25 protein-coding genes and 1 pseudogene are annotated in these 48465 nt (G+C 69.2%); 17 read left to right on the top strand and 9 right to left on the bottom strand.

What is annotated here, in order from left to right; all coding sequences use genetic code 11:
* Positions 1 to 146: pseudogene (locus tag ACFY8W_RS37380) on the bottom strand (LLM class flavin-dependent oxidoreductase); the annotation flags it as partial.
* A 399-nt stretch (positions 147 to 545) separates the two neighbouring features.
* On the opposite strand from ACFY8W_RS37380, the gene ACFY8W_RS37375 reads away from it, so the two are divergent.
* Positions 546 to 2573, top strand: a complete 2028-nt coding sequence (locus ACFY8W_RS37375; protein ID WP_391115609.1) for an N-6 DNA methylase — start codon at positions 546 to 548, stop codon at positions 2571 to 2573.
* 4 nt (positions 2574 to 2577) lie between these two features.
* Here the strand turns inward: ACFY8W_RS37375 and ACFY8W_RS37370 are convergent, their stop codons facing one another.
* Positions 2578 to 4059 (bottom strand): protein kinase, encoded by a 1482-nt coding sequence (locus ACFY8W_RS37370; RefSeq protein ID WP_391115606.1) that lies wholly within the window; start codon positions 4057 to 4059, stop codon positions 2578 to 2580.
* Between the two features lie 144 nt (positions 4060 to 4203).
* Here ACFY8W_RS37370 and ACFY8W_RS37365 point away from each other — a divergent pair, with 144 nt between their 5' ends.
* Genes ACFY8W_RS37365 through ACFY8W_RS37350 form a run of 4 tightly spaced genes read left to right on the top strand, consistent with a single transcriptional unit; the run spans position 4204 to position 13620 of the window.
* Positions 4204 to 5829, top strand: a complete 1626-nt coding sequence (locus tag ACFY8W_RS37365) for a PD-(D/E)XK nuclease family protein (protein ID WP_391115603.1) — start codon at positions 4204 to 4206, stop codon at positions 5827 to 5829.
* Entirely contained in the window at positions 5826 to 7004 is a 1179-nt protein-coding gene (locus tag ACFY8W_RS37360; RefSeq protein ID WP_391115601.1) for a hypothetical protein, read from the top strand. Before ACFY8W_RS37365 ends, ACFY8W_RS37360 begins: the two co-directional genes overlap by 4 nt.
* The gene (locus ACFY8W_RS37355; RefSeq protein ID WP_391115599.1) at positions 6997 to 10605 is read left to right on the top strand and encodes a hypothetical protein; all 3609 of its coding nucleotides are present in this window, start codon (positions 6997 to 6999) and stop codon (positions 10603 to 10605) included. The genes ACFY8W_RS37360 and ACFY8W_RS37355 overlap by 8 nt, the downstream gene beginning before the upstream one ends.
* A gap of 42 nt (positions 10606 to 10647) precedes the next feature.
* Complete coding sequence (locus tag ACFY8W_RS37350; protein ID WP_391115596.1) at positions 10648 to 13620, top strand: pPIWI_RE module domain-containing protein; 2973 nt, start codon at positions 10648 to 10650, stop codon at positions 13618 to 13620.
* 8 nt (positions 13621 to 13628) lie between these two features.
* Here ACFY8W_RS37350 and ACFY8W_RS37345 read toward each other — a convergent pair whose 3' ends face one another.
* Positions 13629 to 14594 carry a serine/threonine-protein kinase gene (locus ACFY8W_RS37345; protein ID WP_384883436.1) on the bottom strand — a complete coding sequence of 322 codons (966 nt, stop codon included), beginning with the start codon at positions 14592 to 14594 and terminating at the stop codon, positions 13629 to 13631.
* 195 nt (positions 14595 to 14789) lie between these two features.
* On the opposite strand from ACFY8W_RS37345, the gene ACFY8W_RS37340 reads away from it, so the two are divergent.
* From ACFY8W_RS37340 to ACFY8W_RS37325, 4 genes are all read left to right on the top strand, one after another.
* Positions 14790 to 20012 carry a DEAD/DEAH box helicase gene (locus ACFY8W_RS37340; RefSeq protein WP_391115593.1) on the top strand — a complete coding sequence of 1741 codons (5223 nt, stop codon included), beginning with the start codon at positions 14790 to 14792 and terminating at the stop codon, positions 20010 to 20012.
* Positions 20013 to 20063: 51 nt separating this feature from the next.
* The gene (locus ACFY8W_RS37335) at positions 20064 to 23153 is read left to right on the top strand and encodes a helicase-related protein (RefSeq protein ID WP_391115590.1); all 3090 of its coding nucleotides are present in this window, start codon (positions 20064 to 20066) and stop codon (positions 23151 to 23153) included.
* Positions 23153 to 27280: an Eco57I restriction-modification methylase domain-containing protein gene (locus tag ACFY8W_RS37330; RefSeq protein ID WP_391115587.1), complete on the top strand. Its 4128-nt coding sequence runs from the start codon at positions 23153 to 23155 to the stop codon at positions 27278 to 27280. Before ACFY8W_RS37335 ends, ACFY8W_RS37330 begins: the two co-directional genes overlap by 1 nt.
* Positions 27281 to 27379: 99 nt before the next feature.
* Positions 27380 to 29026, top strand: coding sequence for a hypothetical protein (locus tag ACFY8W_RS37325; protein ID WP_391115584.1), 1647 nt, complete (start codon positions 27380 to 27382; stop codon positions 29024 to 29026).
* 3 nt (positions 29027 to 29029) lie between these two features.
* Here ACFY8W_RS37325 and ACFY8W_RS37320 read toward each other — a convergent pair whose 3' ends face one another.
* Positions 29030 to 29227, bottom strand: a complete 198-nt coding sequence (locus ACFY8W_RS37320; RefSeq protein WP_391115581.1) for a DUF397 domain-containing protein — start codon at positions 29225 to 29227, stop codon at positions 29030 to 29032.
* Positions 29224 to 30093 carry a Scr1 family TA system antitoxin-like transcriptional regulator gene (locus tag ACFY8W_RS37315; RefSeq protein WP_391115578.1) on the bottom strand — a complete coding sequence of 290 codons (870 nt, stop codon included), beginning with the start codon at positions 30091 to 30093 and terminating at the stop codon, positions 29224 to 29226. Before ACFY8W_RS37315 ends, ACFY8W_RS37320 begins: the two co-directional genes overlap by 4 nt.
* Positions 30094 to 30213: 120 nt before the next feature.
* On the opposite strand from ACFY8W_RS37315, the gene ACFY8W_RS37310 reads away from it, so the two are divergent.
* The 3 genes from ACFY8W_RS37310 to ACFY8W_RS37300 all read left to right on the top strand — a co-directional run bounded on the left by ACFY8W_RS37310 (position 30214) and on the right by ACFY8W_RS37300 (position 34886).
* Positions 30214 to 30681, top strand: a complete 468-nt coding sequence (locus ACFY8W_RS37310) for an ATP-binding protein (RefSeq protein ID WP_391115575.1) — start codon at positions 30214 to 30216, stop codon at positions 30679 to 30681.
* Between the two features lie 208 nt (positions 30682 to 30889).
* A complete protein-coding gene (locus ACFY8W_RS37305; RefSeq protein ID WP_391115572.1) occupies positions 30890 to 31705 on the top strand; it encodes a hypothetical protein in 816 nt (271 codons plus the stop codon).
* Positions 31698 to 34886: a DEAD/DEAH box helicase gene (locus ACFY8W_RS37300; RefSeq protein WP_391115569.1), complete on the top strand. Its 3189-nt coding sequence runs from the start codon at positions 31698 to 31700 to the stop codon at positions 34884 to 34886. The genes ACFY8W_RS37305 and ACFY8W_RS37300 overlap by 8 nt, the downstream gene beginning before the upstream one ends.
* A 34-nt stretch (positions 34887 to 34920) precedes the next feature.
* Here ACFY8W_RS37300 and ACFY8W_RS37295 read toward each other — a convergent pair whose 3' ends face one another.
* Positions 34921 to 35520, bottom strand: a complete 600-nt coding sequence (locus tag ACFY8W_RS37295) for a hypothetical protein (RefSeq protein ID WP_391115567.1) — start codon at positions 35518 to 35520, stop codon at positions 34921 to 34923.
* 107 nt (positions 35521 to 35627) lie between these two features.
* On the opposite strand from ACFY8W_RS37295, the gene ACFY8W_RS37290 reads away from it, so the two are divergent.
* Positions 35628 to 36020, top strand: a complete 393-nt coding sequence (locus tag ACFY8W_RS37290; protein ID WP_391115564.1) for a hypothetical protein — start codon at positions 35628 to 35630, stop codon at positions 36018 to 36020.
* A gap of 55 nt (positions 36021 to 36075) precedes the next feature.
* Positions 36076 to 36585 (top strand): hypothetical protein, encoded by a 510-nt coding sequence (locus ACFY8W_RS37285; RefSeq protein WP_391115561.1) that lies wholly within the window; start codon positions 36076 to 36078, stop codon positions 36583 to 36585.
* 6 nt (positions 36586 to 36591) lie between these two features.
* Here ACFY8W_RS37285 and ACFY8W_RS37280 read toward each other — a convergent pair whose 3' ends face one another.
* The 3 genes from ACFY8W_RS37280 to ACFY8W_RS37270 are packed head-to-tail and all read right to left on the bottom strand — an operon-like array spanning position 36592 to position 42645.
* Positions 36592 to 37686 carry an AAA family ATPase gene (locus ACFY8W_RS37280; protein WP_391115559.1) on the bottom strand — a complete coding sequence of 365 codons (1095 nt, stop codon included), beginning with the start codon at positions 37684 to 37686 and terminating at the stop codon, positions 36592 to 36594.
* A 4-nt stretch (positions 37687 to 37690) separates the two neighbouring features.
* A complete protein-coding gene (gene drmB / locus ACFY8W_RS37275) occupies positions 37691 to 39529 on the bottom strand; it encodes a DrmB family protein (protein ID WP_391115557.1) in 1839 nt (612 codons plus the stop codon).
* Complete coding sequence (locus tag ACFY8W_RS37270; protein WP_391115554.1) at positions 39526 to 42645, bottom strand: helicase-related protein; 3120 nt, start codon at positions 42643 to 42645, stop codon at positions 39526 to 39528. The genes drmB and ACFY8W_RS37270 overlap by 4 nt, the downstream gene beginning before the upstream one ends.
* A gap of 233 nt (positions 42646 to 42878) precedes the next feature.
* Between ACFY8W_RS37270 and ACFY8W_RS37265 the strand changes: the two genes are divergently transcribed.
* From ACFY8W_RS37265 to ACFY8W_RS37255, 3 genes are all read left to right on the top strand, one after another.
* Positions 42879 to 44591: a sigma-70 family RNA polymerase sigma factor gene (locus ACFY8W_RS37265; protein WP_391115551.1), complete on the top strand. Its 1713-nt coding sequence runs from the start codon at positions 42879 to 42881 to the stop codon at positions 44589 to 44591.
* A gap of 38 nt (positions 44592 to 44629) precedes the next feature.
* The gene (locus tag ACFY8W_RS37260; protein WP_391115549.1) at positions 44630 to 46798 is read left to right on the top strand and encodes a UvrD-helicase domain-containing protein; all 2169 of its coding nucleotides are present in this window, start codon (positions 44630 to 44632) and stop codon (positions 46796 to 46798) included.
* A 1178-nt stretch (positions 46799 to 47976) separates the two neighbouring features.
* Positions 47977 to 48465 (top strand): hypothetical protein (locus tag ACFY8W_RS37255; RefSeq protein WP_391115547.1); only part of this gene is annotated, 489 nt, incomplete at its 3' end.

Raw genomic sequence — 48465 nt, 5'->3', positions numbered from 1 at the left:
TCGCCGACGCCGAAGCCGTCGAAGCCGAGTTCCTCGGCCAGCAGCGCGTTGTCGATCACCTCCCGGAAGCGCTCGTTGGTGGACTTCTGGACGCCCGTCACCGGGTCCGGGGCGTGCACGATGAGGGTGATGGCCAGGAACTTCACGACGCCACCCGCCGGATCTCCGGCCGCTCCGCACGGGCATCGGGGCGGCGGGCCAGGCCGAGGTGGTCGCGGAGCCTGGTTCCCGCGTCATATAGGTCTGACCCAAGCAGCACGGAAGTGGCGGAGCCGAAGGGGACCAGGCCCGACAGTCGCCCGCAGCAGCGATCGACACCAGCGGCACAGCGTTCCGCGTGGTTTTCCAGCCGGCAAGCCGGGGCGGCGACACACGCCGCGAACTCATGGGCGTGTCCGAGCAGCACAGCGACGGCTTCAGAGTACGCAGGTAGTCGACGGGTCAATCCATACGTAAACTCAGTTAAGCGATGAACGGTGAGATCAACGAGGCACACCTGATCGATCCGCGCCGAGTGAAGACCACCGCAAGCTCCGGAGGAGATCATGCCCGCGAATACAGGGGCGGCCCGTGTTGGAGTCACTCTGGCCGAGATCGCCCGCATCGCAGGAGTCGGGCGCGCCGCTGTCAGCAACTGGCGGCGTCGATACGGTAACTTTCCGTCACCTATCGGAGGTACGGATACCAGCCCACAGTTCTCGCTGTCCGAGGTCGAGGCCTGGCTCGAGCGAGAGAACAAGCTCAACGACAAGGCGAACCCACTCGATCGACTGTGGCCCGAGTACGAATCCCTGGGCGACAGGGAAGCGACAGGGCTCTTCATCGCCCATGTGGGACTGCGGCTCAGCGGTGAGCAGGCGGTCGGAGCACAACACGATCCTGCTGTCGATCGACGTCAGGCCCAGCTCATGGAGACCACTCTTGAGCTGGCCTCCAGCGGGGATCCCCAGGCCGTGTTCCAATTCCTTCTGGAACGATGGCTCCGAACCCACGTTCGGCAAGTGGCAACTACGCCACCTCCCCTGGCTGACCTCATGGCCCAAATCACGGCCGCCCTGCATCCGGGCGAGATGCGATCCGTACTCGATCCCGCGTGCGGTGCGGGAACGTTGCTCCTCGCCGCCGGACGGCAGTGGGGTGCCGGGCAACGATCGTTCATCCGATTCCTGGGCCAGGACGCCGACCCGGCCCTGGCAGAACTGACCCGGGCTCGCCTGGCGATCAGCGGGTTCTCGGAGGCGGGCCTGTCGAATGTCTCGTCCGTAGCTGGTGACACCCTGCGTGCCGATGCCCACCCTGATGTCCGGGCGGATGCCGTCCTGTGTAACCCTCCGTCCAATGAACGTGACTGGGGCCATGCCGAGCTGGCCACGGATCCTCGCTGGCTGTACGGACAACCGCCGCGCACCGAACCGGAGCTGGCCTGGGTTCAGCACGCCGTGGCGGCTCTGGCTCCCGGAGGAGTGGCGGTGCTGGTACTCCCGCCCGCGGTGGCCGCACGCCGTGCCGGCCGCCGGATCCGGGCTGGGTTGCTGCGCGCCGGCGTGCTCCGCGCGGTGATCGCCCTGCCTCCGGGTGCCGCTCCCCCTTACGGGGTCGGACTGCATCTTTGGGTTCTTCAGGCCGAGGGGGCTACGCCGCACAGCGGGCCCGGGCAAATCGAGCTCATGCTTGTGGACGCCGCGCACGACACGTCGCCCACGGCCGTCGAGAGGAATGGGATCGACTGGCCGACAGTCACCGCGCACGTTCTGGATGTCCTTAGCGGCAGAAGCACTATGGGGAGCGTGTCCCTCCCTGTGGTTGATTTGCTGGACGACCAGGTGGACCTCACACCAGCACGCCACATTCCCCGCACACAAGCCGCGACTGCCACAGACCTCCAGCGTCTGTGGGTTCAGTTCGACGCCTATGCGAGTGACACGCGGCGTGCCGCCACTGCCTTGTCAAACCTAGATCTAAGCAGCCTTGACGGATCCGTGTCACTGATCGGCATCGGCGAACTGGAACGGGCGGGAGCGCTGGAGATCCGGCCCGGGCAAGGGATCCCTGATGATCTGGTACGCCGCGGGGAGCGCCCCGCGGGCGAGGTTCGCGTCCTGACCGGTACGCCCACGCCTGGACAGGAACGGTTCTGGCTTCCGGCCTCCGCCGTCACAGCGGGTGCGCGGGACGGTTCCCTCACCGTCACAGCGACTCACGACGTGATCGTCTCGGTGCTGGCCCGCGCCTTCGACGTACGAGTTGAGGGCGAGGCCTCCTCCGTCCTTGGGCCCCAGCTCTCAGCACTCCGGGTGAACCCCGCCATCCTCGACCCCTGGTTCTTGGCCGGCTGTCTTCGCGCCCCGGCCAATGTGCAGCAGGCAGGCACACATGCGTCGACGACGTCGCGCATTGATGTGCGTCGCCTACAGATTCCCCGGCTTTCTCTCGTGGATCAACAGCATTACGGGAAGATCTACCGAACGATCCTCGCTTTTGAAAACGCATTGCAGGCCATGAAGCAAGTGGGCGCCGAACTGAGCCGGTCCCTGGGAGACCTGCTGGCTGCGGGGCAGCTCCCCCGGAGTTGACCGATCAGGCCCCGAACAGCCGGTTCAGGAGTTCGGCCACTTCCGCCTCATAACCTGATTCGCTCAGTTCAAGGGCGACCTCACGGCACCGCCCCATCAACTCGGCCGGAATGGGTGTGAGGCCGAGAAGTCCATGCACCACCGCACTCCAGCCACGGAACGCCTTGTCAACATCTCCCTCGGGCATCAGACATTCCGCAAGACCGAGGCTGGCTTCCAACACGAGGAAATCCAGTGGCACTCCGCCTTGGGCCACTTCGGCATAGTGCTCCGCAGCATCGCGCGTACGACCGTCCAGTCGAGCGGCATCGGCGCACCGCAACCTCGCCTTCAGGATGATCGGTTCGCGGGCCCCCCAGTCCGACACCGCCTTGGGCAACAGGTCGACAAGGTCGGCACACCGTTCGCCCGGCCCGTCGGCAAGTAGCTCCGCCTGGGCCAGATCGACCCGCTCGGCGAATTGATCCCGCCGCAGCCAGCCACTACTGCGGCGGGCCGGCCGACGGGGCGCGGAGGGCCGGACGGGAGACATGCCCTCCTTCTCGGCGGCTGAATCGCACCGGCGGTAGGACTCCGTCGGATCAGGAGTCAGCTCCGGGTCCGGAGCCGGATCTCCGGCCTTCGGCAGGAAGGGCCGCAGCACCGCGAGGACGTCCGTGACTGACCTTGGCCGGTCAGCCGGCACCTTTGCCAGCAGATCCCAGACGAGCTCGTCGAGCTCCTCCGGAATGCCGATGTTGATGCTTCGCAGGCGCGGGGGTAGATCTTCGAGGTGTTGGGCGTCCTTGTTCCTGTCAGGTAGATCCTCGAACGGCTTCTCACCTGCGAGCAGTTCGAAGAGAAGGCAGCCGAACGCATAAAGGTCCGCCGAGGCGGAAATGTCCTGGCGGCCACGCAGCTGTTCGGGAGCCATATAGCCGGAGCTGCCCGGTGTGGCGCCGAGGGCCGTGTAGCGGGTTGCGTCCGGATCGGTGAGGTGGGCGATACCGAAGTCGAGCAGCTTCACCACACCACCAACCCACGACACCACCACGTTGCCGGGCTTTAGGTCCCGGTGCACGACGCCGCACGCATGCGCGTGTTCGAGGGCTTCGGCAATCCGCACAGCAATGGCCATCCCTGCGTCGGGCGGGAAGGGGCGGCGCCGGTCGAGGAATTCACGCAGGTTGATCCCGTCGACGTACTCCATGACGAGGTAGGGCTCCTCGTTCACGTAGCCACGGTGCAGCAGGCGTGGAATGCCGGGATGATCGAGCTCTTCAAGGATGACGCCTTCACGTTCGAACCGCTTCAGCAGTTCGACGTGTCGCCGCGCCCGCTCGGCCGGGCTGAATCCGCCCTGCGTGTAGGCATCGAGGCGGAGCACCTTCACAGCGACCTTGCGACCGGTCCCTCGTTCGATCGCCGACCAGATGCTTCCCATGCCGCCCTGGTCAAGCGCCTCCTCGACGCGGAAGCGACCGTCGAGGTCTTCCCCTGGGTCCACACCTCACCCCCTTCGATGACACCGTGCGCGCCACACTCTAGTCGTTCACGCGCCACATGAAGAGAATCGCTTGACTTAGTTCACAGATCTGCGCTTCTCTGAAGCTGCCAGCGATCCCATCATCACGCCCACAAGGGGTGCATCGTGTCGCTCCATCTGCCTCCGCCCGGAACGGACGGCGACATCAGGCTCATCCGCACATCCCTGCCGCTGCTACGCGAGAGCCCCGAGGACTGCCCCCGCGGCAACGCCCTGCGCGCCCGGCCGTTCGTCCGGCAGGCTCCACCGCGTTCTCGGTGGACACCTGTCGAGGAGTTCGCCCTCGGCCCCGTTATGAAGGCCCTGGATGCGATCGAGCACGACAAGACGGACCTGGAGAGCGCGCTGTCACAGCTCCGGATGAGCCGCAAGAACCACGTCGGTCACTCGAGTTGGGCCGAGAAGGCGGTGCGCGCCTATGTGTCGGCACGCGCCGCGCACGAGGCACAGCGGCATGCGGTCGGGCACCCGGCGACCTTGCCGGTAGCTGCTCAGTGGACCGCCATCACCTGGAGCGAGACCCCGGACTCACGAGGAGCGACCCGCTACGAGCGCACCGCATGGGGTCGGCGCTACGCATCCGCCGACGGCGCTGAGCGAGAGCTCTGGCTGCTGTCCGTCAACTCTGTCAAGTCGGACCGGCCGTCGGCCGAGATCGCGGAGGCAGCCGCCGTGATGGTGAGCGGTGTCCCCTCCCAGTCGGCGCCCCGGGATGTCTTCCGCCCCGTCGGGGACCACGTCCGGCCGAGGCGCGTCCGGATCATCGGCATCGGCTGCGGATCCGGCGAGTACAAGGTGCTGGCCGACCGGGACGCCGATGAGGCCGACAGGCAGTTCACCGCGCACGCCAAGCCCGTACTCGCCCGAGTGGTCGAGGCCGACCGGCTCACGCCCGGTTCCAGCTGTGTCCGCTGCGAGGGGCTGACGGGCTGCGAACTGCCCCACCGCACTCCCGGCATTCTCGGCGTGCCCGGCTCGCGCCGCCCCCGGGCACGGCGTTCGGTCTCGGCGACAGATCTCCGCGTCCACGGCCAGTGCCCGGCTCAATTCCACCTCACCCGTGTCCTTCACCTGAAGTCCGGAGCGCCCGAGAGCCTGCCGATCCGCAGGGGTCGCGCCGTGGACGAGTGGCTCAACCTCCGTCACGAGGAGAGATGCTGCCGTGACGCCCCACTGCCGGACGTCCTCCCTGGGCTGACCGCATCCGAGTTGCCGACAGCACTGGCCATGCTGTCCGAGCACCAGCGAGCATGCCCGCTCGACGGGCTCCCGCCCACGGAGCACGTTCGAGTGCAGCACCGGCTCACGGCGTACGATCCGGAGCTCGACGTCGTTCTGATCGCCGACCCGGACCTCCTCTACACCCGCGCTGGTGGCTGGATCTGGCATGAGACGAAGACGGCCGCGAAGCGTCCCTGGGAGGGACGGGGCCTGATGGAGTCGTACCCGCAGCTCGCCTTCGCGGTGCTGATGATGGCCGCGGGGGTCCTCGACGGAGATCCGCGCCGTTCCCTGATCGAACTCGAAGTGCTGTACAACGACGGATCGCGCTGCGAGGAGATCGACCCCGGCGATCCGGACACCCAGGCCGAAGCCCGCCGCATCATCGCCGCACTCGCCGGACCGTGGGCCGTCGACGAGACGTACGCCCCCCGCCCTGACGAGCACTGCGACGGCTGCGACGTACTGGCGCACTGCGCGGCGGGCCGCACCCACCTGGAGCCCCGATGACCACCATGCCGGCCCCCGGCTGGCCCCCCTCCCCGGACGACGACTGGTCCGCTCACCGCGGCGTCCCTTTGATGCGCACCCTGGCCACCGCGCTCACGGTGCTGGATGCATCGACCGGACCCGAAGTCTTCATCCTGCCCTATCCCCCTGAGGTCCAGCGTGCGCTGGACCGGACGGTGCTCGCGTGTCTGGAACGCGGCGCCGAGCCCCCGGCGTGCCTGCCCGACCTGCTGTTCTGGTGCCGCGAGCGGCCGGTGGCCGATTGGCCGATCGATCTGCCGCCCGAGACCGTGGGCCCGCACGACCTGCTGCTCGATCCCGACTCCTCCCGGCCCACCGAACTCTGCTACGAGTGGGCCGAGCAGTCGTCGGACAGCGCGCTGGTCCTGTACGACCGCGAGGTCATCCGTACCGCTCTCCGGCTCTGCCGTGAGTACGGGGAAGAGGACGCGTACACCGAATTCCGCCGGCTCCTCGTCACACGGCCCGTGCTCACCTCGGCCGAGGACTTCGCCCTCTCGATGGATCACGTGCTCGACCCGGTGAAGGAGCTGCTCAGCAGGATCTACCGCCCCGTCCCGGACAGCTATCTCCGGGGTGGCGGGTACGCCGCGTGTGGCCGCTGCCTGACGTTGCTCACCCCACTGCGCGACGGAGGCTGGTGGTGCGAGCGGGATCGGTGCCGCCGTCGGGGCAAGCCTCCGGTAGGCCGCCGCTACCCGCGGGAGGAGGTCGGCGAGCTTCTGCAGCTGGCTCGTCCGCTGCGTCAGTTCGTCACCGGCCCCGGACGGGCCGAGGCCGACCTGGAGGCGCGACTGACCGCGCTGGGGCTGAAGGTACGGATGTGGCCGGCGTACGACGCCTACGACGTGCACATCACCTTCCCCGACGACCACGTATGGGCCATCGACGTCAAGGACTGGGCTCATCCCGCGTTCCTCGGGCGAGTGGCCCGCTCGGTGCCGCAGCAGCCCCCGTACGACGAGGCCTTCTGGGTGGTCCCGCAGGACCGGGTCGACGACCGGCCCGGGTACGTCGCCGTGTTCGAGCGCCACCGTCCGGCCGCAGCGCGGCACGTGCCCTTGCTCACCGACACGGAACTGATCGCCCGCGCGCGGGAACGGCTCACGCGCACGGGGAAGACCACGCGTCGAAAGGAGGCCGGCGATGCGTGACCGCGAGAGCTGGCACAAGCCCGTCAGCAAGGAACTCGCGCGGCTGTGGGGCGAGGTGCCGCCCGAGCTGGGCACGGTGAAACCGAGCCTGCTGTGCCAGGTGGAGCTGGCTCTGCGGCTCCTGGAGCGCATCGCCCCCGAGGAGCCCGCATCCGGCGCGTACACCCTGTTCGGGGGTTACGAATTCGCCCGCTCCCGCGGCTGTGTCACCTCTCCGACCCACGAGGTGATGCTCGCCGCCGGTCGCCACCTGCTGTGGCATCTGCGTCGGCGGCGTACCTGGCAGCAGGCGCTGGAGACCTATCTGTCCCTCCCCGACCGGCTTCGCGCCTACGACGTTCCCGAGTTCCACCGGTCCGCGCGGCGTCGTGAATCAGTCGTCGCGTCCGATCGCTTCATGGTCTATGACACCGCCCTCGCAGCATTGCCCCCGCTCGCTCGCAAGCCCCTCCCCCTCGCCCCCGCGGGCCGCGCCACCTTCGTCGAACGGCGACGGCCGACGTCCGTCACGTTGCCGGCCTGGCTCCGGCCGGAGCCGGCTGCCGGCCACGCGCCCGAGGACGGGCGGCCCGGGGACGGCGCTCCTCTCGTGATCAGCCGGGCCGAGCTGGCCGAAACCGCACGCTGGATGGACGCGACCGAGCAGCAGAACGAGGTGGCGAGTCCGGGCCAGTGGGAGGATCGCCTCGCCGAGCTGCACGTCTTCCCGCGCGACGCCGACGGACTCGGATTCACCGAGGAAGGTGATCTCCGCCTCGACGGGCTTCTGCACCTCGTCGGCATGGTCGGAGCGGGCAAGTCGACTCTCATGACCCTGCTCGCGGTCTGGGGGACTCGTCGCACTCCCCAGCTGCGCACCACACTGATGGTGGGCGACGTCGCCGAGCAGCTCCGTATCACCGCTCTTCTGCGCGATCTCGGTCTGACGGCGGCCCCCGTGCTGGGGCTGACCACACGGGAGACCCATGTCCAGCGGCTGCACCGCCGGCTCGGCTCCCGCGGCCTGCACAACCTCCTGGACCACGACGACCCCGGCTTCGATCACCTCAGCACAGTGTGCGTCGTGGATGCTCTGCGGGGTACGGAAGCCGCCCAACCGCTGCGGTTCGCGGACGCGCCGTGTACCTCGCTCCACCCGGAGAAGCCGAGGAAGGAAGGCGAGACGCCACCCACGTCCGATGGGCTGCCCGAGCCGTATCAGCCGGGACAGCGGCGCTCCGCATCGGATCAGGGCGGCGCCCCGGAGGTCAAGGGCACCCCGCACGGCTGCCCGGCCTGGGCCGCCTGCCCCCGTCACAGCACCGCCCGTGAACTCGTCGACTCCCTGATCTGGGTGGCGAATCCGGCGAGCCTCGTCCAGTCGGCCGTGCCCCGCCATCTCGGGGACGAGCGCCTGCGCCACCTGGAACTGGCCTGCCTGCGCAGCGACATCATCATCGTGGACGAGGCCGACTCGGTCCAGATGAAGATGGACGAGATCTTCGCTCCCTCGGCGACACTCGTCTCCCCCGGCCCCGAGTCGTGGCTCGACCAGGTGCAGGCACATCGCGTCGAAGAGCTCTCCCGGCAGGGCCGGCTGCCACTGACCGACCAGGAGGTCGAACGGTGGTCCGCGTCCCTGACCGTGGTCCACGCCGCGACGGACCGCCTCTACAAGCTGCTGATCTCCGACGCGGAGCTGCGTGAGTGGGCCGACATCGAGTACTTCAGCCCGTGGACGCTGCAGGAGAAGCTGCTGCGCTCATGGTTCGCGCAGGACACGGTCCCCGGCGTGCCCGATGGTGTGCCCGACGAATCGGAACTGTACGAGGCGTACGAGGACGACGCGCCCGAGCCCGCTTCCCCGGGCCCTGAAGCGGATGCGCGCCGCGCCGAACTGACGGAGCGCTTCGATGACTTCCGCGACGATCCGCTCGGCGGCCAGGGCCCTTACGGCAACACGACCGACGACCTCGTGCGTCTGTCTCAGGACCTACTCACCACGCTGTCCTCGTCCGACACACGGGCGCGCGTACTCGCGGTGCTGCGCCCCCTGCTGGCCGGCACTCCGGCGGCGGATCGGGCCAAGGACGAGGAGTGGCTGGATCTGGCCGCCCGCCGTCTGGAGTTCACCCTGCTCCTGAGCGCCCTCAACCAGCGACTGGACCGACTGGTCTATCTGTGGCCGCAGGTCGAGGCCGCCCTGCACCTCGACTCGACGGGCAACGAGCTCTCCCGCCGCCCGCCTCTCGACTACGCCCCGCTGGTGCCGGAGGCCCCCATGGGCAACGTCCTGGGCTTCCAGTACCTGCCCGACGAGCGGGAGCGCGACGTCGAAGGGCGGCACAGCGGCACGTTGCGCTTCTTCCGGTGCGCCGGAGTCGGCCGTGAGCTCCTGCTCACCCTCCCCGACGTGGGCGCCGACCCGGGCCGCGGCAGGAGGGGGCCGCACGTCGTGCTGATGTCCGGCACGAGCTGGGCCGGCACCTCCACGCGCGCGCACCTCGTCGCGCCCGTGGGCGCGGTACTGACCCCCTCCGCCCGCTCGCTCGAGGCCGTGAAGCAGTCGGTCTTCACCACGCACTTCCTGTACGACGACGAAGGCCGGCCCCTCAGCCTGTCCGGTACGGAGCCCAAGGCCCGGCCGGCGGCCTGCAGGGCCATGGTCCGACGGCTCGGCCTGCCCGGCCGGGGCGGTGCCCCCAGCCCGTTGGAGCAGGAGCTGGCCAAGGTCACCGACAGCCGTCGGCGCAGGGCGATTCTCCTGGTCGGCAGCTACAAGGAGGCGAACACCGCGGCGGATGCCCTGCATGACATCGAGCGCTGGCAGGGGCGGGTCCGCGTCCTGGCCGCCGACGATGCCGACCTGGAGCAGGCCGTACGAGGCTCGGGACCGGTCCGGCCGGAGCAGGAGCGGGCCACCGTCCTGCGCCGTGGTGACCTCGCCACCTTCGCCCAGGACCCCACGGCGGAGATCCTCGTCGCGCCGCTGATGGCCGTGGAGCGTGGACACAACATTCTGAACGCCCAGCGCAACGCGGCCTTCGGTACGGCACTGTTCCTCGCCCGGCCGCACCCGCGCCCCGACGATCTTTCCCTCGCGGTGTTCGCGATCAACGACTGGGCGGCACGCTTCACCCGCGACGAACCCGGGGTGCCTCAGGGCACCTTCACCGAGCTGGCCATGGCGGCGCCGCAGCTGGACGAGGCCGGCCTGGCCTTCCGGCATGTGGCACGAGGTGAGTGGCGGCGGCTGTTGTCGCGCCGGTACATCTACTCCCGCCTGTCCGGCAAGGAGAAGACGTCCTTCACCTGGGACCAGCTCGTGACGCTCTGGCAGGTCATCGGCCGTCTGGTGCGCGGTGGCGTACCGGCCCGGGTGGTCTTCGTCGACGCCCGGTTCGCCCCGCGCACGGCCAGGCTGCTCTCGCCGGGTGCCGCATCGGCGCCCGTTCCCCATGAGGACGGCCTGCTTACCGGCCTTCGGGACGTTCTCGCCCCGTACTTCGATGACGCCGCCCCACCCTCTGACTGCCCCGATCCGGCAGACCCGGTGGTCGCCCGGCTCCTGTACACGCCGCTGTACAAGGCGCTGCGCGAGATCACCCACCACACCACCTGAACCTCTCGACCCGAAGTCCCCCCCGCGCGAAAGGACACGGCCTTGGCACGCCCCTACGATTCCATCCGCACCGCCGCCGCTCGCCCCGTCTCCATAGAGGCCTCCGCCGTCGAGAGGTACCGTGCGCTGCCGTTCCCCGAGGAGTGGACCAGCGCCCTGCTCACGCTCTGCAACGCGGGGCGTGACAAGCCGCTGGAGACGGTCCCCACGTTCCGTATGGACCAGGTGGTGCAGGCGCTCGCCCCGGACGTCCTGGTGAGGCCTCGCCCGAACCGGGCCCGCGGCGACAGCCGGGACTTCTGGCTCTACGTCCCCGAGGACGTCCCCGATCCGCTGCCCGATGCCGCTCTGAAGGGGCTCTTCGGTGCGTGGCTGAAGGATCTGCGCCCGGAGCCCGAGTACCGCGCCCTGCTCTCGGAAACGCGGTCGGCGCTGCTGGAACGGCCTCCCCGGTGGCAGGAAGACGTCTCGGTGGAACTGCTGCGGTACGAGCGACCCACCGATGGCGGAACGGCGGCGCCCGATTCCCGTCAGTTCCAGCTGGCCACCGACTGGCTGGCCCGGAGGATCCTCGCCCTGGAGCCCTATGACTACGGGGGTGGCCGACTCCGCTTCCGCGCCATGCCTCGCGGCCCCCTGGACCGAGGTGCCGAACTGGTCTCCCAGGCACTGGAGTTCGAGGGGTTCCGGGGCACCGAATGGTACTCCGTCGTCATCAACATCACGCTCCACACCGTGCCCTTCGATCCGCTGCCCCGCTTCCACGTGCACACGCACATCCGCCGGTACGCGAGCAGGGTGAGCGCCAAGACCGGCCGACTGTTCCTCCCGTTCGGGCGCAAGACCACGGTTCTGCTGCGGCCGCGGGTGCCCTGGCTGCCGGGGGCCCCGGCGAGCGACCGGTTCGCGGTGGCACGGCTGGCCTGGAGCCAGGGCGGTTACGACTGGGCCGGAGGCGGTCCCGCCGGGATGCTGCGCGGCATGTCCCTCCGGGAGGCGTTCCCGGACGCCGAGGCCATCCTGACCGACCCGGCGGCATGGCTGAAGGACGACATGCGGGCGGCCGTCCTGTACAGCACGGCCATGGGCTCGCACGAGGTCGGCCCCGGCCTGATGACGGACCAGCGGTCGAAGATCGTGGAGTGGGCCCTGCAGGCCCTCCCGGACCAGCTGCGACCGGTGCCCGCCCTGGTGCGCACCCGCCTGTCCGGCAGTGCGCCGGCGAACCCGCGCAGGGAGCCGTCGAAGGAGCCGGCCAAGACCGAGGCAGAGCGCGTGCGCGCGGAGGCACGCCGCGTCGGCGCCGCATACGCGCTGCGGCAGATGTCCCAGCCGCTGGGCGCGGGTGAGGTGCCCATCCTGGAGACGCGACTGCTGTGGCAGACGGCGGAGATGCGGGACACCGCGATCGCCGCACTGGTCGCGCACCTGGACCTCAAGGGCGACGGAGGTGTGCCGACCTCGGCGGATGCCTACGACGGCACCGTGGACCTGGAATGGCAGTCCCCCGAACTCACCGTGCGCCTGCGCTGTCGCAGGCTGACGCATGGCCTCGGCCACGACCTCGCCCTGCCGGAGGGCAGCCGGCACTCGCGGGAAGCCGTCACCACCGCGATCCGGGACCGCCGCCGCGAGGTGGCGGCCTTCCTCGCGAAGGACGACGCTCAGGCGCCCGCGGGAACGGCGCCCCTGCCGACGCTCGCGCTGGTGGAGATCGACCGGGCCAAGGACTTCACGTCCGGCGACCACGACGCCAAGTTCGCACTGCGGCTGGGCTGCGCCGACGCGGGAGTCCTGACCCAGTTCATGGCCGTGCCCAAGAAGGCCAAGGGCTACAACAGCGAGAAGAACAAGGAGTTCCGCGCGGCGAAGGCCTGGGACGACGGACTGCGCCAGCTGGGTGTGCGCGTCCACCCGGAGCACAGCCTGGGCGACCAACTGCCGGAGGGCATGCGGTACGCGGCGGTGTGGATGGTGCGCAAGAACCGGCGCAGTCGCACCAGGTGGGCCGGGTACGTGCCTGTCGCCGTGCTGGTCACGCCGGACCCGTCCGGTACGGGTCTGGCGAGGGTGGAGGGCTGGGACGACGAGGCGCGCGCCTGGGTGCCGTACCCGGTGATGCTCCTCCGGCTGACCAAGCGGGCCGAGGTGCCGACCGGCACGGTGCCCGTCCCGCGTGACGGGGAGGCCCCGGTCGCCCGGCTGTCCTGGTGGGCGGACATGACCGAGCAGCGACAGGCGACCGAGGAATGGCTGCAGCGGGTCCGCCGCACGTTGCGGGGGACGCCGACCCTCCTGCTGGCTCACGGGCAGAACATGCGCTCGCACTGGACGTGGCTGCAGGACGGCACCGTAGTGGCGGACAAGTTCCGCGACGGTCACGCCCCCGCGCGGCGCCTGGATCCGGACCTGCGGCTCGTGCGGGTGCGCACGGCGCGCAACCGGGAGACCGCGCAGTGGTGGGCCATGAACCCCGACGGCGCGAACGGTCTGGCCGCCCATCTGTGGACGGACCCGACGGCGGACGCCGAGTCCGCCCGGGTGTTCTGGTCGACGACGCCCAAGGCGCGCACCTTCAAGCTGTCGGTGGCGGCCGACAAGCTGGCTCCGCGCGTCAACTCCAAGGGCAACGTGACCGTGGACACCGACAAGGCCGCGTGGAACCCCGGCCTGGTGGAGCTGGCCGTACTCGGGTGTCACCCCGGCGACGGCGACGTACCGGAGGCACTGGCCCTCGCCGTCCATCAGCTCCGGCAGGCCCCCGATCTGCCGGACGCACTGAGCCTGCCGCTGCCCCTGCACCTTGCCGGTCTGGCCCAGGAGTACGTGCTGCCGACCCGCAACGAGGACGACGAGGACCCGGCCGGCTCCGGGGCCGACGCGGCGGCCGACGCCGATCCGGACACGGCGGCGGCGCCGGGGGTCGAGACCGCCCCCGGGCCGGAGCAGCTCACCCTGGACATCCCGCTGCAGCCGGGCCCTGCCGAGGAGAGCAGGGGAGCCGAGCCGCGCTGAGAAGTCGGCTAGTGCGGCCCGTCCGACTCTCTCGCCCATTGCCGGACGGGCCGCGCGTCGGGTGCCATGGGGTAGAGGAAGGGCCGGCGGGGATCGGCCTCCGCCCAGGGCACCAGGGCGTCTTCCGGGGTTCCCGGCGCGGGCAGGTGTGCGGCCAGGCGCCGGAACACCTCGCCCGCATGAGCAGGCCGGTCGGCCGGCTTCTTCGCCAGCATGTCCAGGACCAGGGTTTCGATCTCCTCCGGCACGTCCGGTCGCAGGGATCTCAGCGGCTCCGGCTCGGTCCCCGTGTGCAGACTCGGCACGACCAGCGGGGACTCGTGCTCGAACACCGGCCTGCCAGTGAGCATCTCGTGGATGAGGCAGCCGAGGGCATAGAGGTCGGTGCGCCGGTCGACGGGTTCGCCCATCACCTGTTCCGGGGCCATGTACAGAAAGCTGCCCAGCCGTTCCCCGGTCGTGGTGAGCTTCTTGGTGTCCGCGTCGAGGATCGCGGCCACACCGAAGTCGAGCACCTTCACGACGCCGTCCGTGCGGATACGGACATTGCCTGGCTTGAGGTCCCTGTGGACGACGCCGCGGGCGTGGGCCGCGGCCAGGGTGGAACAGATCTGCACGCCCACCGCGGCGGCTTCCGCCACGGAGAGCGGCTCGCGCTCCGCGATGTAGTCCCCCAGGTCAAGGCCTTGGACATACTGCATGACCAGGTAGTGCGTACCGGTTTCGACACCCAGGTCGTACACGGCCGCGAGCCCCGTGTGGTCGAGTTTGGCGACCGCCTTGGCCTCTCGCTCGAAGCGCGCGGCGTCCTGGGCGATCTGGGCGGCCGTGAGGCCGCCGAGCGGTGTCATCGTCTTGACGGCGACGCCTCGGCCCAGGTGTTCGTCGTCCGCCATCCACACCTGTCCCATGCCGCCTCGGCCGATGGCGCTCTTGATGCGATAGCGCTTGGCGATGAGCGTTCCGATGTCCATAGGTGACCGAGTGTGCCAGTGTCATGCACGGCGAGGAATCGCACCCCAGAACCCGCAGCGTGAAAACACCCATTCAATGCATTGACTTAGTTCACAGACGATGATGCGATGGAGACTCGACCATTCCAGCCCGCCGCCCCGCCCCACCCGTTACGGTGAAAGTCGCAGGTCGGCGCGGGAACGAGTGAGGGTTTTGTGGACGTCTTCAAGGTGCACGAGCAACTGATCGCCGACTACCGCTCCTTCACCACAAGTTCGGTCGTCCTGAAGAACGACCGGATCAAGAGCACGGTCGACGAGGCTCTTGTGCAGGGCGACCAGTGGCCCCACCCGTGGCTGTCGCTCAACCCCAGTTTCGAGCCCGGCGGCACGGTGACCCAGCTCGTACAGGAGGGTCTGCTGCACCCGGAGTGCGAGCGGATCTTCCGCGTCGGCAAGGAGAGGGACGGCTCACCGCAGCAGGGCCTGCCGATCGCCTTCCACCGGCACCAGCGGGACGCCGTCCAGGCCGCCCGCTCCGGCAGCAGCTACGTCCTGACCACGGGCACGGGCTCCGGAAAGAGCCTCGGCTACATCGTCCCGATCGTGGACCGAGTGTTGCGGGCCAAGCAGGAGGGCGCGGCCTCCGGCGTCAAGGCCATCATCGTCTACCCGATGAACGCCCTGGCCAACAGTCAGAAGTTCGAGCTGGAGAAGTTCCTGCGCCACGGGTACGGCGAGGGCCGGGAACCGGTCACCTTCGAGCGCTACACCGGCCAGGAGAAGGAGGAGGAGCGCGACAGAATCCTGGACAGCATGCCGGACATCCTCCTCACCAACTACGTCATGCTGGAGCTGATGCTCACCCGGCCCCGCGAGCGCAAGGCGCTGATGCGTGCTGCCAAGGGGCTGAAGTTCCTGGTCCTGGACGAGCTGCACACCTACCGCGGCCGCCAGGGCGCGGACGTGGGCCTCCTTGTCCGCCGCGTGCGTGACGCCCTGGCCGCGGACGACCTGCAGTGCGTGGGCACCTCGGCCACCATGTCCACCGAGGGCACTCTGGAAGACCGGCGCCAGGCCGTCGCCGAGGTGGCGACCGCCCTCTTCTCCACCCCCGTCACCCCGGACCATGTGGTCGGCGAGACCCTGGTCCGCGCCACCTCCGAGCACGAGCCGACCGACGCCGAACTCGCCGACCGGGTGCGGGCCAACACCCCCTCGACCTCCTACCTGGAACTCAAGGACGACCCGCTCGCCTCCTGGATCGAGACCGAGTTCGGTCTGCGCACGCTCACCGAGGGCCCGGACAAGGGCGCTCTCGTCCGAGCCGAGCCCACGACCGTCAAGGCCGCCTCCGAGAAGCTCGCCGCCCGCACGGGCGAGCCGGAGGAGGCGTGCGTCACCGCCATCCGCGAAACCTTGCACGCCGGCTCGCAGGCCAAGAACAAGGCGGGCCGGCCGCTGTTCGCGTTCCGGCTGCACCAGTTCCTGTCCAAGGGCGACTCGGTGCACGTGTCGCTGGAGGACGAGAACACCCGGCACATCAGCCGCACCTACCAGCTCCGCGTACCGGGTGCCAAGGAGAAGATCCTGCTGCCGCTGTCCTTCTGCCGCGAGTGCGGCCAGGAGTATCTGACAGTGGCCCGAGAGGAACGCAAGGACGGCTCGTTCGCCTTCCGGCCCCGTACCGAGGACGACGAGGACAACGGCTACCTGTACGTCAGCGCCGAGAACCCGTGGCCCGAAGAGACGGGCACGGCCATCGAGGAGCAGCGCTTCCCGGACAGCTGGGTGGTGACGGACGACAAGAAGAGCGTCCAGGTACTCGCCGACAGCCGGCGCAAACGCGTCCCGCAGCAGGTCTGGGTGAAGCCCGACGGATCGGTGGTCGACCGCGGACAAGGCCTGTACGCCGCCTACATCCCGATGCCGTTCATGTTCTGCCTCAACTGCGGCGTGAGCTACGAGTCCGCGCGCGGAAACGACTTCGCCAAGCTGATGACGATGGACCGCGAGGGCCGCTCGACGGCTACCTCCCTCATCAGCTCCAGCATCGTCCGCCACCTCAAGGAGCTCCCGACCTCCGAACTCGACGAGGACGCGCGCAAGCTGCTCACGTTCGTCGACAACCGTCAGGACGCCAGCCTCCAGGCGGGCCACTTCAACGACTTCGTTCTCGTCACCCAGCTGCGCGGCGGGCTCTACCAAGCCATGGTCGACGCCGGCGAAGAGGGCCTGCTGCACGAGGACGTGGCTCCCGCGGTGGTCGCCAAGCTGGGCCTGACGCCGCAGGACTACTCGCAGAACCCGAAGGAGCCGTCCAGGCAGGCGGGACGCACCCTGCGGGCCCTGGCCAAGGTCGTCGAATACCGGCTGTACCTGGACCTGGAGCGCGGCTGGCGGGTCACCATGCCCAACCTGGAGCAGACCGGCCTGCTGCGCCTGGAGTACGCGGATCTGGAGGAGATCTCCGAGGACGAGGAGCGCTGGGCCGGGGCCTGCTCCCCGCTGCGATCGGCTGATCCGGGCAAGCGGGCCGAGCTCTCCCGCATCCTCCTGGACGAGCTTCGGCGCGTGCGGGCCGTGGACTTCCCGTACTTCGAGCAGTCCGAGTACGACGAGCTGCGCAGGCTGTCGTACCTGCTCAACGACACGTGGGGGCTCGCCGAGACGGAGCGCACCCCGCCCCCGCCCGGTACCGCGTACGTTCGCCCCGGCCGGCCGGGGCGGCCGCGTGGAGAGATCAACCTGACCGCCCGGTCCGGCTTCGGCCGGTTCTTGCGCAGGCCGGGCCAGTTCCCGGCGCTGGGGCGGCCTCTGGACATGGCAGAAGCGCAGGAGCTGATCGTCGATCTGGCGGGTGTCCTTGCGGAGGCGGGTCTCCTGACCGAGGTCCCCACCGGACGAGGTGAGGCGCCCGGCTACCGCATCAACCACACCACCGTGGTGTGGACGGCTCGGGACGACGAGTTCGGTGCCGTGGACCGGCTACGCCGTACATACGGCAAGGGCCAGGGCCCGCGTGTGAACCCGTTCTTCAAGAACCTCTACCAGAACGTCGGCTCCGCACTGGCCGGACTGGTGGCCAAGGAGCACACCGCGCAGGTGCCGGCGCCGGTCCGTGAGGACCGTGAGGCCGACTTCCGTCTCGGTACGCCCCTACCGGTGCTCTACTGCTCCCCGACGATGGAGCTGGGCGTCGACATCGCCAGCCTGAACACGGTCGCGATGCGGAACGTGCCGCCCACGCCCGCCAACTACGCCCAGCGCAGCGGCCGGGCGGGCCGCTCGGGGCAGCCCGCCCTGGTGACCACGTACTGCGCCACGGGCAACAGCCACGACCAGTACTACTTCCGCCGCTCGGACCAGATGGTCGCGGGTGCGGTCGCCCCGCCCCGATTGGACCTCGCCAACGAGGATCTGGTGCGCTCACACATTCACGCCATATGGCTGGCCGAGACGAATGTCGAGCTGGGCAGGCGCATTCCACACTTCGTGGACGCCGACGGCGACGCGCCCTCGCTGCGGATCTACCCGCAGTACGTCGAGAAGGTCCAGGACCCCGCAGCGCAGCGGCGCGCCCTGCGCCGGGCCACCGCCGTCCTCAAGGATTCGATGGATCGGCTGGCCGCCACCTCCTGGTGGGACGAGCAGTGGCTGGAGCGGACCGTCCGGATGGCACCGGGCGGATTCGACCATGCGCTCGGCCGGTGGCGTGAGCTGCTGCGCAAGGCACTGAAGGAGCGGGAGACCCAGCACCGGCGGATCCTCGACAACACTCTGGGCAAGGAGGCCTCGGCTCAGGCCGAGCGCCGCCGCCACCAGGCGGAGACGCAGCTGAAGCTCCTGAAGAACGAGGACCGGAACGGCAGCACGCTGCTGTCGGACTTCACGCCGTACCGCTACCTGGCCTCCGAGGGCTTCCTGCCCGGCTACTCCTTCCCCCGACTGCCGCTGGCCGCGTTCATCCCGGGCACGGGCCGGGCCGCGCGGGGCGGTCGTGACGGCGACTACCTCCAGCGCTCGCGTTTCATCGCGATCCGGGAGTTCGGCCCCGGGGCCTTCATCTACCACGAGGGCAGCCGCTTCCAGGTGGACCGCGTCCAGCTGCCCACCAGCGCCTCGGGCGATCTGCAGACCGAGGAGGCCAAGGTGTGCGAGCACTGCGGCTATCTGCACGTGGGCGAGGATCTGGAGAACACCTGCGACTTCTGCAAGGCGGAACTCTCCGACGCGCGCTACAACCTCCTTCCCCTGCGGACAGTGTTCACCAAGCGCCGTGACCGGATCTCCTCCGACGAGGAGGAGCGCCAGCGGACGGGCTACTTCGTCGAGGTGTCATACAAGTTCAACAAGCACGGCTCCCGTGACGGCTCGCTGGGCGCGGCAGCCACGGAAGCGGGGGGAGCCGCGCTCGCCGAGCTGACGTACGGCGACAGCGCCACGGTCCGCCTCACCAACCTCGGCTACCGCCGCAGCAAGCAGCGCTCGGGCTTCTGGCTCGACCCCATCGAGGGCAAGTGGCTGGACGCCAAGAAGGACCAGGACAAGCCGGGCAAGCTGACCTCCGAGGAGCAGGACGGCCTGGAGAGCGCGGAGAAGGCGGACCGCAAGGTCCCGGTGATCCCGTACGTCCAGGACACCCGCAACATCCTGGTGCTCAAGCTCGCCGAACCGGTCGCCCCGGATGTGGCGATCACGCTCCAGTACGCCCTGGAGCGTGGCATCGAGGCCGAGTTCCAGCTGGAGGACGGCGAGCTGGACACCGAGCAGCTGCCGCCGCTGGACGGGGCGCGGGACCGCATTCTGTTCATCGAGAGCGCCGAGGGCGGGGCGGGTGTCCTGCGCCGCCTCCAGGCCGAGCCCGCCGCGCTGCGGCGGGCCGCCACCCGGGCCCTGGAGATCGCGCACTTCCGCCCGGACGGCAGCGACACGGGGGGCCGCGAGGACGGTCCCGCCTGCGAGATGGGCTGCTACGACTGCCTGCTGTCGTTCGGCAACCAGCGTCATCACCAGGTCATCGACCGCCAGCTGGTGAAGGACCTGCTGCTGCGCTTCGCCGAATCTCAGGTGACCGACTCCGGCCCCGGCACCACACGGGACGAGCACACGCAGACACTCATCGACGGTGCCGACAGCACGCTGGAGAAGCGGTTCGTGTCCTTCCTGGCCGACAACGGTCTGCGGCTGCCGGACAAGCAGCAGTTCTTCGTCTCCAGCGCGCTCTCCCGCCCGGACTTCGTGTACGACACGAAGATGGGCCCGGTCGCGGTCTTCATCGACGGCCCGCACCACGACGACGAGCTGCAGGCCCAGCGTGACGAGGACGCCCAGGAGCGCTTGTACGACGACGGGTGGGAGGTCATCCGCTTCCGCCACGACGACGACTGGTCCGAGGTCGTCCACAGGTACGGTTCGGTGTTCGGTGCCGGTGGCTGAGCCGCGTACCTCACTCCCCCGCCCCACCACTTCGCCTGAAAGGTCCCATCGATGACGCCGCCCACCACCACAACACGCGAGGAGGCGGCCGGAGCACGATTCGCGGTCGGTTCGCTGGTGCGCGCCCGCGGCCGCGAATGGGTCGTGCTGCCCGAGTCGACGCCCGAGCTGCTGGTGCTGCGACCGCTGGGCGGCACCGATGACGACATCGCCGGCGTGCTGACCGCCCTGGAGCCGGTGGAGCACGCCCGCTTCGCCCCGCCCAGCCCGGCGGACCTGGGCGACCAGTCGGCGGCCGGGCTGCTGCGCAGCGCCCTGCGGATCGGGTTCCGTTCCAGCGCGGGCCCGTTCCGCTCCCTCGCCGGCATCTCCGTGGAACCGCGCCCCTACCAACTGGTGCCGCTGCTGATGGCGCTGCGCCAGGAGACCGTGCGGCTGCTGATCGCCGACGACGTCGGCATCGGCAAGACGGTCGAGTCCGGCCTGATCGCGGCCGAGCTGCTGGCCCAGGGCGACGCCCGCGGCCTTGTCGTCCTGTGCAGTCCGGCACTGGCCGAACAGTGGCGGGCCGAGCTGCGTGGCAAATTCGGCATCGAGTCCGAGCTGGTGCTGTCCTCGACGATCGGACGGCTGGAGCGCAGCCGAATGTACGGGCATTCGGTGTTCCGCCCGGACCGCAACTACGTCGTCTCAACCGACTTCATCAAGTCCCCGCGCCACCGGGACGACTTCATCAAGAACTGTCCCGACCTCGTCATCGTGGACGAGGCCCACACCTGCGTCGCGGACACCGCCGCCCAGGGCGGCGGCAAGCAGCAGCGCCAGCAGCGCTACGCCCTTCTGCGTGCCCTCGCCGACCAGCCAGAGCGCCATCTGCTGCTGGTCACGGCGACCCCGCACAGCGGCAAGGAAGAGCCGTTCCGCAACCTCCTCGGCCTGCTCGACAAGCGGCTGGAATCGGTGAGCCTCGACCGCGACGCGGGCCGTGACCTGCTGGCCCGGCACTTCGTGCAGCGCCGCCGCGCGGACATCCGGGACGACTTCCGCGACGACGCGAACTTCCCCAGCGACCGCCTCTCCGCCGAGGTCGACTACACCCTGCACGCCGACTACCGGCAGCTCCTGGACCAGGTCATCTCCTACGCCCGGGAGACGGTCCGCAGTGCGGACGGCGCCCTCCAGCAGCGCGTCCGCTGGTGGTCGGCGCTCGCTCTCCTGCGCGCCCTGGGCTCGTCTCCCGCCGCCCTGCGCAAGACGCTGCACACCCGGGCCGGCGTGCAGGACGCGGACTCGGTCACCGAGGCCGACGCGATCGGCAGCCGGACCGTCACGGACCCGGCCGACGACGAGTCCGCCGAGTCGGCGGACGCCGTCCCCGGCGCGCTGCTCGCGCCAGGAGCCACGGATCCGGGCGCCGAAGGCCTGGACGAGGCGGACCAGGCGCGACTGCTGGCCATGGCCGAGGCCGCGAAGGAGCTCGCCGGCCCAGCCAGGGACCGCAAGCTGAAGCAGCTGATCACCGCGGTGAAGGAACTTCTGGACGAGGGCTACAACCCGATCGTCTTCTGCCGCTTCATCTCCACCGCCGAGTACGTCAAAACCCACCTCGACGCCGCCCTGAACAAGGGCGGCAAGGGCAAGAAGGGCGCCCAGCAGAAGACGTACGCGATCGAGGCCGTCACCGGTGAGCTCTCCCCGGACCAGCGCGTCACCCGCATCGCCGAGCTGACGGAGGAGAGCGAGGACGGCCAGGCACCCCCGGAGCGTCGCGTCCTCGTGGCCACTGATTGCCTCTCCGAGGGCGTGAACCTCCAGGAGAGCTTCGACGCGGTCATCCACTACGACCTCGCCTGGAACCCCACCCGCCACGAGCAGCGCGAAGGCCGCGTCGACCGCTTCGGCCAGCGCCGGGACATCGTCAAGGCGGTCACCCTGTACGGCTCCGACAACGCGATCGACGGCATCGTCCTGGACGTCCTGCTGCGCAAGCACGCCCGCATCCGCAAGGCGACCGGCATCTCCGTCCCCGTCCCGGATTCGTCCGAGAACGTCATGCAGGCGGTCCTGGAGGGCCTGATCCTGCGCGGTGAACGGCCGGAGTACGAGCAGGAGGGCCTGTTCACGGTGGAGTCGGCGGCCGGCAAGCAGACGGCCGAGCTGCACGACGCCTGGCAGAGCGCCGCCGAGCGGGAGACGGCCTCCCGCTCCCGGTACGCGCAGAACGCGGTGAAGAAGGACGAGGTGGCGAAGGAGGTCGCCGAGGTGCGGGCCTCGCTCGGCACCGGCGACGAGGTGCGCCGCTTCACCCGCCACGCGCTCACCGCCCTGCGCGGTGTGGCGGGACCGCTGCGCGGCCAGGCCGACGGCTTCACCATGAATTCCGAGGCGCTGCCGGCGCCGCTGCGGGACGCGTTCAGCTCCTCGCTGGGTCCGCGCCACCCGCGCCCGGTGGTCTTCCACGACGCGCCGACCGCCCCGCGCGGCGAGGCGGCTCTCACGCGTACCGACCCGGTGGTGGCCTCGGTCGCCCGCTTCGTCCTCGACGCGGCGCTCGACGACCAGATGCCCGTGTGGCAGCGTCCGGCCCGGCGCTGCGGCGTGGTCCGTACGACCGCCGTCCCCAAGCGCACCACCTTGCTCCTGGTCCGTTACCGCTTCCAGCTCACCCTGCCGGGCCGCGACGGCGTGAACCGTCAGCAACTGGCCGAGGACGCCCGGCTGCTGGCATTCCGCGGCGGGGCTTCGAACCCCGACTGGCTGTCGGAGGAAGAGGCCATCGCCCTCCTGGACGCGCGTGCCGCGGGGAACACCAAGCGGGAGTTCGCGCAGGAGCGCGTCGAGGGGATCCTGGGCTCGCTGGAGTCCCTGATGCCGGTCCTGGAGCAGCGCGGAGAGGAGCTGGCCGACCGCCTCCTCGACTCGCACCGCCGGGTACGCGGCGCCTTCCGTGACGTACGCGGCGCGACCGGCCCGGCCCGGCGCGGTCTGCGCGTGGAGGTCCAGGGCCGTCCCGACGTACTCGGCGTGTACCACTATCTGCCGGTCGCCGTCCTGGGCGGTACGGACGGTACGGCCGCGAGCGACACCAGCACGACCGGAGCCGGCACGAACGGCGCCGACACGAACGGGGAAGCACGCTGATGAGCCTCGCGAAGACCATCGTCACCGACTCCGTCCTCACCGTCGGCGGCCTCCTGCCGCCCGACATGCTCACCCGCGTCCGGGATGGCAAGGACATCCCCGGCGCCCAGCCCTCCGACTACGGCCTGTTCGCGGCCAACGACACGGTCCGCGACGCGGCCGAGCGCTCATGGGCGTATCTGAAGGGCGTGTGGACGGCCTACCAGGACGCCCTCGCCAGGGACGGCGCACTGGACAGCGCGTCCATCGCCGCGGTGGGCGTGACCGTCGAGCGCTGGCTGCTTCCGCTGTTCGAACAGCTGGGGTACGGGCGACTGCCGGACACGCCCGCGGAAGGACTGCCGTCGGCGGACGGCGAGAAGAGCTTTGCGGTCAGCCATGTCTGGCAGGGCGTGCCGATCCATCTGACGGGCTGGAACGTCCATCTGGACCGCAAGACGGCGTCCCTGCCCGGCCCGGTCCCGCAGTCGCTGCTCCAGGAGTACCTCAACCGCAGCGGTGATCAGGCCCTGTGGGGTCTGATCACCAATGGCCGGCTGCTCCGGCTGCTGCGCGACTCGACGTCGATGGTGGGCTCGGCGCACGTCGAGTTCGACCTGGAGGCCATCTTCGAGGGCGATCGCTTCGCCGACTTCCTTCTCCTGTGGCGCCTGACCCACCGCTCCCGCTTCGAAGCGCACGGCGAGCAGGGCCCGGCCGGCTGCTGGCTGGAGAAGTGGCGTACGGAAGCGATCGCGAGCGGCACCCGGGCGCTGGCCCAGCTCCGCCTGGGCGTCGAGAAGGCGCTGGTGACCCTGGGCAGCGGATTCATCGCCCACCCGGCGAACACCGCGCTCCGCGAGAAGCTGCACGAGTCCGAGGTCACGGTCCGGACCATGCATCCGGCCCTGCTGCACCTCGTGTACCGACTGCTCTTCCTCTTCGTCGCCGAGGACCGGGGCCTGCTGATCCCCGACGGCGCCGAGGACGAGATCCGCGAGCGCTACGAGAAGTACTTCTCGACCACCCGCCTCCGCCGCACGGCCACTCGCCGCACCGGCGGACCGCACGGCGACCAGTGGCAGGCGCTGAGCTTGGTCCTGAAGGGCCTGGGCTCGGAGGGCGGCGTCCCGGAGCTCGGCCTGCCGGGCCTCGGCGGCCTCTTCGAGCGTACGGAGGAGGACACGGTCCTGGACGGCCTGGAGCTGTCCAACGAGGCCCTGTTCACCGCGGTCAAGGCCCTGTCGGTGGTCCGCGACCCGAAGCTGAACCGCCCCCGCCGGGTGGACTACCGCCACCTGGGCGCGGAAGAACTGGGCTCCATCTACGAGTCCCTGCTGGAACTCGTTCCGCGCTTCAACCCTGCGGCGAACACCTTCGAACTGCGCACCCTCGCCGGCAACGAGCGCAAGACGACCGGCTCGTACTACACCCCGTCCTCCCTCATCGACTGCCTGCTCGACTCCGCCCTCGACCCCGTGATAGACGACGCGGTCAAGTCGGGCACGACGAGGGAGGAGCAGGAGGCGGCGCTGCTCCGCCTGACGGTCTGCGACCCGGCGTGCGGCTCCGGCCACTTCCTGGTCGCGGCGGCCCGCCGCATCGCCAAGCGCCTCGCAGCGGTACAGACGGACTCACCCGAGCCCAGCGCTGAGGCGACCCGGTCGGCGCTGCGCGATGTCATCGGCCGATGCATCTACGGTGTCGACCTCAACCCGATGGCCGTCGAACTGGCCAAGGTCTCCCTCTGGATCGAGTCCCTGGAACCGGGCAAGCCGCTCAGCTTCCTCGACGCGCACCTGAAGCACGGAAACGGGCTGGTGGGCACCACGCCGAAGCTGCTGGCAGAGGGCCTGCCGGACGGCGCCTTCACGGTGATCGAGGGCGACGACAAGACGTTCGTGACGGGGCTGCGGAAGCGCAACAAGACGGAGCGGGAGGCCTGGGAGGACCGGCAGAAGGGCATCGACCAGGTCGAACTGTTCTCGACGTCGACCGCGCTGACCGCGTCGAACGCGACGATCGCACGGGCCGCGTCGGACATCACCAACGCCCGTGACGACTCGCTGGAGTACGTCCACCGCCAGCGGGACGCGTACCTGTCGCTGACTGAAGACCCCGACTCGGAGTACGTACGGGAGCGGGACCTCGCGGACGCGTGGTGCGCGGCGTTCGTCTGGGAGAAGACGAAGGAGGCCCGCCCGCCGGCCCTGACGCTCCAGGGCCTGCTCGACCTGCGGGAGGGCGGCTGGGCGAAGCTGCCGGAGGGTACGAAGAGCGAGGTCGCCCGGCTGCGGGAGGAGTACCGGTTCTTCCACTGGCACCTGGAGTTCCCCGAGGTGTTCTCGGTACCGGAGGATGCGGACGGCTCGGCGGTCGGGGTGGACGAGCGGACCGGGTGGGGCGGGGGCTTCAGCTGTGTGCTGGGGAATCCGCCGTGGGAGCGGGTCAAGCTCCAGGAGCAGGAGTTCTTCGCCACGCGGAACGAGAGGATCGCGACGGCGAAGAACAAGGCGGCGCGGGAGCGGCTGATCAAGGCGCTGGCCACAAGTGAGGAGCCGACTGAGCGTGCCCTGTTCTCGGACTTCGTCGAGGCCAAGCGCCAGTCCGAAGGCGTGAGCCACCTGCTGCGCGACTCGGGGCGTTTCCCGCTGGCCGGCCGGGGTGACGTGAACACCTACGCCGTCTTCGCAGAGACGGCGTCCCTGGGCATCGCCCCGCACGGGCGCTTCGGCCTGGTCCTGCCGACGGGCATCGCGACGGACGCGACGACTGCGCCGTTCTTCTCCAGCCTGGTGCGCAGTGCACGGCTCGCGTCGTTCCTGGACTTCGAGAACGAGGCGTTCCTCCTGAGCCGGGACGTGCACCACTCGGTCCGCTTCTGCCTCCTGACGGTGGCGGGCCGCGAGGAGCGGGTACGGGAGGCTTCCTTCGCCTTCGGCACCCGCTACATGGAGGACCTGCCGAGCCGCCGCTTCGCGATGCCGCCGGAGGAGATCCTGCTGGTCAACCCGAACACGGGTACGTTGCCGGTGTTCCGGTCGCGGCGGGACGCGGAGATCACGCTGGGGATCTACCGGCGGGTGCCGGTCCTCATCAGGGAGGGCGATCCGGACGGCAACCCGTGGGGGTTGTCCTTCATGAGGATGTTCGACATGTCGAACGACTCCCACCTGTTCCGTACGCAGGACGAGTTGTCGGCGGACGGGTGGGCCCTGAACGGCAACGTCTTCGAGCGGGACGGCCAGCGGTACCTTCCGCTGTACGAGGCGAAGATGCTCCACCACTTCGACCACCGCCTCGGCACGTACGAGGGCCAGACTGAGGCACAGGCGAACATGGGGACGCTGCCGAGGTTGACGCCAGAGCAGCATGACGATCCGGGGTTCGTGCCGATGCCGCGGTACTGGGTGCCGGAGTTCGACGTGGACGCGGGGAGGAAGGACAGGAAGGGCAAGCCGGTCTTGGAGCCTGGGGTGGCTTCGAGGTTGGCGGAGCGAAAGTGGGGGCACGGGTGGCTCTTCGGCTGGCGAGACATCGCTCGGTCGACGGACACCCGAACCACCATGGCCACGGTGCTTCCGCCGTACGGCATCGGGCACACCTACCCGGTGATGTTCCCCGGCGACGCCGAATCCGCTGCCTTCCTCCAGGCGTGCCTCAGTTCTTTCGCCTTCGACTACGCGATCCGGCAGAAGATCGTCGGCACGCACCTGACATACGGCTACATGTACCAGCTTCCTGTGCCGTCGCTGTCCTCACTCACGGGCCGCTTCCCTGACCTCGGATGGATCACACAGCGAATCACCGAGCTCGTCTACACGTCACGCGACATGGCTGACTTCGCTCGCGACCTGGGCGACAACGACACCCCCTTCCGCTGGGACGACCACCGCCGTGAGCTGCTTCGCGCCGAGCTGGACGCGGCCTTCCTGCACCTCTACGGCCTCGATCGCAGCGAGGTGGCGCATGTCATGGAGACGTTCCCCGTCGTCAAGCGAGACGACGAGGCCGCCCACGGCACCTACCGCACCAAGGACCTCATCCTCAACATCTACGACCGCATGGCCGAGGCCCAGCGGACCGGCACCCCCTACCAGACCGTCCTCGACCCGCCGCCCGGCCAGGGCCCCCGCCACCCCGCGTAGCCGTCGCCGCGCTGCCCGTCCGGGCGAAACTCGGACGGGCAGCGTGGCGTACTCGCCCTCTCCGTCCGCCCATCCACGACACCGCACAGGTAGCCGCCCATGGAACCCTGTAACTACCGCATGGTCGTCTCGACCGAGAAGGACTTCGTCACCGTCTCCGCCGAGGCCGACCGCCAGCTGCACCACTGGTTAGGTGACATGAAGCGGTACGACACGTCCGCACTCGACGAGGGCCGCAACGAGATAGCCGAGGGCGTCACCCTCGACCACGACGCCGCAGCCGGCCGACACGGCTCGTACTCGCGCTGGCGACTGCGCGAGACCCGCAATGAGAAGGACGGCACGTGGCAGTCCACGGTCGTCGTCCGCTCCGGCAGCCGCCATGACGCCCGCCGCACCTGGCTCCAGGTCGACATCGAGCATCAGCCCGCGCCGGACCAGCCGTACATCCGGGCCAACACGCCTGGCATAGCCAAGCTCCTGCTCGACGCACTCCCCGCCCAGGACGGACTCGCGGACGTCGGCACGGTGCCGAAGTTCATCGAGCCGGCTGACGTGGACGAGGTCATCGAAGAGCTCTGCGAGCAGAACCGCAGGCTCCCGATCATCGTCGCGAGTGTCCCTTACGGGCGCGACGCCGAGGCATGGACGGCACAGGTCGTCGAACCGGTCTTCCGGCACCTCACCGGCCTGGCCGTCACGTACGTCCTCCGGCCGGAAGCGCAAGCGGCCTTCAATGCCGCCCTCGAACACCACCCCGTCTTCGGCGGCGGCATCCGCACCTACCGCCCCGGCGTCGACCCGGCGTGGCGGCCCGACGCCCAGCGCCACCCGGTGATGTCCCGGACCACCATCGAGGCGAACCTCAAGCGCGCGGCGGCGATCCTCGCCTCCCTGCCTCAGCAGCTGGCCCTGAGCCACCCGCTCCCCGAGCCGTTGGACACCCTTCCCATCCAGCGCACCCGGCCTCGCCCGGCCACCGACAGTGCCAGCCTTCAAGAGCTCCAGAAGGAGCTCAAGGCCGCCAACGGACTACTGAAGGATGCCGAGGGGCAGGAGGAGTCCCGGGCGGTGGAGATCCGGGAGTTCCGGCGGCGACTCAAGCAGGCGGAAGACCGGGACTTCGACCAGATCGTCGAAAACGACCAGCTCTACGGCGACCTCCAGGACGCCCAGCGCCAGGTCCGCTTCCTGCAGAAGCAGCTCGAAGAGGCCGGCCTCCACGCTCTCGCCCACACCCCGGCTCCCGAACCGGTCGACCAGCCCGGTACGTTCTCCGAAATCATGAACCGCATGGACGAGTTCCCGTACCTGCGCTTCACGGGAAGCCCGAAGAAGACCAAGGACCTCGACGCCCAGTGCATCGGCAACTGGGTCACCGTCGCCTGGGACGCCCTGCACGCCCTGAACGACTACGCCGCCGCGTCCGCCTCCGGCACCGCCGGAGGCGACTTCCGCCACTGGTGCGACAACCTGCCCGACGACTGCGAGAACGCCTTCCCCTCCGGCAAGGTGAAGATGAAGGAGTCGGAGTCGGTCGGGAACAACACGGACTGGCGCCGCCAGCGCACGTTCCCCGTACCGAAGGCGGTCGCCGGGGAGGGCAAGCTGTTCATGCAGGCCCACCTGCGCATCGGCGGGGGCAACACGGTGTCGCCCCGGCTGTACTTCCACGACGACGTCCCAAGCACGGGACTCGTGTACGTGGGGTACATCGGTCCGCACCCGGACAACACGCAGACCTGATCGTCAGCGTGTGACGGCGAACCGTACGAACGCGGTCCACTCCAAGGCGCCGAAGGCCAGTTGGGCGCGGGCGGGCGCCTTGGAGTCACGGACGTGGACGGTGCTGGGTGTGAGGGCGGCCTCCAAGCATTCGCCGCCCTCCGCACCGCTGTAGCTGCTCTTGAACCAGGCGAGTTCGGGCGAGGTTTCGTCAGTACTCATGGCTCTCCCAACAGTTCCTGCATCAGGGCTAGGGACTCACGCGGAGTGAGCGCCTGCCCACGAATGCTTCCGTACCGCGCGGCCAGGATACGCACTTCCTCAGGATGGGTGATCAACTGGCCGACGCCTTGTACTTCCAAGTAGCCGACCTGCTGCTTTCCCTTGGGCGTGAGCAGGATGAAGGGTCCGTCCACCCCGGGATTCTCCTCGCTGTCCAACGGCAGCACTTGCAGAGTGATGTTGCGTAGCCGAGCAAGCCTCAGTAGGTGCTCCAACTGCCCCTGCCATACCTTGTGTCCTCCGAGCCTGCGCCGCAGCACAGACTCGTCGATGAGGGCAGTCACCATGGGAGCTGGCCACCTCGTCAGGATCTCCTGGCGGGCCAGCCGAGAGGCCACACGCTGTTCGACGGTCTCCTCGGACAGCAGCGGCTGTCGACCGTTCAGCACGGTCCGCATGAAGTCCTCGGTCTGCAACAACCCAGGCGGAGCAAGGGTGCTGTAGAAGTTGATCTCAACCGCGCTGGACTCCAATCGGGCGTAGCCCTTGAACCACTCCGGATGCCTCACCTTCGCCTGTGCCTTGGCCTTCTCGACGTCCTCGATCGCGGCCTTCAACAGCCCACCGGCCCCCAACAGCTCGTCCGCCGCCTCCAGGAACTCCCGCTGCGGCGTCCGTCTCCCTCGCTCCAGGGAGGAGATCAGGTCCTCGCTGTACCCGAGCCGGTCGCCCAATTCCCGCTGCGTGAGCCCGGCCCGCTCCCGCAGCAGCTTCAGCTGCTTCCCGATCGCCCGGTTCAGAGCAGTGCTCTGCTCTTCCTCCTCGTACGACTCCTCCGGCTGCTCCGGCTGCTCCGGCTCCGACACGCGCACCCCCTGACGTCACGGCCGACACCCCGTACAGGACACGGCCCGCACCCGTACAACCACCCTCCGTACCGAGGGCTCCTCTGGTCAGGGTAGAGCCGCCCGACCACGCTCAGTGACATGAATGCACAGATCTCCACCCACCGAGCCACCCCGTACGTTCCGTCCGCCGCCCTCCACTTCACCCAGCTGTTCAGCGCCACCCCTCGCGGCGCCCGGCTTGCCCGCCTGCTGACGGTCCACCAGCTCACCGCGTGGGGCTGGCCGCCGGCCTGCGCGACCGCCGAGGCCGCCGCGCTGGTCGTCGCCGAGCTCGCCGCGAACGCGGTGACCCACGGCCGGGTCAGCGGCCGCGGCTTCCGTCTCACCCTCACCGTGACCGACGCCGACGCCGACGCGGGCACGCTCCGTATCGAGGTCACCGACCCGCGCGGGGAACGCGCACTCCCGCCCGGTTCTCCGACCGCGACGCCCCTCGCCGAGTCGGGCCGCGGCCTGCTGCTCGTGGACGCGCTCGCCACGCGCTGGGGCACCGCCCCGTACCCGCCCTCCGGCAAGACCGTCTGGGCATGCCTCCCACTCCTCTGAGGTCGCATACGAGACAGTCCGTCCACAGGTGAACACGCCACGTGGACAACGGCCATAGGAGGTGGAGAGAATTCTGGTCACACCGTCAGGCCCAGAAGTGGTGGGGAGTACCACTCGGCCCGGGGACCGCCCGCACTCGGGTCGGCCCGGCCGTCGGCCGATGGCGGGGAGGCGGCACGGGGGTGTCGCGTGGGGGAAGGACGTACGGGTGGGGGAGAACAGCGCCGTGGGCGCGGTACCGCGCATTCCGCGGGGCACCGAGGTGTACGGCGGCGCGGACGGGTCCGTGTCATGGAGCGGTGTCGAGTTAACGGCCGCCGTGATGCACGAACTGGGTGCCGGGCCGTGGGCCGAGCGGGTCGGGGACCTGGAGGCCACCCGGGACCTCGTCGCGGAGCTGCGCTCCCTGGCTACGACGGACATGGACACGAAGTTCATCAGCACCTTGATGGACAGTGAGCCGCAGCCGCTGCCCTGGCAGGTCGGTGAGGCCCTCGCCGAAGTGCTCCTCGAGCACTGGCACGGGGCGCTGTGGGTGTGGGACGGTGCCCGTGACCGTCGTACGCGCAAGGCGAGCCTGCCGGGGGCCGACCTGGTCGGGCTGTGTGTGGCGGACGGCTCGGCGCGGCTGCTGTTCGGCGAGGTCAAGTCCTCGTCCCAACAGGCGAGCCCACCCAGCGTCATGACAGGCTCAGACGGCATGATCGACCAGCTCAAGCGGCTGTCCGGACGGGACGACCATTTCACTCTCATGAAGTGGCTGCGCTCACGCTGCAGCACCCCCGAGCACAAAGCAGCCTTCCAGACGGCGGCCGGCCGCTATGTGAAGTCGAAGGGCACGGACATCCAGCTCTTCGGCTGTCTGGTACGTGACACCACCCCGGAACCGAGGGACCTGAGCGACCGCGCCGCTGTCCTGGCGAAGACGGTCGTCGAGCCGATGCACGCCTTGCTGACCGCGTGGTACCTCCCCGTGGCCATGACGACGTGGCCCCAGCATGTGGGGGTGCTCGACGTTGGCTGACCTCGGATGGCTGGAAGGCGCCCTGGATCCCGCCCTGGTGGACGAAGCCGGCCAACGGGCGCACCGCGTTCTCGTCGGCTCTGCTCTTCGGGCCGTGCACGGGGAGGTCCCGGAGGAGGGCCCGCTGGAGGCGAGCGAAGCGGTCGACTTCGCGGTGGACTCCCTGGATCTGCTGGCATGGGACGCGATCGCGGAGGATCCGAAGGCGGATTCCACACGGCGGCTGTGCGGGCAGATGTTCGCGCTGGCGCGAGCCCGGCTGCGGGAGCCGGATTCTCTGGAGGCGCGGTTCGAGCTGCTGCGTACGGTCTGCCTGGGCTGGATCGCCGACGAGACACCGCTCGCCGCCCGGCTGCTCGCGGACGTCGAGCTGCCCTCCGTGCCGGAAGTCGGGGAGGACTGGGAGTCCCGCGTCCGGCGCGGCACGGCCGACGCGTGGCTGTTGCTGCTGCGCAAGCGCGGGTGGGACGACCTCGACGCGCTGGAGGAGCTGCTCGTACGGCTGCGGAGCGAGCAGACGGTGTTCGAGGAGTCGTACCTCTCCGCTGCGGGCGACGACGCCTGGCCCGCCACGTGGGCACTGGTCGCTCACTATCACCTGGCGAAGACGGCGGGGCTGCTCGCCGAGTACCTGGCGACCGGCAGTCTGATGCGCCAGCGCCGCCAGAGCCGCCACTACGGCGTCCGCGAGCGCGTCCAGTCGCACACCGACAGCGCCCTGGAAGCGGCCACCGCGTCCGCCGATCCCGATCTGGAGGTGCTCGTACGGCTGCTGACCGCCACGGCCGACCAGATCATCGACAACAGTCTGTGGACTGTGGCCCGGGCCGTCAGTCCCGAGGTGAACGCCTTCGTGGCGTCCCTCGTCGACCGGGGCCGTCCGCGCCCGATCTTCGAGGTGCTGCCGCCACAGCGCGTGGCACTCGCCGAGCAGGGCCTGATCAGAACGGCGCACCGGAGCGTGGTGGTGAGCCTGCCGACGAGTGCCGGCAAGACGCTGATCGCCCAGTTCCGGATCCTCCAGGCCCTGAACGCGTACGACAGGCAGCAGGGCTGGGTCGCCTACGTGGCGCCGAACCGGGCGCTCGTGAACCAGGTGACCCGGCGGCTGCGCCGAGACTTCGACGGGCTGGGGATCGGGGTGGAGCGGGTCAGCCCCGCCCTGGAGCTGGACGGTCTGGAGGCGGACATGCTCACGGATCGGAGCGAACAGCGCTTCCGGGTGCTGGTGGCCACTCCCGAGAAGCTGGACCTGCTGCTGCGGTCGGGGTGGCAGGAGAAGATCGGGCGGCCGTTGTGCCTGGTCGTGGCCGACGAGGCCCACCATTTGGGCGTGGACGAGCGGGGCATCAAGCTGGAACTGCTGCTCGCGACCGTCAACCGGGAGACCCAGGACGCGGGTTTCCTGCTCCTGACGCCCTTCATCGACAACGGGGACGTCATCGCCCAGTGGCTGGACAGCGAGAGTCGGCAGTCGGTCGGCCTTTCGGTGGACTGGACGCCCAACGACCGCATCCTGGCTCTGGCCAGGCGCGAGCACGCTCCCGGGGCGGGCGGCTTCCGCGTGGCCCTGGAAACCCTCGTCACCAGCCGGAGGACGCTCAGCGTCGCCGACATGCTGCCCCTGGACGGGATCCGCCCGCTCGGACTCTCCTGGTCTCAGGCGAACAGCCCGGGCAAGCTCGCGGCGGCCACGGCGACGGTCCTGGCCGAGCGGGGGCAGACCATCACGCTCGCGCAGCGACCGGACCATGCCTGGTCGATCGCCAAGACCATCGCCGGCGGGCGTGAGAACCTGCCGGACGTGGGCGAGGACCTCCAAGCGGTTCAGGATGTCGTCGGGGAGGAGTTCGGTGCGGACTTCCCGCTGACGGGACTGCTCGCCAAAGGTATCGGTATCCACCATCGGGGGCTGCCCGACGACATCCGCACCCTCACCGAGTATCTGGTGGAGGCAGGGGACCTGACCCACCTGGTCTCCACCACGACCATCGCCCAGGGCGTCAACTTCCCAGTGGCGAACGTCGTCCTCGCCTCCCACCAGTTCCCTTACGGGGTCGACATCCCGGCACCGGACTTCTGGAATCTGGCGGGGCGCGCGGGGCGGGTTGATCAAGGCGAGGTGGGCCTGATCGCGCTCGCCGCCACGGACGAGGTGAAGGCCGGGAAGTTGCGGGACTTCGTCGACCGCAAGGTGGCGGACCTGAACTCCACCCTCATCGACATGGTGTCGTCCGCCCTGAGCACGTACGGCCACCTCGACCTGCACACACTGGCGCATCTCCCCCAGTGGTCCGCCTTCGTCCAGTATCTCGCGCACACCTACCGGCAGATCGGGGACGGCGAGGAGTTCGCCGAGGAAGCCGAGCAGATCCTCCGCGGCACCCTGGGCTTTCAAGATCTTCGGCGCAGGAACCGCGGCTGGGCGGCGGAGCTGACCCGCAGCGTGCGGGCCTATGCGGAGCGGCTGTCAGGGAAGGCCCTGGGGCTTGTCGACACTACGGGTTTCTCCTGGGAGAGCGTCGCGGCCACGCTCGGCCGGCTGAGCGAGGCGCGGATCGACCCCGATGTGTGGGAGCTGCCGCTCTTCCAGGGGGATCGTCGGCCACTCGCGAAGCTCGTCGGTGTGATGCTGGAGATTCCCGAACTCAGGAATCATCTGGTCGAGATCACGGATGAACACGAGGGCCGTTCCGGCGACTTCATCGCCCGGGTCATGCAGGACTGGGTGAACGGTGCGTCCGTGCCACAGCTGGCCGCCGCCCATTTCCGGAAGACCGGTGAGTCCGACGGCCTGAAGGCGATCACCAGGTGCTGCCAGCGACTCTTCAGCGACATGGCGCCCACGGTCTCCTGGGGGCTGTCCGCCCTCCAGTCCCTCACCTTGGGGCGGGAGTTCGCCACACTGCACGCGGACACACAGCGCGAGCTGCGGAACACCCCGTCGTATGCCTTCTACGGCGTGCGCACGGAGGACGCGATCGCCATGCGCCTCGCGGGGGTGCCTCGGTCGGCGGCGGCGCCCATGGCCGTGGCGGTCACGGGCGAGCAGAGCCGCGTCGCTCCAGCCGAGGCCCGCGCCCGGCTGAGCGCGCTGCCCGCGGCGGGCTGGCGGTCGGCGCTGGGCCCGAAGGGTCCGGCCTACCGGAGGGTCTGGCGCATCCTGGACGGGGCGCAGTGAGGCGCCCGAGCGCCGGAACCCTCCTCTCCGGCGCTCACCGCACGCAGGAGGCCCACAGCGTGTAGGCGCGCCGCATCTCCGAGAGGAGCGCGGCCGTAACATCCGGTGTCCCGAAGGAGTCCACCGCCCGGTCCACCACTGTGCGCAGGTGTTCCGAAGTGATCCGGATCCGCTCCTGTCCGACGCGCTGCCGTTCGACGGTGAGCGCGCGGTCCCGCTCCCACAGGTCCTCCAGCGTCACGTCCCGGGGGTCCTCCACGTCGTGGACTGTGGGGACGCGTGGCAGGTCGTGTTCGGACAGGGACGGAACGGACCAGTCGTCGAGGCAGTCGATCTCGTCAGCCTCGCCGTCGAGGATGCGGCTCACCACTGCCCGGTCGGCCTCTGACCGGGCAACCTCGGCGGCGAGTACGTCAAGTCGGTCGAGCACGGCGGAGATGGCGGCTCGGTCACGCCGCCGCAGCAGGGTGTCCAGTTCGCGAGCGACTTCCCCGCCGGTCTCCTGCACCCGGTCGAGCAGGTCGTTGCAGCGCCCGATCTCGTCGAACGCCCGCTGCACGGCTCGTACGGCCAACTCGACGTTCCGCAGCCCCCGGTCCAGGTCGTCCCCGTATTCCTCGACCACCTCGGTCACATCCCCACCCCCGTCATCCGCATGCTCCTGACCGAATCCTAGGGATCTTCCGCAGGACGCGCCCTCAAGGGTTGACAACAGAGGAAGACATAGCGCTAATAGTCACTATGCCGACTATCGAGCTGGATGAGCTCACACATAGCAAGGTCATCTTCGCGGCCCGCGTCATGGGATGCAGCCCCTCGGAGGTGGTCAGCCGGCTGGTGGAGTCCTGGAGCTCGGCGGAGGAGGCCGACACCGAGCCGGAGGAGGTCCGGGTGCACGCCGTGTACCGCGGGGAGCGAGTCTCCGGCCTCTTCGATCCGGCCACCCGAGCGCTGACGGTCACCGCCGGACCCGGTGCCGGAAAGACCCACTCCTCCCCCAGTGCGGCGGCCATGGCCGTGATCCACGCCATCAACCCCGACCGCAATCCGAGCGTGAACGGCTGGTCCTTCTGGCGCGTCACGCGCACCGGCGAGGAGCTGAAGTCCCTGCGCAGGCCGCCGCGGACCGTGTGACCTGCCTCGTTTCCGCACCTCACCCCCGTCGACCCACCGAAAGGACGCGCACGCCATGACCACACAGAACGCCCCCGCCACCCACCTGCTGATCATCAGCGACCACGAGCCCCTCGCCTGGGTCCTGGAGAGCCAGCGCATGGCCTTCCCCGCGGGCCGCACCCGCGAGTCGCTCACCGTGAACAAGGGTGACGAGGTGCTGCTCTACACAACCCGCGGCTGCTTCGGCAACCAGACCCGGGACCTCGGCCGGGTCATCGGCCTGGCCACGCTCACCAGCGAAGTGAGCACACTGGACCGGCCGGTGACGTTCCACGAGCGCCGGTTCACGGAAGGCTGCCGTCTCCGCATCCACGGCCTGACTCCCTTCAGGGAGGGCGTGGCGCTGAGGGACCTGGTCGACCACCTTCAGGTGTTTCCCGAGCCCCGCAACTGGAACGTCCGGATGCGCAGGGCCTCCCTGAAGCTGCCCGAGGCCGACGCGGCGCTCGTCAAGCGCGAGCTGCAGCCGCTGCTCAAGCCCTACAAGGACGTCGTCGGGGACTACGCCCTCCCGCGTCGGTGAGGCGAGCTACGAGCGGACCAGCTCGGCACCCGGAACCGTCGCAAGCATCGGAGGCTCCGTCTCTCCCGCGTACCCCAGGAACAGGTGGGAGGCGGCGCGAGTGATCAGGACGTAATACCGCATCCGCAGGCCGGCCGCGGTGGGGTCCTCGCCGGCGTCCAGGTGGGTGTCGGGCACGAAGACCGCATCAAACCCGAGACCCTTGGCGCTCGCCCGGTTCAGGACCGTCACCCCCGGACGGTCGAGGTCGAGGGTGCGGTAGCGGCCGGTCGACTCGCCCACGTATGCCTGGAGGCGCGCGGGTGGGAGAAGGCGCTCCAGACGGCCGACCAGATCCATCTGGTGGCGGGTGTGGCGCAGGACCACACCGACGCGGTGTGCTGGGTGGGTGCCGGCGTACTCGGCGATGTGCGCGGCCACCTGCTGGGCGCTGCCATAGCGGTGCAGCGAGGGCGGGGGTCCCTGCCGGTCCGGCAGGGCGGGCGGGGAGCCACTCACGTGGAAGCGGGCGGCCAGCGCGGCCACCTGGCGGGTGGTGCGGTGCATGTCCGTCAGGTCATGGCGGTTCGAGCCGGTGAGGATGGTGCCGATCTCGGCCAGTGTGGACTGGGTGTCCGTGATGCGCTGACACTCGTCGGCGAAGACGGTCGTCTGTGCACCGATCAGGCGGCACAACCGGTAGAAGTCCGTCGGCATGTCCTGGCCCTCGTCGATCACGAGGTATGGCTGTGTCGTCATGCGGGTCAGCGCTGCCTGTTGGATGACGGCCGCCCAGTCGAACCAACCGTCGTCGGTCTGGGGAGCGGCGCTGCCCGTCCGAGCGCGGTGCCAGGCGTGCAGCCAGCGGTGAACCGTCGACACCTCCAGGCCCTCGCTCGGGCCCAGGGCCGCCGCCAGCGGTTCGAGCGACTGGCGAAGGAGATTGGAGCGGGTCAGCAAGGTGACCCGCTCACCGGTCAGCGCGAGCATGACCGCACGCTGCACTGCGAGGACGCTCTTGCCGGACCCCGGAGGGCCGGTGACCAGGTGAAACCCATCGAACGGGAGTCCGGACAGCAGGTTTCGCTGGTCCGGTGCGAGGGACAGGAAGTCCAGCGTCACCCGTTCATTCCCCCATCCCCGCGGCGGTCGTTCGGGCCGCACTGATCACGTCCTCGAAGTAGCCCGGTACGCCCCCTCCGCCGACGACGAGCACGCGGTCCAGGAGGGTGTTGCCCGTTTCGCAGCTGGTCTCGGGCAACAGGACGCAGGCGTGGCACGCGCCCCGGTTGAGGTTCCCGAAGCCCTGACCGGAGTGTTCGGCGCAGAGAGGGTCGGCCGAGCACCAGGCCGCCGTCTCGATCATGTGCAGCAGCGTCTCGGCGAGGTGCGGCGCTTCGCCCTGCTGGACCAGGCCGCCGAGCGTACCGGCGGCATCGCCCGCCGCCGTGTAGACGAGCAGGCCGGCCTGGTCCCGGTCGGCACGGGCGTAGACCCGCTCACGCAGGCTGGCCGTCGTATAGCCGGACTCGAAGGACATCTGGCGGATGAGGAGGTGGGCGAGGGTGTGGAGCAGGACGAAGCGGGGGGCCATGACCGTTCCGGTGTGCGCTTCAAGACGGTCCCGCTGGAAGCTGCGCTCCAGGTCGCCCCGCATGTCACGGACCCGCTTCACAACAGCGTCTTCACGCTCCCAGTCCGCGAGGCGCCGCGCGTCGAGCGTGAGGAAGACGCCTTCGCCGTACACCTCCACAGCTGGCAGCCACCGCAGGCGGCGCGAGGTGTCGGCCGGGACGAAGGTCGCGTCGGGGGCGACCCGGGTGAAGCCCTGGAGGGCTCGGACCTCCCGCAGCCGGTCGACGAGGACCACCTCGCCGACCCGATCGCGCAGCGTGGACCAGGGGGCTTCGGTCTCCCCTGCCAACCCGAGGTCGGTGCGTCGGACCACGAAGTCGCGGGTGGCCTCCGGAGTGGGCGCGGTGAGCGCAGCCCACTCCTCACTGGAGAGGTCGGGGTACACCGGGCGGTCGAGTGCGGCCCCGGGGGCGACGGCGGCGCCGGTCTCCTCGGCCAGGAGGGTGTCGATCAGGGCGTCCTCGGCCTGGGTCTCCTGCTTGATCATGTCGCGCAGGGCCGGCGCGTTGGGACCGTCCGGGGCGGTGCACAGGGCGAGCCAGAGAGCACTGGCGCGTACCTTGTCCGCTGCCTCGCTCTCCACAGCCGCCGTTCCGTCTGCTTCAGGGATGTCGAGCGCGGAGTGCACCACCGGGTAGTAGAGGTTGCCCGCAGTGCGCTGGACGACCTGCACGGCTTCTCGGCAGTCCGCGCTCTCGGACGCTCGTTGCCAGGGATTGCGGCCTGAGCAGCGCAGACCATGTGTGCCGAGGACCGAGAGAAGGTCCCTGGAGGCACCAGGGCACTTCGGCGCCGTGCACACGATCGAGAGGGCTTCGAGGCCTGCGGCTCGCCCGGAGACGCGGAAGCTCAGGTGTTCCCTGGACGAGCAGGCCTGACGTTCTTCGGGAGCCAGCGGGGAGTGCGCCCAGAACCACCAGTCGACGTCGGAGAGATGTCCGGCTTTGCAGATCTGCACGAACCGCATGGGGACGAGCGGCCGCCTGGGCGCACACTGAGGGCACCGCGGATGTGTCCCCGGGGTCTCGTCCGCGATGCGCCAGCGTCGCATCCTGCGGCATGTGCCGCAGAACAGCCAGGTGGGGAAGCGGATGTAGGGGGCTCCGGGCGCGTCGGGGTTGTCATAGCGGTCGTTGAGGGTCGCCGGAGCCGCGAAGAGGCCGCTCACCCGCAGCCGTGCGGCCAGCCGGGGCGAGTCGACGGGCTGACGCTTGTGCGGCCAGTCCCCGATGCCTGTGGCGACGAACGACTCTCCCTGGATGTCGAGAACGGCGCCGACCCCGAAGGGCAGAACCGTCTGGGCCTGGCGGACACGCAGTTTGCGGGTCACCGGTCGGCTCCCTTCACCGTGATCTGGCACTCGCGGTCCACCGTGCGCAGCGAATGCGGGGTCTCCCAGAGCCCGCCGTACTGCTCGAAGTTCTTCAGCAGGTTCAGGTGGCCCTTCCCCTGGCTGCGGTAGTAGAGCGGAGCTCCCGCGTCACGGGCCTGCTGGGCGTGCTCCTGCCATGCGGCGAGCAGCTCGTCCAGGTCGTCCCGTACAGCGTCCTCGGCACGCGGGTCGCTCTCCTTCACCCACGCGACGAGTTCCTCCGCCAGCGCGACGGCGCGGGGCAGGTGGTCGAGGAGTTCGCCCGCCTGGTTCTCCGCGGCCAGGCCGAGGCGGTGCCGGATGAGCACGACCAGGGCGGCATGCAGCGCCCGGCGGCGGGCCGGAACGGACCACGGAGTGACACTGGTCGGCTCGACATGCCGGTACAGCGAACGGTGATAAACGCCGAAGGTCTCATAGTGAGAGCGGTCCCGGGGACGGGTGGCGTTGAAGAACGTGACGACGAGACCGGGCACCTTGTCACGGCCTACGCGGCTGCTGGCCTGGATGTACTCCGCGGTCGTCTTGGGCTGGCCGAGCATGAGCATGAGCGCCAGCCGCTTCACGTCGACCCCGACCGACAGCATGTTGGTGCAGGCCAGGAACGAGATGGCGTCGGACTGGTCCCACGTCTTCTCCAACCGGTCCAGCAGGACCGGCTGTTCGGCGCGCGGCAGGTTGCTCGTCAGCTCCTGCACCTGTCGGTCGGTGAGCTCTCGGGCGCCCTTCCCCGCCGCGAGTCCTGTGAGCTGCGCGGGGATGTCATCGCCTGCCGCGGTGACGGTGCGGCCCAGCTCCCGCAGACTGTGGTGGTAGGCGACCAGGGTCCAGTACGCGTCGCGGTGCTCCTCCGGGAGTTCGTACGCCCCCTGCAGCATGGCCGCCCCGGTGGCGACTGCGGCACGGCCCGCCGTGTGTCCCTGAGCCATGACACCCAGGTATCGGCGGCCCGGCCGGCTCGTGTCCGGTTCGGCGAAGTAGGAATGGCGTGCGTCGAGCCCGGCAGAGGGAAAGAGCTGGACGTCCCTGCCGTACAGGCTGCGCACCTGTTCTCCCGAGCGGCGGATCGTCGCTGTGGACGCCACCACCTTGGGTCCTCGTCCTCCGGACGAGCACAAAGAGAGCACGGCCGACTCGTACAGTCCGGTCAACGAGCCCAGCGGGCCGGTGAGCAGGTGCAGTTCGTCCTGGATGACCAGGCTGGGCGGGCGGTTCTCCGTACCTGCACCGAACAGAGCGCCCGCCCTGGGCTCCCAGGCGAGACGGGCGAACTTGTCGACCGTGCCGAGGACGAACGTCGGCGGACGCTCGTAGAGGTGGTCGTCGACGACGGCGACGGGAAGGACGTCGTGGAATTCGCACTCGTCGCGCGGGCAGTAGAACGCGAAGGAAGCTTCGGTGGCCCGGATGCCGTAGTCCCCGATGTCGGCGGACCTGGCCCGCGGCAAAATACGCGTCCCGCACCAGGGGCAGCGGTCGAGGATGAACGCCTCCTCGGGATGGGCGGCGTCACGCAGGTCCTGGAACCGCTTGTGCGCGTCGGCATAGCTGTTGGCGACTGTGGTGTCGCCGACCCACAAGCCGATGGAGAACGGTTCTCCGCCAAGTCGTTCCTGGTCAGGGCGGCGTAGCCGTTCGAGGGCGCAGACCATGGTGGCGGCGCGCTGGAACTGCTGAGTCGTGAGAAGGCTCAGCGTGTACCGACTGAGGACAGCCGTGCCGCCGCCGTCCCCTTCCGCCCGGAAGCGACGCAGCACCATGACGAACGCGGCGAGGAGCAGGTAGGCCTCTGTCTTGCCACCGCCGGTCGGGAACCAGATCAGGTCGACGGTGTCCCGGTCGGGATGGCGCTCGTCCACGGCGCCGTCCAAGGCCAGCAGGAAGAAGGCGAGCTGGAACGGGCGCCAACAGTACTCGGGGTCCGGCTCCGGCTCGACGAACATCGGCGCCCGGCGTTCCCGGCGTTCGCCGGCCTGATCACGCTTGCCGTGCCGCATTTGAAGCGCCATCGCTCGGTTGGCCATGCGGAAGGCGGTGAGGATCTCGGGGCGGTCGGGGTCGCAGAGCGTCTCGATTCCGGATTCGATACGGATCACGGCGGCGTGAATGCGCTTCAGGATCCGATCGGCTGCCTTCCGTCCCCACGGAGGGACTTGGGCGGCCTGCTGCTGTTCGCACCACGTGCGGTATCCGGCGGCAAACTCCCTCAGTTCTTCCCGCAGTGCAGCGAGGGGAACCTGATCGTCGGAGAGGTGCGCCAGGGCGAGGACGGGCAGGCCGGAGGGGCCGGCCGCCCGGACCGCCGGCACGTCGACTTCCGGTAGTACGTCAGCTTTCACCCCCACCACTTCGTCGCCGACAGCCAGCTCCCGGACCGCGCAGCCATGGCCGATGGCATGAGTGCGAACGTGGCGGTACTGCAGGCGCAGCTCCTGCTCCTCCTCGTCCCGGCTGGTCAGAGTGGAACTCGGGTACTGGCGGATGTGCCCGCCCGGAACCGCGATGTGCAGGCCGACCTGGAACAGCATCCGGTCCCAGGCAGGGGTGTCGCGCCCCTCATCGGAGCGGGCCGCGTTCACGATGCCGATCGTGACGAGGTGGCCTTCCCTGAACGGGCGCCAGACCGGGCGGATTTCCGCTCTCCCGCCAAAAATGGGGATCGGCCGCACATCGTCGGGCCGCACGGTCCTCGTCGCTTCCTGTAGCGGTTCACGCCGCCACTGGCGGGTTCGCTCGCCCTGTTCGGTCACGTAGCGGGCGGCTGAGCACACGATCCGCAGTTCGCTCACGTCGGTGTAGAAACTGATGCCGAGCGAGGAGGGAAGCCAGGCGTTGGCGGCCGGCAGCGGATCGTCCGCCGGGCTGCTGTCCTCGCGGGCTCGGTCGGTGTCGTGGCTTTCGTCCGCGACATCCCCGGACTGATGAAGCTGACGGTGCAGGTCGGCGTCCTGGGGGTAGAGGGTGCCGACCAGATACTGCCGGTCGGGAGGAAACAGCAGAACCTCGTGCTCCCCCTCCGCGGGCCCCATCAGCTGTCGGCGCAGGTAGGCGGTCAGCTCGTCACGCGGCTCCAACTCGTGCCCTCCCCATCGGCCCGTGCCCGTGCGAGGACACCGGACCCACACCCCCAAGTCCCGTGATCGTAGCGCGCATTCGCAACCATCAGCCGACGATTGTCCGAGTCACATGCCACAGTCGTCCCATGGCAGGCATCACACCAGGGTCCCGTGAAGACAGGGAACAGGGGCTGAGGGCAGCGTTGGGGACGCTCGTACGGCGGCTGCGCGAGTTGTCGACGGAGGGGGTGGTGAAGCGTGATGACTTCCTTGCCGCGACCTCAGGACTTGGTCTGAGCGGCGAAGAGCTCGATCGCTTGGCACAGCAGTTGAAGTCACTCGGCCTCAAGGTCACCAGCGAAACAGCCGCCCCGCCCTGTCGGGTTACCAGCACCGCCTTGCACCCAACTCCCTTACCTCCGGCCGCAACCCCACCACCGGGTACCTCCGAACAGCGTGCCGTTCGCCTCAGTCCGAGGGTGACGACCGCGCTCGAACTGGCCCGGCGATACATGGGCACGGGGCTTGCAGCAGACCGCTTGGCGCACGGCGTCGGCCGCCTGTGCGGGCTCGACATCGGGGAGACTCAGCTCCTGGCGACGGCTATGACAGCCCAGCAGCCGGAACCTCCCACCGTTCGTACGCAGCCTGCGCAAGACCAGACGAATCCTCCCGAAGGGCGTCGGGCGGAACTTGCGCAGGAGGCATCCTCGCCCTTGCCCGCACCGGCCTCCTCAGCCGTGAAGGGGAAGTACTCGGCGGAAATCGCTGCTGCAACTGCCCTGCTGGAGCAGCGTCGTTTCCTCCGTCGCCCGGCCAAACGCCTCCTCAGCGCCCAAGAGGAAGTGGGCCTCGCCCTGCTGATGCGCGGGCAATGCGGTCACGCGGCGCGGACACCACTGACCGAACGGGATCTCGCCGCTCTTCCCCGGGAGGACGTCCGCAGGCGAGCGTACGACGCCATGGTGGAACACAACATGGGCCTCGTCCACGAGGTGCGGAAGAAGCACACGGGTCAGGGTGTGGAGGACGAGGATCTGGTGCACTACGGCGTGCTGGGACTGATGCACGCCGTATGCAAGTTCGATCTGGACCGGGGATTCAAGTTTTCCACCTACGCCTACCATTGGATCCGTCAGGCGATGAGCCGCGCCGTCGCCGATTACGGCAGTGCGATTCGCATCCCCGTACATCTCCATGAGGAGATGCACAAAGCAGCCGCCGCAGAAGCTCGGCTTCGCGCATGCGGGCAGTCGGCGTCGCCGGCAGCTGTCGCCTTGGCCACAGGGCTCACGGTGACGCGAGTCGAGGAGATCCGACGCATCAGCAGGGTGACCGACTCGCTCGACCGTGAACTGTTCGAGGGCGCGAATCTGGCGGATCTCCTCTCCCCTGAACTGCCCTCGGAAGGCCCCGAGGAGCAGCTGCGCTTCCAGTGGTCGCGCGACGATGTCGAGCAGCGTCTCCTGGCAAGGCTCGACGCCAAGTCGGCGGACATCCTGCGGCGGCGTTCCGGCCTGATCGACCAGCAAGTCCAGACCCTCGAAGCCATTGGATCGGACTACGGAGTCACAAGAGAACGCATCCGGCAGATCGAGACCAAGGCCCGCAACCGGGTGAAGGAGCTGCTCGTTGAGGAACAGCAGGCACACTCAGCTGCGGCGACTGCACCTCGCCCCACCCGCCCACACCACGTTCTCCGGCCGACCGCCCAACAGTCCGCCACCGAGAACGAAGACGAGCATTCCGCGTGGGGACTGGCCTTGGCCGCCCAGCGGATGGTTGCAGGGCTCGGGCGTGCAGCGCTCGACCACCGTGCAGGACCGCAGGGCGCCCGGATCATTCGCGCGATCGCGGACGGAAGGCTGCCCGGATCGGCAGCGTCCACCCGACTGCGCCAGATCCTCATGGGCCACGGCCTCACCGAGCAGAGCGAGCCGCACGATCCCGCGCCTCACGAGTAGGGTGGGCCGCGTCGTACCGCATGGGGAGGGACGGTCCGTTGCCGCAGCTGGCGTTCGCCAATACCTTCTGGGACAAGTTCGAGCAGCTGGAGAAACCCGTCCGCGCAGGCGTACGGAAGGCGATGAAGAAGTTCCAGCAGCTGACGGTCGCGGAACTCCACGCCGACAAGGGCCTCCACCTCGAGTCCGTGGAGAACGCGGCCGACCGCCGGATGCGGACGATCAGGATCACGGACTTCTGGCGAGGCGTGGTTCTCGCTCCGGATGACGGCGGCGACACCTTCCTCCTCGTCAACGTGGTCCCGCACGACAAGGCCTACGACTGGGCGGCCAAGCGCCTCTACACCGTCAATACCGCCACGCGGGGGCTCGAAGTCCGCAATGTCGTCGTGATCGATCAGCTCACACCTGTGCTGGAGAAGACGGCGGCGGAGGCATCCGCACGGCTCTTCGACTCCTTCTCCGACTCGTCCCTGACCCGACTCGGGATTGACGAGCGCACCCTGCGTGCGGCACGGACGATCCTCGACAAACCGCAGCTGGAAGCGTTCGCCTCGCTCTTCCCCGAGGACCAGTTCGAGGTCCTGCAGTACCTTGCGGAAGGATTTGACGCGGACACCGTCTGGCGCGAGGTCGTCGTCCTGAGGCGCCCGACGGACCCTGGCCCCTACGACCCCGACGACCTGTCCACGGCCATCGCCAACACCCACAGCCGCATTACCGTCGTCACCGGGGCAGAGGAGCTGGAGGACATCCTCACCAAGCCCTTCGCCGCGTGGCGCGTCTTCCTCCACCCCGCCCAACGACGTGTCGCCTATAGGGCGACCTTCGGCGGCTCCGCCCAGGTCAGCGGCGGTCCCGGCACGGGAAAGACCGTGGTCGCCCTGCATCGCGTCAAGCATCTGCTCCAGAGGTCGCCCGAGAGCCGAAGAATCCTGCTCACGACCTACACCACGGCGTTGGCCAGCACTCTCCGGGAGAGCCTGACGCTCCTGCTGGAGGACAAAGAACTACTGCGACGCGTCGATGTGACCACGGTCGACGCACTGGCCCGGGACGTCGTCCGCCGCCGGCGCGGGTCCGTGCCCAGACTGAGTGATGACGCGGATGAGAGGTTTCGCTGGCGCAAGATCCGGGAGCAGCTCCGTCTCTCCTGGAGCGAGCAGTTTCTCTCCCAGGAATACCGGCATGTCGTCCTCGCTCAGTCCCTCACCTCGGAGGACGAGTACCTGCGTGCCCTGCGGCGTGGCAGGGGGTCGGCGCTCGGGCCGGTCAAGCGCGTCCAGCTATGGCGGGCGATGCAGATGTTCGAGCAGGGGCTGCGCAAGGATGGGAAGTGTACGTATCTGCAGCTGTGCACGGATGCGGCCCGACTTCTGAGCGGCCCAGATGCGGGAGACGCCCCGTACGCGCACGTCGTGGTCGACGAGGCCCAAGACCTGCACCCGGCCCAGTGGCGCGTTCTGCGGGGTGCCGTCGCTCCGGGCCCGGACGACCTGTTCATCACCGGCGATCCACATCAGCGCATCTACGACTCACGCGTCTCGCTCGCTGCACTCGGCATTTCGGTGACGGGACGATCGAGTCGCTTGCGTATCAACTACCGCAGCACGGAGGAGATCCTCCGCTGGGCCGCCCATCTGATGGAGAATAAGCCCGTCGAGTCACTGTCGGGCGAAGGCACTGACTCACTTGCCGGCTACCACTCCCTCCTGCACGGCCGCAGGCCGACCCTCGAGGATTTTGGCAGTGAACACACTGAATTGACTGCCCTGGTGAAGAAGATCGACGGTTGGGTGAAGAGCGGGGTGCCACCAGCGGAGATGGCTGTGGCGGCCCGGTTTCACCAGACGCTCGACAAGGTCAGGAATCGACTGGAGGGTGCCGGCGTACCAACGGTGTTCGTCAAGGACGGCCCCGATGCGAAGGATGCCGGAGTACGTCTCGCGACGCTGCACGCGATGAAGGGACTGGAGTTCCGGAACGTGGCAGTTCTCGGCGTGTCAGCGGGCGCCTTTCCCTTTCCACCGGCGGTCACACCGGCCGAGGTGGACCAGCTGCAACACGAGACGGACATGTTGACTGAGCGGTGTCTGGTGTTCGTCGCTTGTACACGCGCCCGGGAGGAGCTGTACGTCTCCTTCAGCGGCAAGGGCAGCAGCTTCCTTCCCCCTCGTCCTGAGCGGCAAGGATCCTCCTTGAAGTAGCCGGTGTTGGCGTAGATCCGGCATCTGAGCTGGTCCTGTGGACGCGGCAGCTCACAGCCCGTGGTCGTCCATCAATCGCATCAGGTTCCGCTTCCGCCGCTCCGGCTCGGACTCCCCCAACGGCCCTCACACTAACTGCCGCCCGGCCCACGGCTCCATCCTCGCATCAGGCCGACAACCGATTCTCTGCGGCGCCTCGCGTCCCACCTGAATGGTCGTCGACCGTCCCGGCCCCCGGACCTTCCCCCGAAAGGTGCCGCATGACCGAGCCCGCCACCGTGAACCTGACGAAAGCCTCGCCCACGGACTCCCGCAGCACCTGCCCTACACCACGATCACTGACACCATCCATCCCGTCATGTCAGCCATAAGTCGAGGGCAGACCATTGAAACGGCCGGTCGATGAACGTCAGGTTGCGGTACTTGAGTGGGTGGCAGCCGGGTGCCCTGTCAGGGTGTGGGATACCAGCTCCTACAAGACCACGTGCCAGGCACTGCAGAACCGGGGCCTGGTCACGGTCTCCCGGAAGGGCGGCCAGTGGAGCGTCGCGCCCTGACGGCTGCTGGCCGGCATTACCTGACGCACGACACCTACCCTCCACGCGGGTACCGCCCGCGGAAGACCCAGATCGCCACTCCGCAACCGCCGCCCACCCGAGCCCTGGAGACTCCGGTAGCCGAGCGAAAGCCAAGCCCTCCCCCACAGCCTCCCGTGACGTTCACGGATCAGTTGTTCAAAGAGCTCGCGGAGGCCGGCGGCCGGATCGTCAAGAGCGGCAGCGATTTGGACTTGAAGAAGTGGCCGTCCCGCGTCGCCGCAGCACGCAGATCCGGAAGGGGCCCGAAGGCGAAAGAGCTGTACGGAGGCTGGTGCTATGGCGGGTCGAAATCCAACTCGTCGACATCCCCGCCCGGCGCCTCGCCGCCCTCGCCCCGTCCCCGTGCCCTCCCGGCTCGCGCGGCCGCACACGTGGTCCGGGCCATGCGGAACGAACCCCAGCCGCTGGGCCTCACCAAGTCCGTCCAAGGACGCGCCCTCAGGCTTATCCAGGCGCTGATCATCACTGCCGAGAACGAAGGACATTCCAGTTCGGCAGGACAGACTGGCTCCGCGCCCCCTTCCCATCGCCGCCGCAGGGCAGATCCTCACTTCACCATCACGTCACAGGGCCAGGCTAGTGGGGCTCCTTGTCCTCCAGGAGCAGGACCGGACGGAGCACGTCGCCACCGAAAAGAAACTCGCCCAGGCCAAGAAGAACTCCTGGATCAGGATCCCCCGCTTCGACTACACCGCGTCCGAAGGGCTCCGCTTCGTCCTCAGCGGCGGCCAGCCGCACAGGGCGAGCGAATGGGCCGGCACCCCCGCACGCTCCCTCGAAGACCAGCTCGCCGAGATCGTGCAGGAGGTCACGCTTCGCGGCGAAGCCGCCGAACGCAGACGTCTCGACGAGATCGAAGCAGCCCGCCAGAAGCGCATCCGCTGGGAAGCCGCCATGGATGAAGCACGCGTCAAGTACGCCGAGCCATACCGCGTCAGACACTTCGAGGCGCAGGAAGCGGCATGGCGCCACACCACCCGACTCGCGGAGCACGTGAGCGCCGTACGCACCGGGGTCGAGACCATGCCTCCGGGTCAGACCAGAACCGAAGCCGAAGCGTCGATCGAC

It is taken from the genome of Streptomyces sp. NPDC012637 (assembly GCF_042954805.1).
In the GTDB taxonomy this organism is placed as follows: domain Bacteria; phylum Actinomycetota; class Actinomycetes; order Streptomycetales; family Streptomycetaceae; genus Streptomyces.
The sequence above is the reverse complement of the archived record's forward strand: the minus strand, read 5'-3'. Positions and strand labels throughout refer to the sequence as shown.

Bases quoted from the DNA above. Each gene is read 5' to 3' on its own strand.
- ACFY8W_RS37375 (WP_391115609.1), top strand. From the start codon at position 546: ATGCCCGCGAATACAGGGGCGGCCCGTGTTGGAGTCACTCTGGCCGAG.
- ACFY8W_RS37360 (WP_391115601.1), top strand. From the start codon at position 5,826: ATGACCACCATGCCGGCCCCCGGCTGGCCCCCCTCCCCGGACGACGAC.
- ACFY8W_RS37355 (WP_391115599.1), top strand. From the start codon at position 6,997: ATGCGTGACCGCGAGAGCTGGCACAAGCCCGTCAGCAAGGAACTCGCG.
- ACFY8W_RS37345 (WP_384883436.1), bottom strand. From the start codon at position 14,594: ATGGACATCGGAACGCTCATCGCCAAGCGCTATCGCATCAAGAGCGCC.
- ACFY8W_RS37335 (WP_391115590.1), top strand. From the start codon at position 20,064: ATGACGCCGCCCACCACCACAACACGCGAGGAGGCGGCCGGAGCACGA.
- ACFY8W_RS37330 (WP_391115587.1), top strand. From the start codon at position 23,153: ATGAGCCTCGCGAAGACCATCGTCACCGACTCCGTCCTCACCGTCGGC.
- ACFY8W_RS37325 (WP_391115584.1), top strand. From the start codon at position 27,380: ATGGAACCCTGTAACTACCGCATGGTCGTCTCGACCGAGAAGGACTTC.
- ACFY8W_RS37320 (WP_391115581.1), bottom strand. From the start codon at position 29,227: ATGAGTACTGACGAAACCTCGCCCGAACTCGCCTGGTTCAAGAGCAGC.
- ACFY8W_RS37310 (WP_391115575.1), top strand. From the start codon at position 30,214: ATGAATGCACAGATCTCCACCCACCGAGCCACCCCGTACGTTCCGTCC.
- ACFY8W_RS37290 (WP_391115564.1), top strand. From the start codon at position 35,628: ATGCCGACTATCGAGCTGGATGAGCTCACACATAGCAAGGTCATCTTC.
- ACFY8W_RS37285 (WP_391115561.1), top strand. From the start codon at position 36,076: ATGACCACACAGAACGCCCCCGCCACCCACCTGCTGATCATCAGCGAC.